Annotated in this window: 39 protein-coding genes and 1 pseudogene; 16 read left to right on the top strand and 24 right to left on the bottom strand. The window is 69.1% G+C overall.

Going from position 1 to position 42,889, the window contains the following annotated elements; genetic code table 11:
* Window positions 1-28: 28 nt before the first annotated feature.
* Entirely contained in the window at window positions 29-484 is a 456-nt protein-coding gene (locus IE325_RS12255) for an RpiB/LacA/LacB family sugar-phosphate isomerase (RefSeq protein WP_190069860.1), read from the bottom strand.
* A 44-nt stretch (window positions 485-528) separates the two neighbouring features.
* A complete protein-coding gene (locus IE325_RS12250; RefSeq protein WP_190069859.1) occupies window positions 529-1,476 on the bottom strand; it encodes an ABC transporter substrate-binding protein in 948 nt (315 codons plus the stop codon).
* A 78-nt stretch (window positions 1,477-1,554) separates the two neighbouring features.
* Between IE325_RS12250 and IE325_RS12245 the strand changes: the two genes are divergently transcribed.
* Genes IE325_RS12245 through IE325_RS12230 form a run of 4 tightly spaced genes read left to right on the top strand, consistent with a single transcriptional unit; the run spans window position 1,555 to window position 5,379 of the window.
* The gene (locus IE325_RS12245; RefSeq protein WP_190069858.1) at window positions 1,555-2,670 is read left to right on the top strand and encodes a zinc-dependent alcohol dehydrogenase; all 1,116 of its coding nucleotides are present in this window, start codon (window positions 1,555-1,557) and stop codon (window positions 2,668-2,670) included.
* A complete protein-coding gene (locus IE325_RS12240; RefSeq protein ID WP_190069857.1) occupies window positions 2,667-3,365 on the top strand; it encodes a 4-carboxy-4-hydroxy-2-oxoadipate aldolase/oxaloacetate decarboxylase in 699 nt (232 codons plus the stop codon). Before IE325_RS12245 ends, IE325_RS12240 begins: the two co-directional genes overlap by 4 nt.
* On the top strand, window positions 3,355-4,377 hold the full coding sequence (locus IE325_RS12235; RefSeq protein ID WP_190069856.1) for an amidohydrolase family protein: 1,023 nt from the start codon (window positions 3,355-3,357) through the stop codon (window positions 4,375-4,377). Before IE325_RS12240 ends, IE325_RS12235 begins: the two co-directional genes overlap by 11 nt.
* A gap of 9 nt (window positions 4,378-4,386) precedes the next feature.
* Window positions 4,387-5,379 carry a substrate-binding domain-containing protein gene (locus tag IE325_RS12230; RefSeq protein WP_190069855.1) on the top strand — a complete coding sequence of 331 codons (993 nt, stop codon included), beginning with the start codon at window positions 4,387-4,389 and terminating at the stop codon, window positions 5,377-5,379.
* Between the two features lie 66 nt (window positions 5,380-5,445).
* Here IE325_RS12230 and IE325_RS12225 read toward each other — a convergent pair whose 3' ends face one another.
* From IE325_RS12225 to IE325_RS12215, 3 genes are all read right to left on the bottom strand, one after another.
* Window positions 5,446-6,714 (bottom strand): NAD(P)/FAD-dependent oxidoreductase, encoded by a 1,269-nt coding sequence (locus IE325_RS12225; protein WP_190069854.1) that lies wholly within the window; start codon window positions 6,712-6,714, stop codon window positions 5,446-5,448.
* Between the two features lie 526 nt (window positions 6,715-7,240).
* Entirely contained in the window at window positions 7,241-7,402 is a 162-nt protein-coding gene (locus IE325_RS12220; protein WP_190069853.1) for a hypothetical protein, read from the bottom strand.
* Window positions 7,403-7,531: 129 nt separating this feature from the next.
* The gene (locus tag IE325_RS12215; protein ID WP_190069852.1) at window positions 7,532-7,963 is read right to left on the bottom strand and encodes a hypothetical protein; all 432 of its coding nucleotides are present in this window, start codon (window positions 7,961-7,963) and stop codon (window positions 7,532-7,534) included.
* Window positions 7,964-8,233: 270 nt separating this feature from the next.
* Between IE325_RS12215 and IE325_RS12210 the strand changes: the two genes are divergently transcribed.
* The 4 genes from IE325_RS12210 (at window position 8,234) to IE325_RS12195 (ending at window position 16,334) form a co-directional block, all read left to right on the top strand.
* Complete coding sequence (locus IE325_RS12210; protein ID WP_190069851.1) at window positions 8,234-12,082, top strand: WD40 repeat domain-containing protein; 3,849 nt, start codon at window positions 8,234-8,236, stop codon at window positions 12,080-12,082.
* Window positions 12,083-13,065: 983 nt separating this feature from the next.
* Entirely contained in the window at window positions 13,066-13,854 is a 789-nt protein-coding gene (locus IE325_RS12205; protein ID WP_190069850.1) for an FHA domain-containing protein, read from the top strand.
* A 48-nt stretch (window positions 13,855-13,902) separates the two neighbouring features.
* A complete protein-coding gene (locus IE325_RS12200; protein WP_190069849.1) occupies window positions 13,903-14,235 on the top strand; it encodes a hypothetical protein in 333 nt (110 codons plus the stop codon).
* Between the two features lie 866 nt (window positions 14,236-15,101).
* Complete coding sequence (locus IE325_RS12195) at window positions 15,102-16,334, top strand: hypothetical protein (protein ID WP_190069848.1); 1,233 nt, start codon at window positions 15,102-15,104, stop codon at window positions 16,332-16,334.
* 112 nt (window positions 16,335-16,446) lie between these two features.
* Here IE325_RS12195 and IE325_RS46045 read toward each other — a convergent pair whose 3' ends face one another.
* From IE325_RS46045 to IE325_RS12175, 4 genes are all read right to left on the bottom strand, one after another.
* Entirely contained in the window at window positions 16,447-16,638 is a 192-nt protein-coding gene (locus IE325_RS46045; RefSeq protein WP_229911777.1) for a hypothetical protein, read from the bottom strand.
* A gap of 496 nt (window positions 16,639-17,134) precedes the next feature.
* On the bottom strand, window positions 17,135-17,737 hold the full coding sequence (locus IE325_RS12185) for a nitroreductase family protein (protein WP_190069847.1): 603 nt from the start codon (window positions 17,735-17,737) through the stop codon (window positions 17,135-17,137).
* Window positions 17,738-17,898: 161 nt separating this feature from the next.
* Window positions 17,899-18,741, bottom strand: a complete 843-nt coding sequence (locus tag IE325_RS12180; protein ID WP_190069846.1) for a phosphotransferase — start codon at window positions 18,739-18,741, stop codon at window positions 17,899-17,901.
* A gap of 1,202 nt (window positions 18,742-19,943) precedes the next feature.
* A complete protein-coding gene (locus IE325_RS12175; RefSeq protein WP_190069845.1) occupies window positions 19,944-21,446 on the bottom strand; it encodes a GntP family permease in 1,503 nt (500 codons plus the stop codon).
* A gap of 328 nt (window positions 21,447-21,774) precedes the next feature.
* On the opposite strand from IE325_RS12175, the gene IE325_RS12170 reads away from it, so the two are divergent.
* The 3 genes from IE325_RS12170 to IE325_RS12160 are packed head-to-tail and all read left to right on the top strand — an operon-like array spanning window position 21,775 to window position 24,789.
* Window positions 21,775-23,004, top strand: coding sequence for a CaiB/BaiF CoA transferase family protein (locus tag IE325_RS12170; RefSeq protein WP_190069844.1), 1,230 nt, complete (start codon window positions 21,775-21,777; stop codon window positions 23,002-23,004).
* The gene (locus tag IE325_RS12165) at window positions 23,005-23,937 is read left to right on the top strand and encodes a hydroxymethylglutaryl-CoA lyase (RefSeq protein ID WP_229911776.1); all 933 of its coding nucleotides are present in this window, start codon (window positions 23,005-23,007) and stop codon (window positions 23,935-23,937) included.
* Between the two features lie 51 nt (window positions 23,938-23,988).
* Window positions 23,989-24,789, top strand: a complete 801-nt coding sequence (locus tag IE325_RS12160) for an IclR family transcriptional regulator (protein ID WP_190069843.1) — start codon at window positions 23,989-23,991, stop codon at window positions 24,787-24,789.
* A gap of 13 nt (window positions 24,790-24,802) precedes the next feature.
* Here the strand turns inward: IE325_RS12160 and IE325_RS12155 are convergent, their stop codons facing one another.
* From IE325_RS12155 to IE325_RS12110, 10 genes and pseudogenes are all read right to left on the bottom strand, one after another.
* Window positions 24,803-27,670 carry an FAD-binding and (Fe-S)-binding domain-containing protein gene (locus IE325_RS12155; RefSeq protein WP_190070314.1) on the bottom strand — a complete coding sequence of 956 codons (2,868 nt, stop codon included), beginning with the start codon at window positions 27,668-27,670 and terminating at the stop codon, window positions 24,803-24,805.
* A gap of 44 nt (window positions 27,671-27,714) precedes the next feature.
* Window positions 27,715-28,548, bottom strand: a complete 834-nt coding sequence (locus tag IE325_RS12150) for a DUF6282 family protein (RefSeq protein WP_190069842.1) — start codon at window positions 28,546-28,548, stop codon at window positions 27,715-27,717.
* Complete coding sequence (locus tag IE325_RS12145) at window positions 28,541-29,425, bottom strand: carbon-nitrogen hydrolase family protein (RefSeq protein ID WP_190069841.1); 885 nt, start codon at window positions 29,423-29,425, stop codon at window positions 28,541-28,543. The genes IE325_RS12150 and IE325_RS12145 overlap by 8 nt, the downstream gene beginning before the upstream one ends.
* On the bottom strand, window positions 29,398-30,348 hold the full coding sequence (locus IE325_RS12140; protein WP_190069840.1) for a glycine betaine ABC transporter substrate-binding protein: 951 nt from the start codon (window positions 30,346-30,348) through the stop codon (window positions 29,398-29,400). Before IE325_RS12140 ends, IE325_RS12145 begins: the two co-directional genes overlap by 28 nt.
* 57 nt (window positions 30,349-30,405) lie before the next feature.
* On the bottom strand, window positions 30,406-31,167 hold the full coding sequence (locus tag IE325_RS12135; protein ID WP_190069839.1) for an ABC transporter permease: 762 nt from the start codon (window positions 31,165-31,167) through the stop codon (window positions 30,406-30,408).
* The gene (locus IE325_RS12130) at window positions 31,164-32,135 is read right to left on the bottom strand and encodes an ABC transporter ATP-binding protein (RefSeq protein WP_190069838.1); all 972 of its coding nucleotides are present in this window, start codon (window positions 32,133-32,135) and stop codon (window positions 31,164-31,166) included. The genes IE325_RS12135 and IE325_RS12130 overlap by 4 nt, the downstream gene beginning before the upstream one ends.
* A 25-nt stretch (window positions 32,136-32,160) precedes the next feature.
* Window positions 32,161-32,808, bottom strand: a complete 648-nt coding sequence (locus tag IE325_RS12125; RefSeq protein WP_190069837.1) for an ABC transporter permease — start codon at window positions 32,806-32,808, stop codon at window positions 32,161-32,163.
* A 169-nt stretch (window positions 32,809-32,977) separates the two neighbouring features.
* Window positions 32,978-33,727 carry an IclR family transcriptional regulator gene (locus IE325_RS12120; protein WP_190069836.1) on the bottom strand — a complete coding sequence of 250 codons (750 nt, stop codon included), beginning with the start codon at window positions 33,725-33,727 and terminating at the stop codon, window positions 32,978-32,980.
* A 160-nt stretch (window positions 33,728-33,887) separates the two neighbouring features.
* Complete coding sequence (locus IE325_RS12115) at window positions 33,888-34,808, bottom strand: alpha/beta hydrolase (protein ID WP_190069835.1); 921 nt, start codon at window positions 34,806-34,808, stop codon at window positions 33,888-33,890.
* 371 nt (window positions 34,809-35,179) lie between these two features.
* Window positions 35,180-35,287 (bottom strand): annotated as a pseudogene (locus IE325_RS12110) (aldehyde dehydrogenase family protein); the annotation flags it as partial.
* Window positions 35,288-36,463: 1,176 nt separating this feature from the next.
* Here IE325_RS12110 and IE325_RS12105 point away from each other — a divergent pair.
* From IE325_RS12105 to IE325_RS12095, 3 genes are all read left to right on the top strand, one after another.
* Window positions 36,464-37,462, top strand: a complete 999-nt coding sequence (locus IE325_RS12105; RefSeq protein ID WP_229911774.1) for a GlxA family transcriptional regulator — start codon at window positions 36,464-36,466, stop codon at window positions 37,460-37,462.
* 133 nt (window positions 37,463-37,595) lie between these two features.
* On the top strand, window positions 37,596-38,234 hold the full coding sequence (locus IE325_RS12100) for an HD domain-containing protein (protein ID WP_190069833.1): 639 nt from the start codon (window positions 37,596-37,598) through the stop codon (window positions 38,232-38,234).
* Between the two features lie 8 nt (window positions 38,235-38,242).
* A complete protein-coding gene (locus tag IE325_RS12095) occupies window positions 38,243-38,611 on the top strand; it encodes a transcriptional repressor (protein ID WP_190069832.1) in 369 nt (122 codons plus the stop codon).
* Between the two features lie 163 nt (window positions 38,612-38,774).
* Here IE325_RS12095 and IE325_RS12090 read toward each other — a convergent pair whose 3' ends face one another.
* From IE325_RS12090 to IE325_RS12080, 3 genes are all read right to left on the bottom strand, one after another.
* Window positions 38,775-38,993, bottom strand: a complete 219-nt coding sequence (locus tag IE325_RS12090) for a hypothetical protein (RefSeq protein WP_190069831.1) — start codon at window positions 38,991-38,993, stop codon at window positions 38,775-38,777.
* Window positions 38,990-39,331, bottom strand: coding sequence for a hypothetical protein (locus IE325_RS12085; RefSeq protein ID WP_190069830.1), 342 nt, complete (start codon window positions 39,329-39,331; stop codon window positions 38,990-38,992). The genes IE325_RS12090 and IE325_RS12085 overlap by 4 nt, the downstream gene beginning before the upstream one ends.
* Window positions 39,332-39,663: 332 nt before the next feature.
* Window positions 39,664-40,437: a glycosyltransferase family 2 protein gene (locus IE325_RS12080; protein ID WP_190069829.1), complete on the bottom strand. Its 774-nt coding sequence runs from the start codon at window positions 40,435-40,437 to the stop codon at window positions 39,664-39,666.
* Between the two features lie 66 nt (window positions 40,438-40,503).
* Between IE325_RS12080 and IE325_RS12075 the strand changes: the two genes are divergently transcribed.
* Both IE325_RS12075 and IE325_RS12070 read left to right on the top strand, forming a co-directional pair.
* A complete protein-coding gene (locus tag IE325_RS12075) occupies window positions 40,504-41,424 on the top strand; it encodes a nucleotide sugar dehydrogenase (protein ID WP_308437654.1) in 921 nt (306 codons plus the stop codon).
* Window positions 41,425-41,524: 100 nt separating this feature from the next.
* A complete protein-coding gene (locus IE325_RS12070; protein ID WP_229911773.1) occupies window positions 41,525-41,926 on the top strand; it encodes a hypothetical protein in 402 nt (133 codons plus the stop codon).
* Window positions 41,927-41,945: 19 nt separating this feature from the next.
* On the opposite strand, the gene IE325_RS47015 is transcribed toward IE325_RS12070, so the two are convergent.
* Together IE325_RS47015 and IE325_RS47010 are read right to left on the bottom strand one after the other, a co-directional pair.
* A complete protein-coding gene (locus IE325_RS47015; RefSeq protein WP_350897201.1) occupies window positions 41,946-42,353 on the bottom strand; it encodes a transposase in 408 nt (135 codons plus the stop codon).
* On the bottom strand, window positions 42,353-42,733 hold the full coding sequence (locus IE325_RS47010; protein WP_350897199.1) for a transposase: 381 nt from the start codon (window positions 42,731-42,733) through the stop codon (window positions 42,353-42,355). The genes IE325_RS47015 and IE325_RS47010 overlap by 1 nt, the downstream gene beginning before the upstream one ends.
* Between the last annotated feature and the right edge of the window lie 156 nt (window positions 42,734-42,889).

The raw sequence follows: 42,889 nt of genomic DNA, 5'->3' as shown, positions 1-42,889 counted from the left end.
CCCCCCCCCCACGCCTCTTGGTTCTGGCTCAGGGGCGCGCGCGTTCCCTCTCTTCCAGTACGGCGATCTGCCGCAGCCGCCGTTCGTGCACCCCGCCCTTGAACGGGGTCGTCAGCCACGTGCGCACGATCTCCTCGGACCTCTCCCACGACAGGACCTTCGCCGCCAGAACGAGGACGTTGGAGTCGTTGTTGCCGCGCGAGATCTCCGTACTCCACACGTCGTGGCAGAGCCCGGCCCGGATGCCGCGGATCTTGTTGCAGGCGATGGTCTCCCCGAGCCCACTGCCACCGAGGACAATGCCGCGGTCGGCGGTGCAGTCGGTGACCTGCCGGCAGACCTCCGCGCACAGCGGCGGGTAGTCGACCGTCTCCGCACCGTGGCTGCCGAGGTCGTCGACGCTGTGCCCGTGCTCCGTCAGCCAGGCGGTGAGCCGGGTCTTGAGGGCGAGACCGTTGTGGTCGGCGGCGATGGCGATGCGCATGCGGGTCCCTTCGGCGGGCGGGTGGCTCCGGTACGGCGGTGCGGTCAGGCGGTCGGTGTGCGCGTGCCCTCGGCGAACAACTCGTCGATCTCAAGGGGCCGTTCGAGGATCCGCTGGTCCACCGCGTGCCGCATGAGCTCTTCCAGTACAGCCCGATTGGGCTCGATCCCGTACGGCAGTGGATCCGTGCCGGTCACTTCCATGACCTGGCGGTACATGGCATCGGTGGCGCTCGGGGACTCGATGCTCCCGGCGCGCAGCCGCTCCACGTACAGTTGCTTGGCGCGCGCGAAGGCGTCGAAGACGTCGGCCGCCAACTCCGGCCGCTGCTGCAGCAGTTCGTCCCGGATCACGACCAGGTGGTTGATCGGGTAGAAGCCGCGGTCGCGCAGGGCGGTGAGGGCCGCCTCCTGCGGCTTCGCCACGAGCGGCGCAACGGACGGCACGTCGGGCTTCGGACCGATGACCGCGGCCAGCTCGCCCTCGGCCAGCATGTGGTCGAGGGAAGCGCCGGACCGCATCGGTACGACGTTCGTCCGCGGCCGGTACGCGGCCACGTGCTCGTCGCCCGACAGCACCCAGGTCACCTTGTCGAGGTCGACGCCGTACTCCTGCTGGAGCACGGCCCGGGCCCAGACACCAGTGGTCACCGTGTAGCCGCGGCTGACCCCGACCTTGCGGCCCTGAAGGTCATTGGGGGAGCGGATGCCCGAGGCGGGATCGTGCCATATCGCGCCGTGGTGGAAACCGCGGACCAGGAAGGCGGGCACGGCCGTGAAGCGCACTCCGTGCGCCTTCGCCACCAGATAGGTGGTCAGCGCCATCTCGCTGACGTCGAACTCCAGCCCCCGGACCATGCGCCGGAACGCGTGGACGAGGACGGGGACTTCCTCGAAGTCGAACCGGAAGCCGTGCGACGTCACGGCCCCTGTCTTGAGGGCCTCGTTGGCGCCCTGGGTGCGGGTCACTGTCCTGAGATGAGGTACGGCCATGCTCGAAAGGTAGCATGGTTAGTCCATCAGTCCATATGCTGTCGGTCGGCGGGACGATCCCGAACGCGAGGAGAAGTCATGGCGGAGAAAGTGCTGGCGGCGGTACGAACAGCCCCCGGGCACACGGAACTGCGCGAACTGCTGATGCCGAACATTCCCGACGATGGCGCCCTGCTGAAGGTGGAGGTCGCCGGCATCTGCGGCACCGACGTGAAGATGTACGCGAAGCCGCCGTTCCCCGACCCGGTGATCATGGGGCACGAAAACGTGGGCGTCATCGCCAAGGCGGGCCGTACGTTCTCCGAACGCAAGGGACTCGTCGAGGGCGACCGCGTCTTCGTCGAGCACTACGTCGGCTGCTACCGCTGCGAGTGGTGCCACCTGGGGGAGTACCGCCACTGCGAGGCCACCGACTGGCGCACCAACCCCGACGCCCGCCGCTACGGGTACACCTCGGCGGACAACGAGTACCACCTGTGGGGCGGCTTCGCGCAGTACCTCTACCTGCCGTGGAACTCCGTCACCCACCGGGTGCCCGACGGCGTCTCCGCCGAACTCGCGGGCCTTGTCACGCCGTTGTCGAACGGCATCGAGTGGGCGCTGGTGACCGCGGGTGTCAAGTACGCCTCCACCGTGCTCATCCAGGGGCCGGGACAGCAGGGGCTGTCCCAGGTTGTCGCCTGCAAGCAGGCCGGCGCTTCTCTCATCATCGTCACCGGCACCACGAAGGATGCCGCGCGCCTGTCCCTCGCAAGGGAGTTGGGCGCCGACCACGTCATCGACGTGACGCGGGAGGATCCGCTGACCCGCATCCTGGAACTCACGAGGGGCCGCGGCGTCGACGTCGTCCTGGACTGCACCGCGGGCGCCGGCGCCGCGCCCGTTCTGCTCGGCATCGACGCGCTCAAGCGGCGCGAGGGCACGATGGTCGTCCAGGGCGAGCTGGCAGCGTTCCCCGACTTCCCGCTGAAGAAGCTGACGGAGAAGTCGATCGCCCTCAAGAGCGCCCGCGGCCACAGGTACCGCTCCTGCGAACTCGCCCTGGAACAGCTCGCGTCGGGCCGCTTCCCGCTGGAGAAACTGAGCACGCACAGCTTCCCCCTCGCCGAGGCCGACCGCGCCATCCGTACCGTCGGCGGCGAGAGCGGCGAGGACGCCGTGCACGTGTCCCTGCTGCCCTGGGCGGCGGCATGAGCATCGTCGTCCGCAACCCGCCCCGCGCCGACCGCGTGATCACCGACGCCCTCGCCGGCCACGGCGTCGCCACCGTCCACGAGGCGCAGGGACGCACCGGACTCCTCGACCCCGCCCTGCGGCCCGTCTGGGCTGGAGCACACATCGCCGGCACCGCCGTCACCGTCAGCGTGCCTCCCGCGGACAACTGGATGATCCATGTGGCCGTGGAACAGTGCCGCGAAGGCGACGTTCTCGTCGTTGCCCCCACCTCCCCTTCCGAGGCGGGCTACTTCGGTGACCTGCTCGCCACCGCACTCGCCGCCCGTGCCGTACGAGGCCTGGTCATCGACGCCGGCTGTCGCGACGTCGCCGACCTGCAGCGGATGGGCTTCCCCGTCTGGGCACGGCACGTCAGCGCGTTCGGGACGGTGAAGGAGACCCTCGGTGATGTGAACACGCCGGTCGTGTGCGGCGGTCAGCGCATCGAGCCGGGCGACGTGGTCGTCGCCGACGACGACGGGGTCGTGGTGGTCCCCCGGCTGCGCGCCGCCGACGTGCTGGAGGCATCACGAGCCCGGGAGGAGAAGGAGGCGGCCTCACGCAAGCGCTACGCCGACGGCGAGCTCGGCCTCGACGTGAACGCGATGCGTGAGCGGCTCGCGCGCAAGGGGCTCACCTACGTCGACCATGCGGAGTTCACCGGTGATCATTGACATCCACGGCCACTACACGACGGCCCCACCGCAGCACCAGGCCTTCCGCGACGCTCAGTTGGCCCGCCTTGCGGATCCGGCCCTGCCGGCGGCCGTACCCGCTGTGCCGAGCGACGACGCGATCCGTGAGAGCGTCGAGAGCAACCAGCTCAAGCTGTTGCGTGAGCGCGGCGGCGACTTCATGCTTTTCTCGCCGAAGGCGTCCGCGATGGAGCACCATGTCTCCGATCCGGCCACTGCACAGGAGTGGGCGCGCGCGAACAACGACCTCGTCCACCGGGTGGTGGGACTGTTCCCCGAGCACTTCGCCGCCGTGTGCCAGCTTCCGCAGACCCCCGGTGGCACGCTCGACGCGGCGAGGGCCGAACTGCGCCGCTGCGTGCAGACCCTCGGCTTCGTGGGCTGCAACCTCAACCCCGATCCGTCCGGCGGCCACTGGACCTCGCCGCCGCTCACCGACGCGTACTGGTTCCCCCTGTACGAGACGATGGTCGAGCTGGACGTGCCCGCGATGATCCATGTGTCGGCCTCCTGCAACCCCAACTTCCACGCGCTGGGCGCGCATTACCTGAACGCGGACACCGCCGCCTTCATGCAGCTCGTCGAGGGCGACCTGTTCGACCGTTTCCCGACGCTGCGGTTCGTGATCCCGCACGGCGGCGGGGCGGTGCCGTACCACTGGGGCCGTTACCGCGGACTGGCCGTGCGGCTGGGCCGGCCCGACCCGGCGGAACACGTCATGAAGAACGTCTTCTTCGACACCTGTGTCTACCACCAGCCGGGCATCGACCTGCTGCACCAGGTCATCGACACCGACAACATCCTGTTCGCCTCCGAGATGCTCGGCGCCGTGCGTGGCGCCGACCCGGAGACGGGCATCGCATGGGACGACACCAAGCGCTACATCGACCGCGCAGGGCTCACCGAGGAACAGCGGCACAAGGTCTTCGAGGCCAACGCCCGGCGCGTCTACCCGCACCTGGACGCCCTCCTCACGGCGGAAGGCAGGTAACCGCACCCCATGACACGACTGCAACTCACCTTCGCCTGCGGCGACTACGACCGCACCCGCGCCCTCGAAGAAGGGACCGTCCGCCCGGACGGCATCGAGCTGACGTATCTCCGGCTGCCCGTCGAGGAGACCTTCTTCCGGATGATGCGACATCAGGAGTTCGAGGTCGCGGAGATGTCGCTGTCTTCGTACGTCCTGTCACTGCGGGCCGACCCCTCGCCCTTCGTGGCCCTGCCCGTCTTCACCTCGCGCATGTTCCGGCACGGCTCCCTCTACTGCCATGCCGACTCGGGAATCTCCACCCCGGAGGATCTGAGGGGCAAGCGGATCGGCACTCCGGAGTACCAGCTCACCGCCTGTGTGTGGATGCGAGGCATCCTGGGGGACCGGCACGGGGTGCCGTTCGACTCGGTCAGCTACCTCACCGGCGGACAGGAGACACCGGGGCGCATCGAGAAGGCCGGAGTCGACCTGCCCGACTCACTGCGCATCAGTCGCATACCCGAGGACAGGACGCTTGCCCGGATGCTCGCCGAGGGCGAGATCGACGCCCTGTGCACCCCCCGGGTCCCCAGCCCGTTCGCCGCGGGAGACCCCCGGGTACGCAGGGTCTTCCCGGACGTCGTGGCCGCCGAGAAGGACTACTACGCGGCGACGGGAATCTTCCCGATCATGCACGTGGTGGTGGTCAGACGGGACGTGTACGACCGTCACCGCTGGGTCGCGCAGTCGCTCTACAAGGCCCTCCACGAGGCCAAGAACGCGGCGTACGAGAACCTCTACGACACCTCGGCCCTGCGCTTCATGCTGCCCTGGCTGACCCCTCAACTGGAAGAAGCCCGGAACCTGCTGGGCAGGGACTACTGGTCCTACGGCCTCGACGACAACCGTGACGCGCTCAGCACGTTCCTGCGCTACCACCATGAACAGGGCCTGTCACAGCGACTGCTGGAGCCCGACGAGTTGTTCGCTCCCGAGTCGCTTGAGTCAGCCGTCATCTGACGGGGCAGCGGTCAAGACGAGTGAGGCGTGAGGCCCCGGCCTCACGCCTCACTCGTGCGTTGCCTGTCAGAAGGTGGACACCACGTCCGTGCCGGCGACCACGAGGGACTTCAACGGCGTCCCGAAGTCGCCCGCGCCGCTCGACGGGATGGTCGCTCCCTGGCTGAGCACCTTGCGCACGGTCATGTAGTCGGCGGGGTTGTTGACGGCGTCCACGGCGATGAGACCGCCCTCCCGGTAGTACAGGACGGAGAACCGCTCGCTCTCCGGCTCTCCCCGTACGACGTAGTCGTCATACCCGGTCGAAAGGCCCGCGATCTGCAGTTTGAGGTCGCCCTGGTACGACCAGAACCAGGGCACCATCCTGGTCTGCGCGGGCCGTCCCAGGAGCGAGGCGGCGGCGACCGCGGCCTGGGCGACGGCGTTCTGCACGGACTCCAGCCGCACCCGGCCGAGCCCCGTCGTGGGATGAGGCTGCACGGTGCAGTCCCCGGCGGCGCCGATCAGAGGATTGCTGGTGCGGGCGTACGCGTCGACGACGATGCCCCCGTCACACTCCAGCCCCAACTGCTCGGCGAGTTCCGTGCGGGGGACCACCCCGACTCCGACGAGCACCAGGTCGGCCGGCAGTCTCGTGCCGTCGGCGAGACATACCGTGGCGACCCGCCCGGACTCACCGTCGAAGCCGGACACGGTCGTCGAGAGCAGCACCTGGACGCCGCGCCGGATGTGGGCCCGGCGGTAGAAGTCCGATACGACGGGCGCCACGGCCCGAGGGATCAGCCGCTCGGCAGCCTCGACCACGGTGACGTCCTTGCCCAGCGCGCGTGCGACGGCCGCCGCCTCCAGCCCGATGAAGCCGCCGCCGACGACCACGACGCGGGCCGCGGTGCCGAGCCGTACCCGCAGGTTCGCCGCGTCGTCACGGTCGCGCAGGTAGCAGATGCCGTCGAGATTCGCCCCGGGGATGCCAAGGCGTCTGGGTCCGGCACCCACGGTGAGCGCCATCCGGTCGAAGGGCAGGGTGCGCCCGCTCTCGGTCGTCGCGACACCGGAGCCCGGCCGTCCCGAGCGGGAGAGCGCCACCTCGGTGACACGCTCGCCGCTGACGAGATCGATCCGGGCGTCCGCGTAGTAGTTCGGGGTACGGAAGGCCAACGACTCGAAGTCCGCCTCCCCGGCGAGGACCTCCTTGGACAGGGGCGGCCGCTGATAGGGCGGATATGCCTCTTCGCCGACCAGAGCGATCGGCTCGGTGTCTCCCAGCTGCCGCAGCGTAGTGGCCAGTTGAAGACCCGCTTGACTGGCACCGACGATGAGCGTTCCGCCCGCCATTGCGTAGCCCCTCTCGACTACCTAATTAATGTCATACCATTATACCAAACCTTGCGGGCGGGCATCGACCACATGAGAGGCCCACCAGCGGGTCTCACATCGTGGAGACTCGCGGGGCCGATCCGTCGGCTCCTTCGGCGGCCGGGCTGACGCAGTGCCCGCGTGAACGCTGTCTGCACGGCCCAGGGCTTCAGCCTGAAGGAACACCCACCGCTCCGCGGTACTTTCTGGGACCGTTCGTCTACCACGAGCCGTCGAAGAACGAGCGCTACGTCGTCGACGGGCAGCAGCGTTTCGTCACGCTGCATCTGCTCTTCGTGCAACTGCGTTCTCACTCGGCATCACCGATCACGAACGCGTCCTGCGGGCCGTGGCCGAGGGCCGCGAGTAGGAAACGGGTGCGGGGGGACTCACTCTCCCGCTGCCTACACCAGCCTCTGCGACTGGGCACGCAGCCGACTGGAATGGCCTGCCGTCCAGCGTGCGGAAGGTCACGGGCTGGCTCACCCGCCGCCCCTCCAGCAGCTCAAAGCTGGCCAGGGCACATCAACTCGCACGCGACTTCGGCGACATGCTCACCCAGCAGACAGGCGTCCTGCTGCCCGCCTGGATCGAGGACGCCACCGCGGCGAACCTGCACGGCCTGACCGGCTTCGCCCGCAGCCTCACCGGTGACCATGCCGTTCAAGCGCCGCCACCGCGTGCCGACAGCGCGCATGCGAAGCCTCTGGAAAAGGCTCAGTCGTCACTCCGCAGCCGTCACTGCAGAGGCTTCCGACCCGGACACCATGATCAGCGTGCCCGGGTCGATGTGCCCTTAGCAGAGATCGAGGCGATTGAAGTCGTACGTCGCCTCGTCCGGGATCAGGTGGATCACGCCGTCCGCTGGGATGTAGTGGTTGTACCTGGGCCCCCAGAAGTGGACTCGGGCTCCGCCAGTCTGGTTGTTGCGAACAGCGAGCGCATTGATGAAGTTCGAGAGCGACCGCGTTTCACACCTGAACAGGTGGAAGACGCTGTGTCTGCCGTCGCCTTGGCCAACCGACACGCAGGCGATGCCAGATGCGACGGAGCACAACCTCAGCGCGTTGTCCCGATCGGCACTCGACACATTCCGCGTTACAAACTCGCCTGCGCCTGTGAACAGCGGGGAGACCCCCGGGGTCCACGCGGTCGGTCCGGCGGCAACGTTCGGTGCTGCCTGTGCTGGTGCCTGCGCCGCCAGCGGAAGGACCAATGCGGCGATCATCGTCAGGACCATTGCAGCCGCCCGTTTCGTGATTCTTCTCAATCTCATTCGGTCTCCTCTGTAGTCGCAACCGATGCAGCCATTCCTGGCTGATGGCGTCCCTTGTCGTGTCTTCCGCGTTGACCGCCACCGATGCGGCCGGGGTCGGGCGATCCAGGTGTAGCGGCTCGCGCGTTGTTCGCCTTCGGAGCACTGGTGCCGAACAAACAACTCATGAAAAATGTGAGGCGGCTGTCAGGCCGTCACCTGGGGGAACGGGGAGGTGCGGCGATGCCGCGCAAGGAGCGACCGCTGGACGCGGGGGACGGTCCGTTACCGGAGTTCGCCGCGGGCTTGCGGCAGTTGCGGAGGAAGGCAGGCAATCCGCCCTACCGGACACTGGCGGAGCGAGCGCACTACTCGATCTCGACGCTGTCCTCCGCGGCGTCCGGGCAGCGGCTGCCGACGCTGGCGGTGACCCTGGCGTACGTGCGCTCCTGCGACGGGGATGTCCAGGAATGGGAGCGTCGTTGGCGGGAGGCGGCGGAGCACCTCGGTGACGGGGATCCCGCCCTCGGCGTGACGGAGGAGTCCGGCACGCCACCGCCGTACACGGGTCTGCGGCCGTTCAGGGAGCAGGACGCGGAGTGGTTCTTCGGCCGGGAGCAGCTGGTGGAGGAGCTGGCCGAGCGGCTTGAGCGGCGGCGGTTCGTGATGCTGATCGGGGCTTCGGGTTCGGGCAAGTCGTCGTTGTTGCGGGCCGGTCTGGTGCCGCGCCTGCGGGACGCGGCGACCGTGGTGGTGCTGACGCCGGGGCCCCGGCCGGTGGAGGAGTGCGCGGTACGGCTGGGCGTACTGGCGGGCATCTCGCCGGGCGGGCTGTACGAGGAGTTGCGGCAGAACCCACAGAACCTGGCGCGGGTGCTGCGGCAGATCGTCGCCCGCTCTGAGGGGTCCGAAGGGGGCGACGGCGTCGTGCTGGTCGTCGACCAGTTCGAGGAGATCTTCACGCTCTGCCGGGATGACGCCGAGCGGCAGTGCTTCGTCGCGGCACTGGTCACCGCCGCGTCGGCCGGGTCCGGCCGGTGCCGGGTGGCGCTCGGTGTGCGCGCCGACTTCTACGCGCACTGCACCCGCGACCCGCTGCTGGTGGAGGTCATGCGTGACGCGCAGGCGCCGATCGGGCCGATGAGCCTCGACGAGTTACGCAGGGCTGTGGTGAGACCCGCCCAGCAGGCCGGTCTCACCGTCGAGGGCGCACTGCTGGCGTCGCTCACCGCACAGGCGCACGGCCAGGCCGGAGCGCTGCCGCTGCTGTCGCACGCGCTCCTTGAGACCTGGCGGCGACGCCGTGGTAACGCGCTGACGCTGGAGGGGTTCCAGGCAGTGGGCGGACTCGAAGGCGGCCTCGCCCGCACCGCGGAGGAGTTCTACGGACGACTGAGCCCAGGGCAAATGGAGTTGGCCCGGAGGGCTTTTGTGCGGCTGACCGCGCTGGGCGAGGGAACCGAAGACACCCGGAGACCGGCGCGCCTGGCGGAGTTGCGGGGGCTCGCCGAGCAGGCGGACGGCGACGACATCGTCGCCGTACTGGAACAGGCCGCCCGGGCACGGCTGTTGACACTGGATCGCGAACGGGTGGAGCTGGCGCATGAGGCTCTGATCCGCTGCTGGCCCCGGCTGCACGGATGGCTGGCCGAGGACCGGGAAGCCCTGCGGGTGCTGCGCCGGCTCACCGATGCGGCACTGGCGTGGGAGGCGCTGGGGCGAGATCCCGGCGCGCTGTACCGAGGCACGCGTCTCGCCATGGTCGCCGCGCTCGACCGCGCCTCCCTGTCCGTGCAGGAGCGGGAGTTCCTGGACGCGAGCCGGGCCGCCGCGCACAGCGAGCAGGCCGCCGCCCGCCGCGGTGTTCGCCGCCTGCGCCGGCTCACCGTGTTGCTGACCCTGCTCCTGATCACCGCCTCGGCCACCACCGTCTACGCGGTGCGTGCCCAGGGCACCGCCACCCGGCAGCGCAACATCGCCCTCTCCCAGAAGGTCGCGGAGCAGGCCACCGCGCTGCGCTCCACCAATCCCGCGCTCGCCACCCAGCTCAGCCTCGCCGCCTACCGCCTGGCCCGCACCACCGAGGCCCGGAGCAGTCTGCTCAGCACCTTCGCGACCCCGTACGCGACGCGCCTCACGGGGCACACCGACAACGTCAACGCGGTGGCCTACTCTGCCGACAGCCGCACGCTGGTCACCGGCAGCAACGACGACACCGCCCGCCTGTGGAACGTCACCGACCCCCATCGCACCCGCCCGCCGGCCACCCTGACCGGCCACACCGGCAAGGTCAGCCACGCCGCCTTCAGCGCCGACGGCAGGACCCTGGCCACCGCGAGCTGGGACGACACCGCGCGGCTATGGGACACCACCGCCCCGGACAGCCCCCGCCTGCTGGCGGTCCTGCGTGGCCACACCGGCGACGTCAACGCCGTGGCGTTCAGCCCGGACGGCACCACCCTCGCCACCGCGAGTACCGACGGCACCTTACGGCTGTGGGACGTCACCGATCAGCGCCGTCCCCGCACGAGAGCCGCACTGCGCACGGAAGACGACACGGACGCCGCGCTCGTCTCCGTGGCCTTCGGTCCCGACGGCCGCACCCTGGCCGCAGCCGGCTTCGACCGAGCCGTACACCTGTGGACGCTCGACGCCTCCGGGAACGCCCACCGGTCGGCCACCCTGACCGGCCACACGGCAGCCGTCAGCTGGGTGGCCTTCGGCCCCGACGGGAAGACCCTGGCGAGCGCGAGCTGGGATCGCACCGTGCGGCTGTGGAACGTGGCCGCCCCCGGACGCCCGGCCAGGCTGGCGACCCTGACCGGCCACACCGACGGCGTGCGCTCCGTCGCCATCAGCCCGGACGGACACACGCTCGCCAGCGCGGGCTTGGACCACACCGTGCGGGTGTGGGACATCGGCGATCCGCGCCACCCGAGGCAGCGGACCGTGCTGACCGGGCACACCGACGCCGCCGTCTTCGTGGCGTTCAGCCCCGACGGCCGAACCCTGGCCAGCGCCGGGGACGACCACACCGCACGGCTGTGGGACCTGCCCCTCCCCGCTCTCCACGGCCACACCGACACCGTCTGTGCGCTGGCGCTGAGTCCGGACGGCCGCATTCTGGCCACGGCCGGTTACGACCGCACGGCTCGGCTGTGGGACATCACTGTTCCCGGCCGCCCCCGCTCGCTGGCCACCCTGACCGGCCACACCGACACCGTCTGCGGGCTGGCGCTGAGTCCGGACGGCCGTACCCTCGCAACGGCCGGTTACGACCGCACGGCCCGGCTGTGGGACATCACTGTTCCCCGCCGCCCCCGCTCACTGGCCACCCTCACCGGGTACGGCGACCACGTGAACACCGTGGCCTTCAGCCCCGACGGCCGCGCCCTGGCCACCTCCGACCTGGACGGCACCGTACGGCTGTTGGACGTCTCGGACACCCGCCGCCCCCGCGAACTGGCCACCACCACCGCCCACCCCGGTGGCTCCAATGCGGCCGTCTTCAGCCCGGACGGCAACACCCTGGCCACCGGGGGATGGGACCGCAGGGTAGCGCTGTGGGACGTCGGCGACCGCCGCCACCCTAGAAGGCTGGCCGTCTCCCCGGCCCTCCCGGACGGGGTCAACGCCGTCGCCTTCCGTCCGGACGGCAAGACCCTGGCCACCACCGAATTCGGCGGCGTGACGCGCCTGTGGGATGTCACCGACCGCCGCCTGCACCAGAGCGCGGCCTTCGGCGGCCACGTCGGCGACGCCTACTCTCCCGCCTTCAGCCCCGACGGGAACACGCTGGCCACCATGGGTGCCGACGGCACCGCCCGTCTGTGGGACACGACCGATCCGGTCCACCCCCAGGCACTTGTCTCGCTGACCGACGATGAGCCCATCACGCCGGTGTTCGCGGCGGCGTTCGGCCCCGATGACCACACCCTGGCCACAGCGGGCGCGGACGGCCTCGCCCGACTGTGGGAGACGGACCCGGAGCGCGTCGCCGACCGCGTGTGCCGACTCAGCCGTCCCGCCATCACCCGCGCCGAGTGGAACACGTACTTCGGGAACCTTGCCTACCGGCCCTCGTGCCCGTAACGGGATACCTGCGAACGTGCTCACCCCGGATGTGGGTGATCGACAGGCTCGGCCCTGCCACGGAGGATCATGACTTCAGCCCCACGGCGCTGGTGGTCGACACGGTCACCGCGCTTGCCCCACTCCTGGCGAGACACGTGCCCTCGATGGTGGGGCTAGGAGTTCGGAGTTGTGCTGTTCAGGTTGGGGTGGAGCCGTTCGCGCCGTGGTTTCCGTGGGCGCGGACGGCTTCGGTCCGTCCGATGGTGAGTCCTGCAGTCCGCTGAGCGCCAGGGCAGTCATGAGCACCGCGACTCCTATCGCCGCACCGAAGCCGCCGTGCGCACTGTCCGCGTCCACTACCCGCCCCGCGACTGCCGCGGCTCCCGCCATCCCTGCCGCGTTTGCGGAGTTGCCCCTGGCGAACGCCTGGGTGAGGACAGTGCGCGGTGCCGCCGACTCGATGAGGACGGAGGAGAGGATCGGCAGGACCGGCACGACGAGTCCGGCCAGGGCGAGGTCAGAGACGACCGCGAGGGGCGCGTCGAAGAGAGTCAGCGGCAGGATTGCGAGCGTGAGGTAGGCGGCGGCTGCGACCTGGCGGCGCCGGGGTGAGCCGCTATGGCGCCATGCTTGGGCCCAACTGGCCGCTGGAGTAGCGGAGTTGAAGGCGAAATAGAGCAGCGCGGCCGCGTCCGGCGTGCCGGCGTTCGGCGCGGCTGGTGAGGGGCGGCACCTTCGGCTCTGGAGGGCAAGGGCGACGACGGGTGCTTCGTCTCCCTCAGCCCGCCCCTCCGCCCGCCCTCGACGGCGTACTCGTGGACGGTGGCTTCGCCCCCTCCCCGGAGCCACCGCCCGGCAGCCGTTCTCGGCGCCGTCGAGCCATCGCGTCGGGGCACGTTTCCTTGTAGAGGACCGTTCTTGGGAGGGGTCCCGCAGGGGATGCGGACACTGGTCGGTAAGCCGTGCGCTGTCTCGAGAAGCCACGAACGAGGAGTCCAGCAATGTCACCCTCCGCCAGCCTCGCGCGCGGAGTCGCGCCCAGCCCGCCCGGCACGCTGCATGCCCGCACGGTCATCGATGACCTCAGCGCCCCGCCCCGGCCGGGCCGCATCGTCCGCTTCGGACGGGGCGCGATGCCGGACGTGGACCTGGAGGTCGGCGTGGACGACCTGCGAGTGAGCCGGCGGCAAGGGGAGCTGACGTACCACGCGGGGCAGTGGTGGCTGCGCAACACCGGACGTCAGCTCGTCCGGCTGCCACGCGGCCGGATGATGCACCTCAGCACCGAGCCGATCCCGCTCGCCACCGGCTACACCCCGCTGTTCGTGAAGGGCTCCGGCTTCCGCGAGCACCTGGTCGAGCTGTACGTGACGGGCCGCAACGACCCATGGCCGGTATCGGACCGCTACGCCGGCAACGAACGCCCGGTGACCTGGCCGCTCGACGACGACGAACGGCTGCTGCTGGTCGTCCTCGGCCGGCGGTACCTGCTGTACGAGGAGGACCCGAGGCCGTTGACCTACACCGAGGCTGCCAAGGAGTTGTCCTACCTCCACCCGGAGGCCGGCTGGAACGAGCGCAGGATCGAGTACCGGTTCGAGGCACTGCGCCGCCGTTTGGACCGCACCGGCTTCATGTACCCGCTGATGCGGGACAAGTCGCAGGGCTGCCCCGGCGACAGCGCCCTGCTGCACAACCTGCTCAAGGGGTTGGTGGAGTCGACGACGCTCGTGCCGCCGGACCTGGAGCTGATGGAGGACGACGAGGACCGGCCGGACTCCGCCTCCTGAGGAGACCGTATCGCCGCCCGTGTCAGCGCTCCCGTGCCTTGTGAGGCGGTGTCATCGCGCGCGGAGTTCGGCGGCGCAAGCGGTGAGGTCTGTGGCCATGTCGCAGAGTTCGTCCACGGGGCGCTGCCCGCGGACGTACAGGCGCACCATCTCGGCGTACGGTTCGGCGTCCTGGCTGCCGTAGCGGCGGTATTCGGTGAAGACCGTGCCGGTGTCGTCGCCGTAGCCTTCCGGTACGACGACGACGTCGCTGGCCCACTCGCAGTCCCAGTCGGCGACGCCGGCTTCCGGCGCGTCGGCTTTGAGGCCGGGAACGACGGACAGCGCCTCGGCGTCGAGCAGTTCGCAAGGTCCTTCCAGGCCGGGGCGCCGACGGGGTAGGCGGGGGAGTGGCGCGGGATCGGGCCTTGCCTCAGGACCTTGGCGGCGCTTCGGGCGGCGGTGTCGGCAGCCTCGTACAGCGCCGCGGCTCCGTCGGCCGGCGGGCCCTCGGTTCTGGCGCGGATCTCGACGAGGGTGCCGTCGACCTTGGCGCCGGGCGGCACCAGCAGCCGATGGCACTCGTCGCTCTCCGACGTCTCGGGCGGCGAGCCCGTGCGCAGGCGGACCGACACGTATCGGCGGGTGCGGGTCGCTGATCCGGGACTGCGGTTCACCGTTCGCGGCGACCGTGGTCCGGCCTCGGGCTTCGGAGGTGTCCTCCGTGTCGACCCCATCGCCGGGAACGACGGCGAGAGTCCCGCGAGGGCTGAGGCTCGGACCCGGCGATATCGGCCAGGAACCGCCCGACCTCGGCGGCGTCGGGCCGCTCCCGCGGGCCACGCCGGAACATGGCGGTGAGCACGGGCACAACGGCCCGCACGTTGCCCCGGGGTCACCATGGCCGCGTCCACGGTGCCACCTCCCGAGGCGCTCATGGCGCAGGATCAGGCTGCCTTGACGAGTCTGGACTGCTCGATACGCAGCGACGGCGGTCATGTGGAGGCCGAACCTGAGGAACAGTGCCAGGGACGCCTGGGCGAGGTTCACGATCGCGGCGAACGCGGGCTTCTCCAGCAGGAGAAGCGGGGCTGCTCCACCCCATTCGAGGCCGGGACCGGTCCCGGCCCACCAATGGTCGAATCCGCTGATGTCAGGAGTGCCCATCTGGTCACCGACCGGGGTCAGCTCACAGGTCACGGAACGCGGAGAGTCGGATGAGAAGTCCGGTACGTGAAGGTGTCATCGCTCTGGCTGCAGTAGCTCTGTTGGCCTCGTGCACCGGAGGCTCGACCGGGGAAGGCGACAGTCCGGCGGCCACCGGCTCGCCCACCCGGAAGGCGCTCGACCTCAGCGGCGATCCACGGGCCGCGGCGCCTTTGGCGTTCGACAGCAAGGCGGCCCATGTCCTGCCGACCGGCCCGAAGGGCTTCCCTCCCCTCGCTCTGTACGGGCGTGCGGCCTGGCTAACGCACGCGTCCGGCGTGACGATGTACAACCTGGCCACGGGAAAGGCCGTCACCGACATCAAGACCCAGAACAAGCCCACGTACGACCTGCCGGCGCCAGACGATCTGAGCACGAAACAGGCCGAGATGATCCGCAGCCGCGTGTCGTTCCCGGTGCCGGTGCGGATCGGCGGTGTACCGGCCGTGGTCACCGTCGTGCCGGTCCAACTCACCAAGCGGGGCAGCCGTTCGGCGCAGGCCGGGTTCGAGGTGATCGCGGCCCGGGCCGACAACGGCAAGCTGATCTGGCGGCTGCCAGTGGACATCTATGGTGACCCGGCCGGCAAGCTCGGCGCGCTCCTGCTCGAGCCCGGGGACGGCGCGGTGACCGTCACCTGGACGGAGGACGACTACATGACGGGCACCTTCGCGGTCTCCCTGGACGACGAGCCCCGCCTGCTCTGGCAGCGTGCAGGTTTCTGGATGATCGGCGGGTCAGGCGACGCCGTTCTGGGGTTCCGGGAAGAGCCGGACGACGAATACTCGCTGGCCGGTGTTGCCGCGTCCGACGGCCGCGACCTGTGGGCCAAGGGGGTGCCCGCCGGAACGACCTGGGCGGTCAAATCGAACGACACCCCTCTGGCCAAACTCGACGACGACAGCGAGCAGGCGCGGCTGGTCGAGATCGCGACCGGCGACTTCGTCCTGTCCAAGCGATCCGGTCTGGCCAAGCGCATGACCTGCCATCACGGCGAGGGCGGCACCGTCCTGCTGTGCGCTTCGAAGCAGGACGGAGCGCTCGCCGTGGACAAGACTGGCAAGATCCTGTGGCGCCGGGCGGCGGGGGACGGTCCTGACGATTGGAACGCCACCGTAGAAGCCGAGTTCAAGGATCTGTTCTACGTCAAGGGCAAGGACGGAGCCTTCGTCGTCGACGGGCGTACCGGACGAACGGTAGGCGCCGACGCGGGAATCGTCCCGGACCGCGTCAACGCCTACGCCGCGCTGGTCTACACCGACACCGGCACAGCGGTCCACCTCACCGAGCGCTGACCCCGACCGCCGGCTCACCGCACGATCGGTGGCGGGACTGACCCGCCACCGATCCTTTGGGGCGAGGCGTCCCACACGGCGCCGGCGCAGGCCCGGCCGCCCAGGTCCTCGGTCACGAAGGCGTGGTCACCGGTGCCGGTGTCGATCGCCGTGCTTCCCGCACCGATCCGGCACAGCGATCCGTCGGAGGCGAGCAGCGGATCGACCGTCCCTGGCTGCCCGTGACGACGCTGTCGGCGATGACCGAGTCGACCGGGGCGAGCTTGTAGTTGGCGCCGATCTCGATGTTCGACACGTTGTTCACGACGGTCGCCCGCCCGTTAGACGCGCCGGTGCGTGCTCAGCGCGCCCGAGGTGTCCACGTCGGCGCCGTCGATCTGCAGCGCGGCGTTGAAGCCGGAGCCGGTCAGACCCTCGAAGGGACCTCGCTGTCGATTCCCAACAGAGCGATCATTCGCAATTCCTAATTGGCAGCCGAGTCGTCGTGGGGTGTCGGGCGGCCAATCCGGCAAGCCACAAGCGGCAGAAGCATGAGAGCCACACCTCACACACCGGGGGCGGGTCAACCATACGAAGGGCTCACCGCGTCCCGCAGAACAACGTAGGGAAGCGTGACGCTTCCGCGAACACTTCCCCCCGGACTGCATCAGGCGAGAGACCCACCCTCACGGCCTTCGCCTTGATCAGTGCACCTGGGCCGGAGCACATGATCAGACGAGGACCGTGCTCATGTCCGGCGGAAGTCCATCCGGATGATCAAGTTCGGGACATCGTTCGAGACATCGCCTGAGGGGACGATTTCAGGTGTGTCGGTCCCAGTGGCCGCGGTGGATGACGTCGTCCGCGCCCCGTCGGCGTTCTTGGATGCGGGGGCTTTGCGGGGGCGTGTCGGCGGCACGGTACCCAACCGCGATCCCGCCGATGGGGTCGTACGCGTCAGGTATCCCGAACTCGGCGCGGAAGGGTTGCAGGTGTTCGGGCATGATGCCGAAGAAGCAGGCGCCCAGGCCCTCGTCAACGGCGGTCATCAGCATGAGCAGCGCGGCCATCCCGGTGTCGATGTACCAGTACGGTGCCGGCCATCGGGCTTCGGCGCGGTCTTCCCAGCCCTTGTCGGGCTCGGCGTAACGTTCCAGATAGGCCGTCTTATGGGCCAGAGGCACCACAACCAGCGGAGCATCCTGCATGGTTGGTGTCTGTTCGACACGGGTGGGTACGAACGGCCAGAAGCGAGCACGGTCGGCGGGATCGGTAAGGGCAAGGAATGCCCAGCCCTGGGAGAAGCCAGCCGAAGGAGCCCGGAGAGCGGAGGCGAGGATCCGCTCGACCACCTCTGGGGCCAGCGGCTGGTCGGAGTAGTGCCGGATCATGCGCCGACGGCGAACCACCTCGGAAAATTCCATGCCGGCAGATCCTGCCACGAACGCCGGGCGGAGGCCCATACGAGTGATCGAGTTCGCGACACCGTTCGAGTCCGGTTGTTAAAGATCAGGCTTAGGGGGCGCTGCGCGGTGCGTAGTGGCGGTGGGGTGGTTGCGGTCTCGGCGGCCGCTGTATTCCGGGTTCAGTGCGGTTCGCGGCCCTGAAGTGCGGCGCGGGTTCGGTTGAGTCCTTCGGTTCTCCAGTGGTCCCGGTGGGGCATCTGGTCGGTTCGGCGCCAGCGCCAGGCGGAGAACATGGCCCAGTTCAGGGCTCGGCACTGGCGGGTCAGGGTGTGGTCGGCTCGCGGATAGTGCTGTGCCACGTTCTCGGGGGCGTGGGCGAGGTCGAATTCGACAGGCCCGCGGCAGCATGTGGCCAGGTCGACGAAGAGCGGTCCTCGTCTGGTGTTGAGAAGGTTGCCTGGATGCGGCTCGCCGTGCAGCAGCTGGTCGGCGGCCCGTTCGGTGCTGAGTGCGGTGCTCAGGCCGCGGAGTGTGCTGCGGAGGAATTCCCGTTCCGAATCGGGCAGTTCGGGGGACCGTGCCCGGTCGTCGACCTCGCTCAGCGCCCCGGCGATCCGGTCGGTGACGTGCGGTGCGTCAAGTTCGGTCTGGCGCAGGGCGGCGTGGTGCCGCATCAATGCGTCCGCGTAGTCGGCCGGCGCGATCGGTGTTCTGACGGGTTCGTAGTAGGTCCACAGCGAGACGGCGAAGCCGTCACGCACATGGACTTGGGGCGCGGTGCGCGGCTCGAGCTCGGCCACGGGGGCGCCGGCGGCGGTGAGACGGCGGGCGACCTCCACTTCGAACTCGGAGCCGGCCAGGTGCTCCGAAGGCGCAACCCGGGCCAGGACAGCGCAGGGGTCCAGGCGCAGCACAACCCGGTCCGAGTTGTGGATGATGGTCGCTTCACCGGCCTGGAGGCCCAGCCGTGAAGCGGTTGCCTGTGCTGCCTCGATCGCGCGGCCGAGTTCCGGCGGTTCCATGGCGTCCCCCCTCGGTTACGGGCCGGTGCAGGGCCCGGGCCGAGGGTAGTTGAAGACGTCATCGGCCATGACCAGGCCCCCTCAGGGCGAGAATGGCGCGGGGACCGGGCTCAGCCCTTGCCGGGCTTGCGGTGTTGCCTGAGCTCGTCGGCGTCTTTGTGGTCGAACGTCGTGGGGTGTTGCCTGGATTCACCTTTCGTCGTCGCCATGGCGTGCGGAGGCCTGTCCGCCTGGGCGGCCGGAGCACTCACGGCAGGCGCCCTTGCCCTCGTCGCGCTCGTCCTGTTCATCCCCAGCGAGACACCGGCCCGCCGGCTGGGCCGGCTGATCCAGGCCTGGCGAATCCCCGCCGACGCTCCTGTCAGGCCCGGGGCGGTGCAGTCTTCTGCGGCCCCGTCCGTCCCGTCCGGGGGAGGGCAGATGAACCGGCTCTGCCTGACCTGCCTGCCGGCCCGAGTGCTCTTGTCCGCCGGCGGATTGCCGCGGACCTGTGCGCCCCGGCCTCGGTGGGCCTTTGCGGTTATGGCACCCGGCTGACGGGTTCCGGTTTCCTGTGCGGCGGCTCTCGGTGTCCGCCCGGCAGGCGGGGCCCCCCGCTGGGCCGCGACGGGTCTATTGGTTCTCCTGGCTTCGGTCGCGGTGTGCGGCCACGTCGGGTTCGTGGTCGAGCCACTGTCGGCAGACCCTCCAGTGGATGCGCGGCTGCCCGCGTCGCTGAGGAAGGCGTCGGCGACGAGGTCGGGGGTGCAGGTCCTGGTGCCGTGTGCGCTGCGCAGGGAATCTGCCTCGTGGGCGGGCCGGCAGTGGTCGCGGCCGCGGCGCGGGGTCGGTGGGTTGTGCTGGGCGTGCGGCGCCCGGTTCATCCACCGGACCGCATCCGGCGGACAGACGTGGGGAGCGTCATGGTTCGTCCAGGGCTGCACCACTTCGCGCCCGGGAAGGCGGTGACGGTTCCCGTGCCCACGTAGACGACGCGCCTGAGTCTCGCCATCACGAAGATGCCGCCAGCCGGCATCTGCACGGGTACTTCGGGCCGGCCGCCTCCAGAGGGCGCGGACACTCTGCTGCTCGTGGCGGGCGTCGAGCTGTCAACCCGGGCGGCCTTTGGGCGCCGTTGGCCGCGAGATGAGGCTCGGACGCAGGGCCCGCCGGGGCGTGGCTGGCGGTCCCCGCGTCGTTGCGGTGTCGGTGAGCTGAGGATGTCAGAAGAACAGCAGGCTGATCGGCTGGAGCAGGATGATGCCGACGACCGAGGCGAGGGAGACGCCGACCGTGCAGGTCTTGAGGGTGCCTCGGGTGGTTTGTCCCATCAGTGACTGCAGCAGCCAGAACGTGTTGCTGGTGACGTGGACGGCGAACAGGGAACCGGTGCCGGCGGCGAGAGCGATGAGCACGGGGTCGATGCCCAGGCTGGGGGCGAGCGGGGCGAGGATGCCGGCTGCGGTGATGGCGGAGATGGTGACGGAGCCGATCGCGATGTGCAGGACCGCGGCGATCGCCCAGACGAGGAGCAGGGGAGCGAAGGAGTGGGCTCCGAAGTAGCCGCGCAGGATGTCGCCGAGGCCGCCGGCCGCGACCACGGCGGCGAGTGAGCCGCCGACGGCGGTGAGGATGAGGATCTGGCCGCTGTCCTTGAAACCGCGGGCTATGGCGTCCTCGACGCGCTTCTGCCCCATGCGGATCCGGCCGATCACCACGGTGCCGATCAGTCCGGCGAGGAGGGCGACGACCGGGTCGGCGAGGAAGGTGAGTACCCGGTTGTGCAGGTCCGCGGCGTCCGCGACGGCTCCGGTGGCGATCATCAGAAGGGCGAGCAGGAGCGGGGCGAAGCTGAGCAGCAGGTGGGGGGCTCCGGCTTCGGCCCGCGGTTCGTCGGCGTCCTGATCCTCGCCGTCGGCGGTCTTGTCGAGGGTGGCCGTGGCGGTCGGGGTGGGGGCGTCGGATCCGGTGGAGGTGGCGGTGGCCGTTGCGCGTGCCGAGGCGTGCCGTCCCGCCGTGACCTGCTGCTCGGTCCGCGCGTCGGCGTCGGCGTCGGCCTCGACGTCGGCACGGTGGGTCTCGGCGGTCTCATCGGTTGCCGCGTTCCAGAAGCCCTTGCGGAACAAGAACGTCATGAGGGCTACAGAAATCAGGATCGTGGGAATGATCAGCAGCACGCCCCAGAGCAACATCGTGCCCAGCGGCACATGCAGCAAGGCCGCCAGGGCCAGCGCGCCGACTCCGGGGACGACCAGGACGATGCCGCACTCCAGGCCGATGGCCATCGCGACGGCCATGCGGGGTGTTCCCAGGGGGCCGATCCGCTGGGAGGCGGACCGGGCGAGCGGGGCGGAGATCACCAGCAGGACGTCCAGGTAGATGGACTGCAGCAGGGTGCCGATCGTCAGGGACATCGAGTACGGAAGGCGCTTCGGCCCGAACAGCCGGATCAGCCGGTGGACCAACTGCTCGATCGTGCCCATCTCTTGAAGGATCGCGCCCATCAGAACGCCGAAGGCGATCAGCAGGCCGACCTCGGCCATGATGTCGCCGAAGCCCTTGGTGATCGTCTGGACGGTTTTGTCGAGGCCGAGTTTGGTCGTGAGCCCCAGGTAGAGCGAGCCCAGCACGAGGGAGATCACCGGGTTCACGCGGAATCTGACGATCAGTACGACGGTGGCGATGATGGCCACGGCCGTATTGACCAGGACCGGGACGTCTGACATACCGCTCGCTCCTTGCCTGCGGCCCCGAGGGGCCGTGCTGTGCGGGTGGGGACGGGGCGGTGGCCGGCGTGTGGACCGTCGCCGTGACGCCGGTGTCACCGCGTGGGGAATGGGTCTTGCATCCCGAAGATTTGTGGGATGGCAACTCATCATGAGGGCGGTCAGCGGGTAGGTCAATGGTTGGGACTGAAACTAAACCGCAGGGGAAATCTCGATAGATGTACCTCTTGTGCCCATTATGGAGCTCAGGCTCGGCCTTGACCGATGAGTTGGACACCCGCATTCTGGGTTGCGAACCCACATAGTGAGTTGACCTTGGAGAGTGCACATGGCCACAACCGACCAGAGCGGGCAGCGCGCCCCCGGCCCCCTGACAGGTCTGCGGGTGGTGGAACTGGGCAACTTCATCGCCGCGCCCTCGGCCGGCCGGCTGATGGCCGACTTCGGAGCCGACGTGGTGAAGGTCGAGCGGCCCGCCGGCGGTGACGAACTGCGCCGCTGGCGACTGCACGAAGGAGACACCTCGCTGCTCTTCCGGGCGATGAACCGGAACAAGCGATCCGTCACCCTCGACCTGAAGCATCCCGAGGGGCGGGCCGTCGCGCTGGAGCTGATCGGCCGCTGCGACATCGTCCTGGAGAACTTCCGCCCCGGCACCCTGGAAGGCTGGGGCCTGGCCCCGGAGCAGATGCGCGAAGCCAACCCCGGCCTGATCGTCACCCGCATCTCGGGCTACGGACAGACCGGCCCCTACCACGACCGGCCCGGCTTCGGCGGCGTCGCGGAAGCCATCGGCGGACTGCGCCACCTCACCGGCTACCCGGACCGGCCGCCCACCCGTGTCGGCATCAGCCTCGCCGACTCCGTCGCGGGCCTGTACGCCGTCATCGGCTCGCTCGCGGCTCTCCAGCGCCGTGCGGCCACCGGCCGCGGAGACACCATCGACGTCGCCTTGTACGAAGCCGTCTACTCCCTGATGGAATCCCTGACCCCCGACTACGACGCCTTCGCCGTGGAACGCGAACGCACCGGCAGTTCCCTCCCGGGGATCGCCCCCTCGAACAACTACCTGTGCGGGGACGGCCGCTACGTCGTCATCAGCGGCAACGGCGACTCCATCTACAAGCGGCTCATGCAGGTCATCGGCAGGCCCGACCTGGCCGACGCCCCGGAACTCGCCGACAACGCCGGACGTGTCCGGCATGCCGAGGAACTGGACGACGCCATCTCCGCCTGGACGGGACGCCTGTCGCACGACGAGGTGCTCAAGCTCCTGGACGACGGCCAGATCCCCTCCGGCCCCATCTTCACAGCGGCGGAGATCGCCGCCGACCCGCACTACGCGGCGCGCGGCATGGTGGAACGCCACCGTGTGGCCATCGCCGCCGGCGACGAGCGGGACGTCGCCTTCCCGGGCATCGTGCCCAAGTTCACCGAGGAGCCCGGCCGCACCCGCTGGCTCGGACCGGAGCTGGGCGAACACACGGACGCGGTCCTGGCCGAGATCGGAATAGACGACGCACGCCGCACCGCGCTGCGTGACATGGGAGTGGTGTGAATGAACGACATGCCCGAACAGGTCCTGATCACGGAGGTCCTGCTGCGCGACGGCCTGCAGATCGAACCGGTGATCGTCCCCACCGAGGACAAGCTCCGCCTCGCCTACGGTTTCCTCGAAGCCGGGCTGACCTCCCTGGAGATCGGCTCCTTCGTCCACCCGGACAAGGTGCCGCAGATGGCGGACACCGACCGGCTGGCCGCCGAACTGTGCGCGGGGGAGTCCGCCTCCCTGCACACGCTCGTCTTCAACGAGCGAGGAGCCCGCCGCGCCCTGGACGCCGGCGCACGGCACGTGCGGCTGATCGTGTCGGCGAGCGACGGCCACAGCCGGGCCAACGCCGGTGTGCCGACCCGGCAGGCACTGGAGCGCCTGCGGCCGGCGGCGGAACTGCTGACACAGGCCAAGGTCCAGCTGGAGGCCACCATCGCCACGGCCTTCATCTGCCCGTTCGACGGCGAGACACCACCCGGCCGTGTCGTGGCCACGGCTCACCAGCTCGCCGACCTCGGCATCTCCGTGCTCCACCTCGGCGACACCATCGGCGCGGCCAGCCCATGGCACATCCGGCGGACGTTGACAGCCGTACAGGCGGAGCTGTACGACATGCCGCTCGGCCTGCACCTGCACAACACCTACGGCATGGCCTCCGCCAACGTCTGGGAAGCCCTCCACCTGGGCGTTCGCCGCTTCGACGCGGCCCTGGGCGGCGTTGGCGGCTGCCCGTTCGCCCCAGGCGCCGCCGGGAACATCGCCACCGACGATCTCGTCAACCTCTGCCATCACGCCGGCATCGCCACCGGCATCGACGTCGACCGGCTCGTGGCCCTGCGCGAGGAACTGCACGCACGGCTCGGACGGAAGCTGGACTCGGCCCTGGCAGCCGTCCCGGCCGCACCGGTACCGTTGCGGCCCACCGCCGTGCCCGGCTGACATACCGTATGTGCTCGTAAAACGGTGGAGTCCTGGCGGGGAGACACAGCGATGAGTACGAACGACAAGAGCGGCACGGCGCCCCTGCTGGTCCTGCACAAGATCCGGCAGATCCTCGAGTGCTTCACGATCGAACAGCCCGAGCTGAACCTTCAGCAGATCACCAAGGCGACCGGCCTCCCCGCCAGCACCTGCCAGCGGCTGGTGCACAACCTCACCCGTGAGGGCTTCCTCGACCGCACCGACGACACCTACCGCATCGGCCTCGGCCTGGTCCGCTGGGCGGCGCCGGGCACGTTCGGCCTGGACATGGTCCAGCTGACCCGCCCGGCCCTCCAGCAACTGCGCGACCGCACAGGCGAGACGGCCTGCCTGTACGTGCGGGACGGCGCCTACCGCACGGTCGTCTCCCTGGCCGAAACCCGGCACGTGGTCATGCGGCTGTTCATGATCGGCATGGTGATGTCCTTGCACGCCGGGTCGGCCGGCAAGGTGTTCATGGCCTTCGACCCCTCCGCGCGGCGGGCCGCCGTCAGCCACGGCCTCACCCGGCACACCGCACGAACGGTCGTCGACATCGACGTACTGGACCGGCAACTGGAGGAGATCCGCCGCAGCGGCTTCTCCGCGTCGTTCGAGGAACGCGATCTCGGCGCCGCCTCGATCAGCGCCCCCGTCTTCGGCAGCAGCGGCGAACTGGTCGCAGCCGTCGGCATCGGAGCCCCGACCCAGCGCCTGACCCCTGCCGACGTCGCCCAGCTCGCGCCGCTGGTGGTCGAGGCGGGCGAGGAGGCCTCCCGCCGCCTCGGCTACCGGCCCGGTATCCGCCCTCACGCCGGCAACTGGTCCTGACTCGCCCGTCAGCTCACGACCGATGCTCTTGTCCGGCCTTTGATCGCCGTAGGGCTTCGGCGATGATCTGCACGAGATGGCGGCTGTCGAGGTCGGCGAGGTCGCGCACTTGGGTGCGGCAGGAGAACCCGTCGGCGAGGATCCGTCGGTCGGGGTCTGCGGACGCCTTGGCGAGGACGCCGTCCCGCGCGATCTTCGCGGAGACTTCGTAGTGGCCCTTCTCCATGCCGAAGTTCCCGGCGAGGCCGCAGCATCCCGCTGAGATCTCGACATCGCAGCCCATGGCTTCCAGAAGCGCCTGGTCCGCGTCGTAGCCCATGACGGAGTAGTGGTGGCAGTGGGGCTGGACGAGGAATTTCTCGGCTGCTCGCGGCGGTGTCCAGCCGATGGAGGTCAGGAACTCGGCCATGGTCTTGACCGACCGGGCGAGTTCGGCGGCGCGGGGGTCGTCGGGAAGCAGCTCCACGAGGTCCGAGCGGAGCGTGGCGATACAACTGGGCTCGATGCCGACGACGGTCCTTCCGTCCCTGACATGCGGGAGCAGGAGGTCGACCGTCTTGCGGAGCTTGGCCTTGGCGGCGGTGAGCTGGCCGGTGGAGACGAGGGTCAGACCGCAGCAGGCCCCGGGGCCGGCGATCTCGACGTCGCAGCCGGCGGCGAAGAGGACGTCGAGGGCGTCCCGGGGGACGTCCGGATTGATGGCATCGGAGAAGGAGTCGACCCAGAGCAGGGCCTTGGGCCCGACTGCCCCCTGCCCCGCGGGCCTTCGCCGTTTGCTCCACCTGCTCCAGCGGAACGGCGTCCGGGGCAGCGTCGGCAGTGAACGGCGGTGGTCGGCTCCCATCAGCGTCGTCATGGCTCTGCGCAGTGGAGGGACGCGGCCTGCGAGGTTGAGGAGCGGGGCCAGGGGCGCGGCGAGCCTGAGCCACTGCGGAAGCCGGCCGAGCGTGTAGTGGCTGAGCGGACGCAGACGGCCCTTGTACGTCTGGTGCAGGGCCTCGGACTTGAACGTGGCCATGTCGATGCCGGTGGGGCAGTCACTCGCGCAGGCCTTGCAGCTCAGGCACAGATCCAGGGCCTCGTGCAGCTCGGGGGAGCTCCAGCCGGCGGTGACGACACCGCCGTTGAGCATCTCCTGGAGCATGCGCGCCCGGCCCCGCGTGGAGTCCTTCTCGTCCCGGGTGGCGGTGTACGAGGGGCACATGAACCCGCCCTGTTCGCGAAGGTCGGCCCGGCACTTGCCCACCCCGACGCAGCGGTGGACGGCGTCGGTGATGTCGCCGCCGTCGTGCGCGAAGGCGAAGCCGTCGCCGGCGCGGAGCCGGTGGGCCTGGGGACGGCGGAGGTCGGCGTCCAGCGGTGCCGGGCGGACCACGACCCCGGGGTTCATGACGTCCTCGGGGTCCAGGAGCGCCTTGAAGGTCTCCATCGCGCGCAGGGCTTCGGGGCTGTACATGGCGGGCAGCAGTTCGGAGCGTGCGCGTCCGTCGCCGTGTTCGCCGGAGAGGGAGCCGCCGTGCTCGGCGGCCAGGGCGGCGGCGCGTTCGAGGAACCTGCGCATGAGCGTGCCCCCGGCATCCAGCGGGAAGTCGATGCGGACGTGGACGCAGCCGTCGCCGAAGTGGCCGTAGGCCAGCCCGGACACGCTCTCCTCGGCCATGAGTGCTTCCAGTCCGCGCAGGTAGTCGCCGAGCCGCTCCGGGGGCACGGCGGAGTCCTCCCAGCCGGGCCAGGCCTGTCTGCCGTCGGCGGTACGTCCGGCCAGGCCTGCGCCGTCGGCGCGGATCTGCCAGAGCCTGGTCGCCTCGGGGCCCGCGGGCAGGACGACGGCGTCGGCGGAGCTGGAGGCGGCGACGAGTTTCCGTGCCGTTTCGACGGCCTCTTCGGAGTCGGCGCCGCCGACCTCCGCGATCAGCCACCCCCCGCCCGCGGGCAGGGCGGGGACACTGGCGTCGCCGTGCGCCCGCCGTACGACGTCGACGAGCTGTGCGTCCAGGCCCTCCAGGGCGAGCGGATGGAAGGGCAGCAGGTTCGGTACGTCGTCCGCGGCGGTGGGCATGTCGCGGTAGCCGAGCACGGCCAGGGCCGGCGCGGCTGCCCGGGGGACCAGCCGGACCGTGGCTTCGAGGAGGATGCCGCAGCTGCCCTCGGTGCCCGTCAGGGCGGCCGCGAGGTTGTGCCCGTTCTCCGGGAGCAAGTGCTCCAGGGAGTAGCCCGAGATCTGGCGTCCGAAGCGTCCGAACTCGGTGCGCAGGACCGCAAGGTTCTCCGAGACGAAGGAATCCAGACCGGGGACGGCAGTGAGCGCGTCACGCCCCGACCCGGCCGTGATGACGTCGCCGCCGCCGGTCAGCCAGGTCATGGACACCACGTTGTCGGCCGTACGCCCGTAGGAGAGGCCGTGCGGACCGCACGCGTTGTTGCCGATCATCCCGCCGATCGTGCAGCGGGTGGCGGTGGACGGATCGGGGCCGAAGCGCAGTCCGTGGGGCAGGGCCGCGGTCTGGAGTGTGCTCAGGACCGTCCCGGGTTCCACCACCGCCGTCGAGGCGTCGGGGTCGATCGACAGGACACGGTTCATGAAGCGGGAGAAGTCGATCACGAGACCGGGGCCCACGGCGTTGCCGGCGCAGGAGGTGCCCCCTCCCCTGACGGTGACGGGCACCCCGTGGGCACGGGCGACACCGACAGCGGTGATCACATCGTCCGTCGACCTGGGTGTGAGCACGACCTCGGGGATGATCCGGTAGTTCGAGGCGTCGGTCGAGTACAGCGCCCTGGTCGTGGACGAGCCGTCGACGAGGTCGCCCAGGCGTTCACGCAGGGCGTCGAGGAACGACTCGGTCGGGGCCTTCGGATCGTCTGCCATGGTCGCGTCCATGTCCATTTCGTGCTGCTCCTGGGGGCCGTCGGGTCTGCCGGCCGTCATGGGAGGACCAGCTCCCCGGGGGTGTCGCCGGCGGCGTCCCGGAGCCATCCGGGGTCCAGTCCCTCGGCGGCGAGCGCGGCGATGAGCTGTTCGAGGGCCGCGGGAGGCTCGGGGCTGTCGGGTTGTCCCGCGTCGGAGGACAGGACCAGACGCGGCCCCGCGGCCCGTGCGACGGCGGCCAGCCGGGCGGCCGTCATCCCGGGCTGGTGGAAGAGCTGGTAGGCGGTGATCTCCACGCGGGCGCCCCGCTCGGCGAGTTCGGCGATCTCCCGTACCTCCATACCTGGGACGGTGTAGGAGGGGTGGGTGAGCAGGAACCTGCCGATGCCCCGGGCCAGGGCCTGGTCCAGCAGCCACCGGCACTCCGCGCCGCTGACATGCCCCGTGCACAGCACCGCGTCGTGCTCGGCGATCAGGTCGAGCACGAAGGCGACGTCCTTGGCCGCGGAGTCGTCCGCGGCCATGACCGGTGGGACGGACAGCGCGGAGCGGTCCAGACGTGCGTCGAGGTCGCCCAGCCGTGGCAGCCGGGCGCTCTCCTGGGTGTGGGCGTCCGCCGTGGGGAACCACACGACCCGGCCGCCGGTGGACAGAGCCGACAGGACGGCCGCCGGGTTGATGCCGCCGACGGCACGGTTGAGGGCGATGCCCCCCACGACCTCCAGCCCGGACGAGCGGCCGAGGGCGCTGGCGCGGCCCACGGTGGATTCGTGGTGGGCCTTCAGGACGAAGCCGGTGTAGCCGGCCGCGATGTAACTGGCGCCGATCTGGTCGTCGTAGCCGATGCGTTGGAGCACATCGGGTGCGGCATGGACATGGACGTCAAACACGGAGTTGCTCCCCTTCGTGGCCGAGGCTCGTTCCGAACGCATCGGCAAGGAACTCGGTGCGGGACTCCGCCAGCAGGGGTACGTCCGCCCGAAGCCGGCGCACGGCCGTCAGGTCGAGCTCGGCGACAGCGGCCCCCGGCTCCTCCCCGAGGTGGGCCAGGACGTCGCCGTCCGGGCCCACGACGCGGGAGCCGCCCCAGAAGCGGGCCCCGTCGTCGGTGCCGCAGCGGTTGACGAAGACGACGTAGCACTGAAGCAGCACGGCGGCATGCTCGAGGATCACCTCCCAGGTGCGGCGGATCCTCGCCGGGTCGGAGCCCGTCATGCTGGCCACGGGCACGAACAGGACCTCGGCGCCGCCCTGGGCGGCCAGCCACGGGACGACGGGATGCCACATGTCGTTGCAGATGGCCGTGGCGATCCTGGCGGCACTGAAAGCGGCGGTCCTCAGCTCCGTACCGGGCCGGAACGACAGTTGCTCGTTCCAGGGTGCGTAGGAGACGGGGTGGAGCTTCCGCTGGAGATGCCGGATCCCGGTCAGCGGATCCTGCAACAGGTAGGCGTTCCAGGGCAGTCCGTCGCCGTTCCTCTCGGCGAAGCCCACTCCGACGCCGGCGGACACGAGGGCGGCGAGCCGGGGATCGTCGGCGGTGAGGAGGTCCGTCTCCCGGTGGGGAGCGAATCCGTAGCCGTTGGCCGAGAGTTCCGGGGTGAGCGCGAGGTCGACCGGGCCGAGTTCGTCGTGCAGTTCGGCGATCCGGGCGAGGTTCTCCTCCACCGCGCCGAAGACGGGCGCGGTCTGGAGGAGCCCCACACGAAGCGTGCGGGGCTCCTCCGGGCTCGCCGCCGTCACTTCAGCTTGTTGGTGCTGAGCCACTGGCTCGCGACCTCCTCCGGCCTCTTGCCGTCCACGTCGATCTGCTTGTTGAGTTGCTGCAGTTCGGCGGTGGTCAGCCGTTCGCTCACCGGATTCATCACCGTCTGGATCTTCGGGTACTTCTTCAGGACGGCGTCCCGCACGTTCAGCGAGAGGTTGTAGGGCGGGAAGAACTTCTTGTCGTCCTTCAGGACGGTCAGCCCGAGGGCGGAGATCCGGCCGTCGGTGGCGAACACCTCACCGAAGTTGCACGGGTTGCCCTTGGCGACGGCGTTGTAGATCGGGCCTTCGGCCAGCTCCGCCACATCGCCCTTGGGGAGGCTGAAGCCGTACGCCTTCTGCAGCCCGGTCCACCCGTCGTCGCGGCCGAAGAACTCCGAGGCGCCACAGAAGCCGGCGCTGCCCGCGTCCTTCTCGGCGAGCGCCGCGTAGTCCGAGAGCGTGGAGACGCCCAGCTTCTTCGCCGTCTGCGTCTTCGCCGCTACGGCATAGGTGTTGTTCGCCGCCGCGGGCGGCAGCCACACCACGCCGTGCTCGGCCTTGTCCAGGGCGCTGACCTTGTTGTAGACGGCGTTCGGGTCGGTGTTGGTCCCCTGCTGCTGCAGGGCCAGCCAGCCGGTGCCGGTGTACTCCCAGTACATGTCCACGGAGCCGCCGGTCAGCGCGGCACGGACGGCGTTCGTCCCGCTCATGCCACAGGTGCGCTTGACGCTCGCTCCCTGCGACTCGAGCCGCTGGGCGGTGATCTCGCACAGCAGCAGTTGCTCGGTGAAGTTCTTGGAAGCGACGTTCACGGTGGCCCCCTTGAGGGGACCGCTCTCCGCGGGGCCGCTGCCCTGCTCGGCGCCGGAGCTGCCGAGAGCGCAGCCGCTGGTGAGCGCGAGGCTGAGCAGACCGGCCGCAGCCAGGGTGTTTCTGCGCATGCTGAAGTCCTTCGTGGTGCTTGACGGTGTGTGCGGGGGGTGGACCGGGAAGAGGTGTCAGATGCCGCGCGGACGCAGGGCCCGCTCGGCCAGGCCGGCCAGCCAGTCGACGGTCAGCGCCAGGGCCATCGTGAGGGCGCTGCCGACGACGAGCACGGGCGTCCGGTCGAGGGAGATGCCGGAGGAGATGATGGAGCCGAGGCCGCCGGCGTTGGTGAACGCGGCGAGGGTGGCCACGCCGACGTTGAGGATCAGTGCCACGCGGATGCCCGCCAGCATCACCGGGACCGCCAGGGGCAGTTCGATGGTGAGGAGCACCTCCCGGGGACTCATGCCCATGCCACGGCCCGCGTCGATCAGCGCCGGGTCGACCTGGCGGATCCCGACCATGGTGTTGCGCAGCACGGGAAGCAGGGCGTACAGCACCAGCGCCACCACGGCCATCCAGAAGCCGACGCCGAAGACCATGGCCAGGATCACCAGCACGCCGATGGACGGCACCGCCTGGCTGGCGTTGGCGGCCGCGAGCACGACCACCCCCGCCCTGCTGATGCCGGGCCTGGTCAGCAGCACGCCGAGGGGGACACCGATGGCGATGGTGAGCAGCGTCGAGGCGACGACGAGCTGGACGTGCTCCCACAGTGCCGTCAGGACGACGTCGGAGGCCAGGCTGCGGGTCTCGATGGAGTCCAGGCGCAGGGAGCCGACGTAGGCCCAGAGGGCTCCCAGCAGGGCGAGGACGACCAGCGGCAGGACCCAGGTCCTGGAACGGCGCGTCTCCGATCGGGAGGTGACCGCTTGGACCGCCGCGGTGCTCATGAGAGGACCTTCGCCGGCTGGGCGGCCGCGGTGAGCAGAGTCTGGAGGTCGAGGTAGCGGCTGCCGTCGCCGGGGACGCTGACCTCTATGCCCTCCGCCCTTGAACCCAGGACCAGTTCGAGCGCCCGGTGGACGCTTTCACCGGCGTCGACCGCGATCGCGTTCGCACCGCTCGGCAGGTCGGACGGGGTGGCGGCGATGACGTCCGAGACCTTCAGGAGCGACAGCCGCCGCACCGGGGCGCCGGATCCGACGAAGTCGCGTACGAAGTCATCGGCGGGATTGGAGAGGATCTCCAGGGGAGTGTCGAACTGGGCCAGGCGGGAGCCGGGACCGAAGATGGCGATGCGGTCGCCCAGGCGCAGTGCCTCGTCGATGTCGTGCGTGACCATCACGATCGTCTTGCGGATACGTTCCTGGAGCCGCACGAACTCCATCTGGAGCTTCTCCCGCGCGATCGGGTCCACGGCGCCGAACGGCTCGTCCATCAGCATCACCGGCGGATCGGCGGCGAGGGCGCGGGCGACCCCGACCCTCTGCTGCTGGCCGCCGGAGAGCTGCCTGGGGTATCGGTCGGCGTAGAGGGCCGGGTCGAGCCCGACCATCTCCAGCAGCTCCTGCGCGCGCCTGCGGCGCTCGGACTTCTTCACGCCGAGCATCCTGGGTACGAGGGCTATGTTGTCCGCGATCGTCAGGTGAGGCAGCAGGCCGATCTGCTGGATGACGTAGCCGATGCCGCGCCGCAGGTCGTCCACGTCGGCGTGAGTGACGTCCTTGCCGTCGATGAAGATCCGCCCGTGAGTCGGCTCGATGAGGCGGTTGATCATCCGCAGGGTGGTGGTCTTCCCGCATCCGGACGGGCCGACCAGGACGACGAACTCTCCTTGCTTGATCTCCATGGAGAGTTCGGAGACGGCCGCTGTCTCCTGGCCCGGGTATCGCTTGGAGACCTGGTCCAGAAAGATCATGGCGTCTGAGTTCGGGGTGGGCCTGTCAGACATTCAATCCTCGCAGAGCAGTGATCTTGGCAATCGCTATGAACAGCAGGTCGAGGACCAGAGCGACCAGCACCACTCCGATCACTCCCGAGAGGGCTTCCTCCAACGCGTTGGCTCCCCCGATGCGTTCCAGTCCACGGAAGATCAGCTGACCCAGACCCGGGCCACGCACCACGGCCCCGATGGCCGCGGTCGCGACCAGCATGATCGTCGCCGTGCGGATCCCGTTGAGGATCACCGGCCAGGCCAGCGGCAGGACAACGGTGCGCATCCGGCGCCCCGGGCCCATGCCGAGGCCGCGTGCCGCCTCGACGACGGCCGGGTCGACTTCCTCGATGCCCGTGACCGTGTTACGCAGGATCGGGAAGACCCCATAGACGGTCAGGGCGGCGATGGTCGGGGCGACACCGAGCCCCATGACGGGGATCATGAGGGCGAACAGGGCGAACGAGGGGATGGTCAACAGGGAACCCGTGAGCGACAGCAGAGCGTGACGCAGGCCGGGTGCGGACTGGGTGAGAAGGGCGAGTCCGATCCCGATGACCGCGGACAACGCGACGCTGATCAGCACGAGTTCGATGTGCTGCTCGGCCAGGAACAGTAGGTGGCCGGAATTGTCGGCCATGTAGGAGAGGAGGCTCATGGAGTGGCCAGCCCTCTGCCGGCACGACTCACGACCACCTGGAGGACCGGCTGACGGGGGCCGGTGGGCCCCGACTCGGGCAGGGGACGAGCGAGATGTCGCATGGTGTTCTCCGGATTCTCCGGTTCTACGGGGCTCGAACGGTGGTTGTCGGTAGGCGGCGGAGCCGTCAGAGATCGCCTGTCTCGGCGTAAGGGCGCACGTCGGAGCCGAGGGATGCCTGCAAGGCCCGCACCATCGAAAGCAGATGCCCGCCGAAAGCGTGGATGTGCGGCTCGATCCTGAACGCGGGACCGGAGATGTTCACCGCGGCGCTGACCCGGCCGGTGAAATCCCGGACCGGTGCCCCGATGCCCAGCAACTCCGGGTCGAAGATGCGGTTCGCGACCGTGTATCCCCGTCGGCGGGCCTCTTGCACCTGAGCGAGGAAGTCGCGCGCCTCGCGGTCCGAAACGCCGCTCCCGCCGCGCCGGACCATGTCGAGGATGTGCTCGTCCTCGTAGTCCATCAGCAGGGCCATGCCACTGGAACTCCGGTGCACCGGGATCGTACGGCCCACCCAGTTCACGGCCTCGATCGACCGCCGGGAGCCCTCCGACAGTACGGTGAGCACCTCACCGTCGCTGAGAACGCTCAGGTAGGTGCGCTCCCGTACCGTCTCGGTCAACCTGAGCAGCAACGGGGCCGCGAGCTTGGTCAGCCGCTGGTCGCCCGCCCGGACCGCCAGTGCGAACAGCCGCCAACTCAGCTCGTACCGCCCGGAATCACGTCTGGCAACCATGCCCGTCTCCAGCAGGCTCCTGAGCTGCCGGGACACGACGGACTTCTCACGCCCCACCGCCCTGGCGACATCGGCCACGCTCAGCCCGTCCGGGAACACAGCCGGATCCGCCGCCGCGAGGGCGTCCAGGATCGCCATCACTCGCGAAGCACCGCTCCGCGCTGCGGGAGTCTCATTCTGCTCAAGAGCCATACCGATTCCTTCGTAGCGGTATGAATAGCTAGATGGGGGGCCGTGGTGCACGCAACATGGCGTTGCATTTTCTGCACCACTTGCCCTGGGGCCGCTTGCCCTGCCGTCAGGCGGAGATGCTCCGGGCGGGAGCGGCGGAGACGCGGAAGGCCTCGTCGAAGAACTCCTGCAGACGGTCGCACAGCAGCAGGAACTCCGGGTGGTCGCCGTACATGAAGTCGTTGTGCCGCCCGTGGATCGTGTAGAGAGTCTTGGGTGACGCGGCGGACGCGTACAGGGACCGGGCCTCTTCATAGGGATGCAGCGAGTTCCGCTCGCCGTGCGCGACGAACAGAGGTGTCGGCGCGAGGTTCGCCACCATGTTCTCGACCTTCAAGTCCAGGATGGACTCCGTGAACTGCAGCCGGGTCGGGTGCCCGAACCCGTAGACCTGGGACAGCTCCTTCTCGACGTAGTCACCGGTGGCCGGGTCGAGCGGGTAGTGGGCGAAGGTGTCCGCAAGCTTGGACTCGCCCTGGACGACCCGGCGCACCCGGTCCTCCTCCACCTCGTCGACGATCTTCAGGAACTCGTCGTAGGTGTGGATGGACCTGAGCCAGCGCTCCCCGTCGTAGAACCCGTTCAGGGAAGCGACGCCCGCGACGTCGCCGGCCTTCTCGGCGGCGAGGATGACGTTCGCGGCGCCCATGCCCCAGCCGATGAGCCCGACACGGGCGGGATCGATGTCGTCCTGCGCGCGGATGAACGTCACCGCGTTGCGCACGTCCTGGACCTGCTCCTCGATCAGGACCCGGCCCTTCTCGCCCTCGCTGTCCGCCATGCCGCGGTAGTCGAAGCCGAGGCAGACGAACCCGTGCCCGGTCATCCGCTGGGCGAACAGCTTCGGGTAGAACTCGTTGAATCCCTGATAGCCGGAGTTGATGACAAGCGCGGAATGCCGACCGCCCTCCGGCAGGTCGTCGGGGTAGTAGAGGGTGGCCTCGAGGCGGCTGCCTTCGCTGTAAAACGCGGTTTCCTTCTCGATCACAATGATTCCCTGTGTTGATCCGACCGGGTCGGCCGAGCCCCTGCTTGCTCCGGGACCGGGCCTTCACCGCTTCTGCTGATGGGGGAGTCCTGCCGCTGACGCCGAGGGCGTGCTGCTGGTCTCAGGCGGCCACTCTCAAGCCACGATGCGATGAGCGCAACAGAGGAATGCATATTTTGCAACGCCTGAGTGGCCGGCTGGTGTCGTCTGTCGAGAACGCGGGCTGCCGACGCCGACGGCTGCGGGCCTGACCATCAGCGTTCAATGCCTGTCGGGGGCGGTGTCGGAGATGTCGCTGGGCGGGTGCGGGCAGGGGGCGGGCCTGGACGATCGGATCACCGGCGAAGGCGAGGAGGCGCGTGATGCCTTGGTCAGCTGATGGTCATGTCGTTGGTGACGCCGGCGAATGCGGTCGGGCGCACGAAGTTCCCGTTCTCAAGACCCGGGGGGCGGCCCGGGCCGCCGACAACGACCTGGGCGCCTTCCTCTGACGTTCAGGCGGCCCCTCCTGGATGATGGGCGGCGTGCCTGGACCCGATATTGCAGGAGCCCCGGAACGAGGGGGGCCGGTTCGGCTCAATGGCGCCGAGCGGGCAGACATCGACCTCGTGATGCTCGATGCCGACATCGCCGGTTGCGTAACAACCTGGCTGAGCAACGGCGGTCAACTCGACGCACGGCGGGTCGGAATTCTCCGCCGGAAGCTCGCCGACCTGGAGCAGCGGCGCCCCGCATTCAGTCTCATGAGCCGCCGATCAGTTCCTCCACCTCCGGCTGGTCGGTACGGCCCGCGTCCTGAAGGTGTTCGTTCAGATCGAGCACTCCGGGCCAACTCGCCTGTACGGTCGCTGCGTTCAGGGCCAGTCAGGGTGAGTCCGCTCACGACCATGATCGTGCCGGCCTGCCCTCACCGGAGGGCCGGATCACTGGTACTGGCACCGCCGCCACCGCGGCTGCGGCGGACCGCTCCTGCTGCTGGCCCGCACCCATGGTGTGCTGCCCGGTGGACGTCTGCCGCACCTGCGCCACCGCAACCGAGCTCGCCGCAGCGGTCATCCGGCAGCACACCTTCCCCGACTCGCCCCGAAAAGCGATCTCCTGCCCGACGAGGATCTCATTGTTGATCTGAGCGCCGCCGACACCGGCGAGGGGAACTAGGCCTGGAGCGAGGGGCAGTGGTGAAGAAGCACGCGACTGCAAAGGCCAGGCGCATCCGGCGGTCGGTCTGATCGCCGTCGCGGTGCAGAGCGGCCCGTACGGTCTGCTGGGCATCCCTGGTACCGCGAAGAGCCCCAGCGCGCCGGATCTGGGCCACCGTGACCCCACCGCGGGCGGCCCGACCGGCTCCGGGGTGGCCCAGCTGGCGCCGGCAGGTGGCACACAGGCCAGGGCCGTCGCCCCAGGAGCCTTCCACCCGCGGCCTCGACGGACTGGTCCGGGGGAGCGGGCCGCGGACGACCAGCCAGCAGGCCATGGCAGGCCGCTCGGCTGGTGATCACCGGTTCGCCGTGGCGGGAGGCGGCCTGAGGTGCCCCGATGAGCCCATACAGAGCGGCTCCCGTCTCCCTGTTTCGACCAACATCGATGTCTCTCACGCTACTAAACTACAATTTGAGACACTTGAGCAGGGGAGCAGAACCGAGAGAGGTCAGCGCGTGAAGCAAGGCAGAAACATCGCCTTCATCCTGTTCGACGGCTTGAAGATGCTGGACGTGACGGGGCCCGCAGAGGTGTTCGCGGAAGCAAACCGTCTCGGTGGCGACTACACCCTGTCCTACGTCTCTGCGAGCGGCCGGCCGGTCACGACATCGGTGGGCATCGAGCTGGCTGTGTCCGGGACGGTCCAGACCACGCCGACTCCCGACACCCTGGTCGTGGCGGGCGGCGATTGTCTGATCACGGATCCCATTCCGGCCGACCTCGTCGATGCCGTCCGCGACCTGTATCCGCGGGTGCGCAGGGTGGTATCGATCTGTACCGGATCCTTTGTCCTAGCTGCTGCAGGGGCGCTGACCGGGCGGCGCGCAACCACCCACTGGAGGCACACACGGTTGCTGCAGCGGGCCTACCCCGACGTTGAGGTACGGGCCGATGACCTGTTCGTCGAGGACGACGGTGTCTTCACGTCTGCGGGCGTCTCGGCCGGAATCGATCTTGCGCTTGCTCTGCTCGAGCAGGACCAAGGGCCTGATCTGGCCCGGGCCGTCGCCCGCAATCTCGTGGTGTTCATGCAGCGGCCCGGCGGGCAGTCCCAGTTCTCCGCGCCCCTGGACGCCCAGCGCCCTCGCACCCCGGCACTCCGCTCGGTCGTCGACCTGATCTCCGCCCAGCCCGCTCTCGACCACAGCGCCAGCACCCTCGCCAACCGGGTGGGCGTGAGCGCACGGCACCTGTCCCGTTTGTTCGCCACGGAGTTGGACACAACCCCCGCGAAGTACGTCGAACAGGTGCGGCTGGACCACGCAAAGACCCTGCTTGACCGAGGCTGCAATGTCAGCGAGACAGCACGGTCGGCGGGTTTCGGCAGCGTGGAGAGCATGCGCCGGTCGTTCGTGGCGCGCATGGGCACGCTACCGAGTCACTACCGGTCCCGCTACGCGACGACACAGACGAATGTGCAACGCGCAGCCACGGTCCTTGAGACCCGGGAATGACCTGCGGCCTGAAGACCGCGCGCCTGAACGCAGGTCCCGATGTGCAGGCCTCCTGGCAGGATCTGCCGTTGGCGAGCCCCTGATGAGTCGGGAGAGTGGAAGAAATCCACTCGAACACTCCAGAGGAGGCGCTATGTCCGAGGTTATTGCCGGCATCACGATTCCGGATACCGAACTCGTCAAGTCAGCCACGGAACTCGTCCGCGATGCAGCCGACGAGACTCTCTTCAACCACTCGCGTCGAGTCTTCCTGTGGGGCTCGCTGAAGGCCGCGGCCCGGGGTCTTGAAGTGGACCCCGAGCTGGCCTATGTCGGGGGACTCTTCCACGACCTGGGCCTCACCCCCAAGTACGCGACAACGAACCGGCGCTTCGAGATCGACGGCGCCGAAGCCGCGCGGACATTCCTCCTGGAGCACGGGCGGTCGGAGGAAGAGGCCCGCAACGTGTGGCTGGCGATCGCGCTGCACACCACACCGGAGATCCCCTCCTACCTCGCACCCGAGACGGCCGTCGTCACGCTCGGAGTGGAGACGGACGTCCTCGGATTCGACCTGCATGAGATCACCGACGAACAGCGCGCGGAAGTGGTGAAGGCTCATCCCCGTCCCGGATTCAAGAACCGCATCCTGGAAGCCTTTTACCAGGGCATGGCCAACCGCCCCGACACCACGTTCGGCACCATGAACGACGATGTCCTCGCCCACTTCGATCCCTCGTTCCAGCGCGCCAACTTCGTCGAGATCATCAAGAACAACGCCTGGCCCGAGTAGTGGGCGCGATGGGCGATGTCCATTTCAGGGAGCAGCTCAAGGCGGCATCACTTCGGGTGACCGTACAACGCATCGCTGTTCTGCGCGTCCTGAAGAACAACCCGCATATCGACATCGCATCATTCGCCTATATCGTACGGGCGGAATTGGGGACGATATCCCTCCAAGCCGTCTATGACATTCTGGCTGCACTAGCCGACGCAAAACTCGTCCGCTACTACTCCGCACCCGACGCCACGTCCATTCCGCACACCAAGCAGATCCTCGGCCGGGAAGGCTACTGGCGGGCGTTCCGCGAGTTCGTCTTCGGTCGGCCCAGCCAGCACCTTCACCAGCCCTCCGGCAGGCCGCTCCGGCGGGACCATCCCATCTGCTGATCTTGGCTGGAGGTGGCAATGACCAGCGGGAGTGAACCCGGCCCTTGAAGGCGAAACCGAAACCCTCCCGCCCGAGGCCGGGCGAGAGGATTTCCGTAGACCAGCCACCACGGTTATGCGTCCCAATGGGGCCTTCGTGGAGAGCCGGATGGGGCTCAATCCGTCAGGTGGCGCTGCGCAGCACCACACTCCGGATCTCCCAGGGTGCGAGCCGCAGATCGTGGCGGCCTGCCGTCGCTGGTTCGCTGCCGAGAAGCCCACTGGGCAGATCTATCGTGTCGATGTCGGTGAACGGGCCACTCACGATGGCGACGACCGGGTTGCCGCTCATCGCCACGACCCGGCCCTCGATGCCTCTGCCCGTGTGCTGGATCGCGCTCACCGCGCCCCCCGCGCCGTCGACCTGGACGCCCCGGGGCAGAGCGGGGAGTTCGGCGGCGCCCCCCCCGCACCACGCACGACGAGTGCCTCGCTGCGGAAGCGCGACGAGCGACGGACTGCCTCCGCACCCTCCCAACCCTGCGGGGACCACACGACGCCGAACCGGGCGGTGATGGTCTCACCGAGCGGCTGCGCCCCCGGCGTCGGGATCTCGCTGGCGGCGCGTTCGTCGCGGTACGGATGCACGTTCCGGCTGGTCGAGCCGACAGCGCGCAGTACGGTGATCGTCAACTCTTCGCCGTCGTCGGCCTCGTACTCGATCGCGTGATCGAGCGGCACGGTGCCGAGGAGCTCATCCGGGCCAGGTCTCCTTCATGCGCCAGCCGGGGGACTACCTCATCGTGAACCAGCGCCGCTTCCTGCACGGCCGGGAGGCGCTCCACAGCGGTCAGGAGACCGTTCCCGTCGCCGACGGCGGCTGCTCCTCCAGTTGTTCCTGCGCGCGCCGACCGGCGACGGCTCGGCCGCGTAGCCGGCCGACGGCACCGTGCCTCACCGAATCCCACCCCCGGGTCCAGCCCCCCGAGCACGCGGCACGGCCACGGGGCGGGGCCCGGTCGGGCACCCCCGGAAACAGTCGTGCACCGGGCTCCCCGGGCCCGCGCATGGACCTAGATGCGCGAGTTGCGCAGCGACTGCCACACAGCGCCGGCCAGCGCGCGCGTCGCCCTCGGGGCCGACAGATGCTCGTGCTCGCGGTACAGGGCCCAGTTGTATTGCACGAGCGACAGCTTGTTGGAGGACAACGATCCCGCCTGGTGGGCCCTGTACACCGCAAGCGGCTCATCCAGGCCCCGGGCGTCAGCGCCGTCCCGCATGATCGACAGCCAAAGGGCGTAGTCCTGGCGCTTACGCATCTCCGGCATCAGCCTCGCGCCCAGAACAGTGCGGTCGTACATGGCAGTAAGGGCGCCGATGTGGTCTCGGACCAGCATCGCGCGGTAGTCCACGTGCTCCCGCGCATGGATCACCCGACCGTTCGGGATCCAGGCGGTGCTCTCGCCGTCGTAGTCGGCGTCCATCTTGAAGTACGAGGTGAACGTCAAAGGCGCAGTGGCCTCCGCAGCGAAGGCGAGCTGCTTCTCGGTCTTCACCGGGAGCCACATGTCGTCGCTGTCGAGGAAGGCGATGTAGTCCCCGCGGGCCCGCTGGATCGCGAGGTTGCGGGCTCGGCCCGCACCGCCCCGTTCGGGTGCCGCCTCCGGCAGGACGCGCTCGTCCTGCTCGGCGAACTCGCGGAGCAGGTCCATGGAGCCGTCGGAGGACTGGTCGTCGGTGACCAGCAGCTCCAGGTCGCTGTGGGTCTGGGTGAGCACCGATCGGACGGCTGCGCCGAGGGTCGCTGCTGAGTTGTACACGGGCATCACGACGGACACCAGAGGCACAGCGCTTCTCCTTGCCAGATCAAGAACGACAGCCCATTCAAGCACCGCAATCGAGCAGGAGCTGCCATGCAGATGGTTGTCGCTGGTCAGGGCTACGTTGGGCTTCGCCTGGCCGTCCGCGCTGCAGAGGTGGGTCACCGTGTCGTCGGCTACGACGGGGAAACCGCGCCGCGTCCAGGAACTCGGCGTCGGCGGGTCCCACGTGCGGGACCTGGACTCCTCGAGGCTGCGCGCGGTGCTGGAGGCGGGGCCTCCTCCGCGACCGCCGACGCTGCCGCGCTGGCCGGTTTCCATCTCGCGGTGATCGCCGTGCCGACCCCGCTGCGGGACGGCGTGCCCGACCTGACTTACATCGAGTCCTGCGCCCGAGCGCTGGGCGAGTACCTTCGCCCCGGTGCGACGGTGGTCCTGGAGTCCACGTCCTATCCCGGCACCACCGAGGATCTGCTGCTGCCGATCCTGGAGGAGGCGTCGGGCCTCAAGGGCGGGGTGGACTTCCTGGCCGGATTCAGTCCCGAGCGGATCGGAAACAAGCGATGGTCGTTCGACGGGACGCCGAAGTTGGTGTCCGGAATCGACGCCAAATCACTCGGTGTGATCAAGGGGTTCTACGACGGCATCTGTGAGACCACGGTACCGGTGTCCGGGACGAGGGTCGCCGAGCTGGCCAAGCTGCTGGATAACACCTTCCGGTTCGTGAACATCTCGATGGTCAACGAGATGGCGATGCTGGCCGCTTCCCTCGGCGTGAACATCTGGAAGGCGATCGACGCTGCCGCGACCAAGCCCTTCGGGTTCACGCGGTTCACGCCAGGGCCGGGAGTCGGCGGGCACTGCCTGCCCGTTGACCCGATGTTCCTCTCGTGGAAGGCCCAGCAGGACGTCGGCGTACCTTTCCGGTTCGCGGAACTCGCCGACGACGTGAACCGGCACATGCCCGACTATGTCGTCCAGCGTCTCGTGGAAGCACTCGATAAGAGCTCGTAACACGATCATGTGCACAACAGCCCAGTAGTCGTGTCGTGGTAGAGCGTGGGAGCGTGGCCCTGGATCGTAGGCGATGAGCTGTGTGGGGAGGAGTGGCTGGATGAGTGTGGTGTGGGCGGCGACATCGCCGGAATTGGGACTGTTCCATGAGGTTGAGAGACGTTCAGAGGTGAAGGGGCTGACAGACCGCTTCAACGAGCTGCGTTCTCTTGGCCAGGGGTACATCGAGGTTCGGTTGCCGGACATGGAGTTCCCGACGCTGATCCTGGCCTTCCGAGATGATCAAGCGGTCGTCCATCTGATGAGTGATCCCGAGCGGATGTCTCTGCTGGTAGGAGACGGCACTGTGCCCTCGGGTGCCGAGGTCGAAGTCCCGATCATGGACGACCTCGCCGCGTTCACGGGCGACTTTGTCCTGAATGTCGATCGGGCGTGGGAGCTGGTGCATGACTTCACCCAGACGCGGGCTGCCGGCCCTCTGGGTGAGTGGTGTGAGTTGTAGCCAAGAGCTCGTAACCCAATCATGATCGGTGCTTTTCCAGTCGCCTCCAGCAGATGAGGCTGCAGGCCAAGGAGACGAAGGCGTCGTGGAGTTCGGTGCGGCGTTCCCAGCGGACGGCGAGGCGCTTGAAGTGGTGGAGCAGGGCGAAGGTCTGCTCCACGACATAGCGGAGTTTGCCTATGCCCTTGATGTTCGGGACCCCTTGCGGGAGATGACGGGCAGGATCCGGCGCTTGTGGAGTTCGGCGCGGTTGGGGTTGGGGTCGTAGCCCTCGTCGCCGAGCAGGGCTTCGGGTCGCCTGCGCGGACGGCCGGGGGTGGCCGGCGACGGGAGGGACGCCGTCGACCAGGGCGAGGGTCTGGGTGACGTCGTTGACGTTGGCGGCGGTGGTGATGACCTTGAGCGGGGTACCGCGTCCGTCGCACATCAGGTGGTGTTTGCTGCCCGTCTTGCGCCCGTCGACCGGCGACGGACCGGTGTCGGCACCCCCTTTTTCGCCCGGATGTGGGAACCATCCACGCAGGCCCGTGACCAATCAAGTTCGCCAGCCGCGTTGAGCTCACTGAGCAGGGTCCAGTGGAGTTGGTCGAAGACACTGGCTTGCTGCCACCGCCCCAGGCCGCGCCAGCAGGTCTGTCCCGAGCCGAACCCCAGCTCCAGCGGCAGAAGTTGCCACGCTACGTCGTTGTAGAGGACGTACAGGATGCCCTGCAAGCAGATCCGGTCCGCCACCGGGTGCGGCCTCGGCGCCCGCTCGGGCCAGGACGGCAGCAGCGGCTCGATCAGCGCCCACAGGTCATCGTCCATGATCCACGGCCGAGTGCTCACACTCTCACGAACTGCGGAATCACCCGACCGGTCACACCCGACCAGGACAACTCGACAAGATCGTGTTGCGAGCTCTAAAGGGTGTTGCACAAGGCTCTGAGCTGGGCATCTTCTGTGTATGGCCGGGGTCTTACG

Origin of the sequence: Streptomyces lanatus (assembly GCF_014655715.1) — a bacterium.
GTDB classification, from domain to species: Bacteria; Actinomycetota; Actinomycetes; order Streptomycetales; family Streptomycetaceae; genus Streptomyces; species Streptomyces lanatus.
This window is presented reverse-complemented; position numbering and strand designations above follow the sequence as displayed.

What these genes read in the sequence shown, in the direction of transcription:
- IE325_RS12185 (WP_190069847.1), bottom strand. Translation starts at nt 17,737, where the DNA reads ATGGAATTTTCCGAGGTGGTTCGCCGTCGGCGCATGATCCGGCACTAC.
- IE325_RS12240 (WP_190069857.1), top strand. Translation starts at nt 2,667, where the DNA reads ATGAGCATCGTCGTCCGCAACCCGCCCCGCGCCGACCGCGTGATCACC.
- IE325_RS12170 (WP_190069844.1), top strand. Translation starts at nt 21,775, where the DNA reads ATGGCCACAACCGACCAGAGCGGGCAGCGCGCCCCCGGCCCCCTGACA.
- IE325_RS12205 (WP_190069850.1), top strand. Translation starts at nt 13,066, where the DNA reads ATGTCACCCTCCGCCAGCCTCGCGCGCGGAGTCGCGCCCAGCCCGCCC.
- IE325_RS12245 (WP_190069858.1), top strand. Translation starts at nt 1,555, where the DNA reads ATGGCGGAGAAAGTGCTGGCGGCGGTACGAACAGCCCCCGGGCACACG.
- IE325_RS12130 (WP_190069838.1), bottom strand. Translation starts at nt 32,135, where the DNA reads ATGATCTTTCTGGACCAGGTCTCCAAGCGATACCCGGGCCAGGAGACA.
- IE325_RS12095 (WP_190069832.1), top strand. Translation starts at nt 38,243, where the DNA reads ATGGGCGATGTCCATTTCAGGGAGCAGCTCAAGGCGGCATCACTTCGG.
- IE325_RS12155 (WP_190070314.1), bottom strand. Translation starts at nt 27,670, where the DNA reads ATGGACGCGACCATGGCAGACGATCCGAAGGCCCCGACCGAGTCGTTC.
- IE325_RS12125 (WP_190069837.1), bottom strand. Translation starts at nt 32,808, where the DNA reads ATGAGCCTCCTCTCCTACATGGCCGACAATTCCGGCCACCTACTGTTC.
- IE325_RS47010 (WP_350897199.1), bottom strand. Translation starts at nt 42,733, where the DNA reads ATGGACGATGACCTGTGGGCGCTGATCGAGCCGCTGCTGCCGTCCTGG.
- IE325_RS12120 (WP_190069836.1), bottom strand. Translation starts at nt 33,727, where the DNA reads ATGGCGATCCTGGACGCCCTCGCGGCGGCGGATCCGGCTGTGTTCCCG.
- IE325_RS12075 (WP_308437654.1), top strand. Translation starts at nt 40,504, where the DNA reads ATGCAGATGGTTGTCGCTGGTCAGGGCTACGTTGGGCTTCGCCTGGCC.
- IE325_RS12165 (WP_229911776.1), top strand. Translation starts at nt 23,005, where the DNA reads ATGAACGACATGCCCGAACAGGTCCTGATCACGGAGGTCCTGCTGCGC.
- IE325_RS12230 (WP_190069855.1), top strand. Translation starts at nt 4,387, where the DNA reads ATGACACGACTGCAACTCACCTTCGCCTGCGGCGACTACGACCGCACC.
- IE325_RS12225 (WP_190069854.1), bottom strand. Translation starts at nt 6,714, where the DNA reads ATGGCGGGCGGAACGCTCATCGTCGGTGCCAGTCAAGCGGGTCTTCAA.
- IE325_RS12215 (WP_190069852.1), bottom strand. Translation starts at nt 7,963, where the DNA reads ATGATCGCCGCATTGGTCCTTCCGCTGGCGGCGCAGGCACCAGCACAG.
- IE325_RS12255 (WP_190069860.1), bottom strand. Translation starts at nt 484, where the DNA reads ATGCGCATCGCCATCGCCGCCGACCACAACGGTCTCGCCCTCAAGACC.
- IE325_RS12210 (WP_190069851.1), top strand. Translation starts at nt 8,234, where the DNA reads ATGCCGCGCAAGGAGCGACCGCTGGACGCGGGGGACGGTCCGTTACCG.
- IE325_RS12100 (WP_190069833.1), top strand. Translation starts at nt 37,596, where the DNA reads ATGTCCGAGGTTATTGCCGGCATCACGATTCCGGATACCGAACTCGTC.
- IE325_RS12070 (WP_229911773.1), top strand. Translation starts at nt 41,525, where the DNA reads ATGAGTGTGGTGTGGGCGGCGACATCGCCGGAATTGGGACTGTTCCAT.
- IE325_RS12135 (WP_190069839.1), bottom strand. Translation starts at nt 31,167, where the DNA reads ATGAGCACCGCGGCGGTCCAAGCGGTCACCTCCCGATCGGAGACGCGC.
- IE325_RS47015 (WP_350897201.1), bottom strand. Translation starts at nt 42,353, where the DNA reads ATGTGCGACGGACGCGGTACCCCGCTCAAGGTCATCACCACCGCCGCC.
- IE325_RS12180 (WP_190069846.1), bottom strand. Translation starts at nt 18,741, where the DNA reads ATGGAACCGCCGGAACTCGGCCGCGCGATCGAGGCAGCACAGGCAACC.
- IE325_RS12175 (WP_190069845.1), bottom strand. Translation starts at nt 21,446, where the DNA reads ATGTCAGACGTCCCGGTCCTGGTCAATACGGCCGTGGCCATCATCGCC.
- IE325_RS12160 (WP_190069843.1), top strand. Translation starts at nt 23,989, where the DNA reads ATGAGTACGAACGACAAGAGCGGCACGGCGCCCCTGCTGGTCCTGCAC.
- IE325_RS12250 (WP_190069859.1), bottom strand. Translation starts at nt 1,476, where the DNA reads ATGGCCGTACCTCATCTCAGGACAGTGACCCGCACCCAGGGCGCCAAC.
- IE325_RS12140 (WP_190069840.1), bottom strand. Translation starts at nt 30,348, where the DNA reads ATGCGCAGAAACACCCTGGCTGCGGCCGGTCTGCTCAGCCTCGCGCTC.